Annotated in this window: 50 protein-coding genes and 1 tRNA gene (1 of these 51 cut by a window edge); 13 read left to right on the plus strand and 38 right to left on the minus strand. The window is 66.1% G+C overall.

Annotated elements, in window-relative coordinates; all coding sequences use genetic code 11:
* Window positions 1-284: 284 nt before the first annotated feature.
* The 4 genes from def to AC1AYN_RS04050 all read right to left on the minus strand — a co-directional run bounded on the left by def (window position 285) and on the right by AC1AYN_RS04050 (window position 4,764).
* Entirely contained in the window at window positions 285-770 is a 486-nt protein-coding gene (gene def, locus AC1AYN_RS04035) for a peptide deformylase (protein ID WP_034528113.1), read from the minus strand.
* A 2-nt stretch (window positions 771-772) separates the two neighbouring features.
* Window positions 773-2,869: an AMP-dependent synthetase/ligase gene (locus AC1AYN_RS04040; protein ID WP_476532234.1), complete on the minus strand. Its 2,097-nt coding sequence runs from the start codon at window positions 2,867-2,869 to the stop codon at window positions 773-775.
* Window positions 2,870-2,946: 77 nt separating this feature from the next.
* Entirely contained in the window at window positions 2,947-3,450 is a 504-nt protein-coding gene (locus tag AC1AYN_RS04045) for an Rv3235 family protein (RefSeq protein WP_476532236.1), read from the minus strand.
* 186 nt (window positions 3,451-3,636) lie between these two features.
* Window positions 3,637-4,764, minus strand: coding sequence for a GuaB3 family IMP dehydrogenase-related protein (locus AC1AYN_RS04050; protein ID WP_476501619.1), 1,128 nt, complete (start codon window positions 4,762-4,764; stop codon window positions 3,637-3,639).
* A 138-nt stretch (window positions 4,765-4,902) separates the two neighbouring features.
* On the opposite strand from AC1AYN_RS04050, the gene AC1AYN_RS04055 reads away from it, so the two are divergent.
* Entirely contained in the window at window positions 4,903-6,123 is a 1,221-nt protein-coding gene (locus AC1AYN_RS04055; protein ID WP_476532238.1) for an NADP-dependent isocitrate dehydrogenase, read from the plus strand.
* Between the two features lie 96 nt (window positions 6,124-6,219).
* A complete protein-coding gene (locus tag AC1AYN_RS04060) occupies window positions 6,220-7,878 on the plus strand; it encodes a substrate-binding domain-containing protein (protein ID WP_476532240.1) in 1,659 nt (552 codons plus the stop codon).
* Between the two features lie 90 nt (window positions 7,879-7,968).
* Here AC1AYN_RS04060 and era read toward each other — a convergent pair whose 3' ends face one another.
* The 6 genes from era to AC1AYN_RS04090 form a co-directional block, all read right to left on the minus strand.
* Complete coding sequence (era, locus tag AC1AYN_RS04065; RefSeq protein ID WP_476501616.1) at window positions 7,969-8,979, minus strand: GTPase Era; 1,011 nt, start codon at window positions 8,977-8,979, stop codon at window positions 7,969-7,971.
* Window position 8,980: 1 nt separating this feature from the next.
* On the minus strand, window positions 8,981-10,423 hold the full coding sequence (locus tag AC1AYN_RS04070) for a hemolysin family protein (RefSeq protein ID WP_476501615.1): 1,443 nt from the start codon (window positions 10,421-10,423) through the stop codon (window positions 8,981-8,983).
* A gap of 36 nt (window positions 10,424-10,459) precedes the next feature.
* Complete coding sequence (gene ybeY, locus AC1AYN_RS04075; protein WP_476501614.1) at window positions 10,460-11,005, minus strand: rRNA maturation RNase YbeY; 546 nt, start codon at window positions 11,003-11,005, stop codon at window positions 10,460-10,462.
* Complete coding sequence (locus tag AC1AYN_RS04080; protein ID WP_476532242.1) at window positions 10,995-12,167, minus strand: PhoH family protein; 1,173 nt, start codon at window positions 12,165-12,167, stop codon at window positions 10,995-10,997. The genes ybeY and AC1AYN_RS04080 overlap by 11 nt, the downstream gene beginning before the upstream one ends.
* Window positions 12,168-12,250: 83 nt before the next feature.
* Window positions 12,251-12,589, minus strand: coding sequence for a histidine triad nucleotide-binding protein (locus AC1AYN_RS04085; protein WP_034528096.1), 339 nt, complete (start codon window positions 12,587-12,589; stop codon window positions 12,251-12,253).
* A gap of 111 nt (window positions 12,590-12,700) precedes the next feature.
* On the minus strand, window positions 12,701-13,498 hold the full coding sequence (locus AC1AYN_RS04090) for a 16S rRNA (uracil(1498)-N(3))-methyltransferase (RefSeq protein ID WP_476502013.1): 798 nt from the start codon (window positions 13,496-13,498) through the stop codon (window positions 12,701-12,703).
* A 100-nt stretch (window positions 13,499-13,598) separates the two neighbouring features.
* On the opposite strand from AC1AYN_RS04090, the gene AC1AYN_RS04095 reads away from it, so the two are divergent.
* From AC1AYN_RS04095 to glgC, 3 genes are all read left to right on the plus strand, one after another.
* Window positions 13,599-13,690, plus strand: a tRNA-Leu gene (locus AC1AYN_RS04095).
* Window positions 13,691-13,792: 102 nt separating this feature from the next.
* On the plus strand, window positions 13,793-14,659 hold the full coding sequence (locus tag AC1AYN_RS04100; protein ID WP_476532244.1) for a TrmH family RNA methyltransferase: 867 nt from the start codon (window positions 13,793-13,795) through the stop codon (window positions 14,657-14,659).
* A gap of 141 nt (window positions 14,660-14,800) precedes the next feature.
* Entirely contained in the window at window positions 14,801-16,048 is a 1,248-nt protein-coding gene (gene glgC / locus AC1AYN_RS04105) for a glucose-1-phosphate adenylyltransferase (protein WP_476501610.1), read from the plus strand.
* 94 nt (window positions 16,049-16,142) lie between these two features.
* Here the strand turns inward: glgC and AC1AYN_RS04110 are convergent, their stop codons facing one another.
* The 6 genes from AC1AYN_RS04110 to sufB form a co-directional block, all read right to left on the minus strand.
* On the minus strand, window positions 16,143-16,730 hold the full coding sequence (locus AC1AYN_RS04110; RefSeq protein ID WP_476532246.1) for a metal-sulfur cluster assembly factor: 588 nt from the start codon (window positions 16,728-16,730) through the stop codon (window positions 16,143-16,145).
* Between the two features lie 93 nt (window positions 16,731-16,823).
* Window positions 16,824-17,381: a Fe-S cluster assembly sulfur transfer protein SufU gene (sufU, locus tag AC1AYN_RS04115; protein WP_476532248.1), complete on the minus strand. Its 558-nt coding sequence runs from the start codon at window positions 17,379-17,381 to the stop codon at window positions 16,824-16,826.
* An 82-nt stretch (window positions 17,382-17,463) separates the two neighbouring features.
* Window positions 17,464-18,735: a cysteine desulfurase gene (locus tag AC1AYN_RS04120; protein WP_476532250.1), complete on the minus strand. Its 1,272-nt coding sequence runs from the start codon at window positions 18,733-18,735 to the stop codon at window positions 17,464-17,466.
* A 177-nt stretch (window positions 18,736-18,912) separates the two neighbouring features.
* Complete coding sequence (gene sufC / locus AC1AYN_RS04125) at window positions 18,913-19,692, minus strand: Fe-S cluster assembly ATPase SufC (RefSeq protein WP_476501606.1); 780 nt, start codon at window positions 19,690-19,692, stop codon at window positions 18,913-18,915.
* Window positions 19,693-19,723: 31 nt separating this feature from the next.
* Window positions 19,724-20,959 (minus strand): Fe-S cluster assembly protein SufD, encoded by a 1,236-nt coding sequence (sufD, locus tag AC1AYN_RS04130; RefSeq protein WP_476501605.1) that lies wholly within the window; start codon window positions 20,957-20,959, stop codon window positions 19,724-19,726.
* A 4-nt stretch (window positions 20,960-20,963) separates the two neighbouring features.
* A complete protein-coding gene (sufB, locus tag AC1AYN_RS04135; protein ID WP_034528076.1) occupies window positions 20,964-22,463 on the minus strand; it encodes a Fe-S cluster assembly protein SufB in 1,500 nt (499 codons plus the stop codon).
* Window positions 22,464-22,622: 159 nt separating this feature from the next.
* Between sufB and AC1AYN_RS04140 the strand changes: the two genes are divergently transcribed.
* The 3 genes from AC1AYN_RS04140 (at window position 22,623) to AC1AYN_RS04150 (ending at window position 25,726) form a co-directional block, all read left to right on the plus strand.
* A complete protein-coding gene (locus AC1AYN_RS04140) occupies window positions 22,623-23,297 on the plus strand; it encodes a LuxR C-terminal-related transcriptional regulator (RefSeq protein ID WP_476532252.1) in 675 nt (224 codons plus the stop codon).
* Between the two features lie 77 nt (window positions 23,298-23,374).
* The gene (locus AC1AYN_RS04145; RefSeq protein ID WP_476532254.1) at window positions 23,375-24,526 is read left to right on the plus strand and encodes a hypothetical protein; all 1,152 of its coding nucleotides are present in this window, start codon (window positions 23,375-23,377) and stop codon (window positions 24,524-24,526) included.
* A 276-nt stretch (window positions 24,527-24,802) separates the two neighbouring features.
* Window positions 24,803-25,726, plus strand: coding sequence for a TraX family protein (locus AC1AYN_RS04150; protein ID WP_476532256.1), 924 nt, complete (start codon window positions 24,803-24,805; stop codon window positions 25,724-25,726).
* A 157-nt stretch (window positions 25,727-25,883) separates the two neighbouring features.
* Here the strand turns inward: AC1AYN_RS04150 and AC1AYN_RS04155 are convergent, their stop codons facing one another.
* Genes AC1AYN_RS04155 through aroC form a run of 5 tightly spaced genes read right to left on the minus strand, consistent with a single transcriptional unit; the run spans window position 25,884 to window position 32,324 of the window.
* Window positions 25,884-27,545 (minus strand): CTP synthase, encoded by a 1,662-nt coding sequence (locus tag AC1AYN_RS04155; protein ID WP_476532258.1) that lies wholly within the window; start codon window positions 27,543-27,545, stop codon window positions 25,884-25,886.
* 14 nt (window positions 27,546-27,559) lie between these two features.
* Window positions 27,560-28,993, minus strand: coding sequence for a DUF2142 domain-containing protein (locus tag AC1AYN_RS04160; protein ID WP_476532260.1), 1,434 nt, complete (start codon window positions 28,991-28,993; stop codon window positions 27,560-27,562).
* Window positions 28,994-29,024: 31 nt separating this feature from the next.
* The gene (aroQ, locus tag AC1AYN_RS04165) at window positions 29,025-29,474 is read right to left on the minus strand and encodes a type II 3-dehydroquinate dehydratase (RefSeq protein ID WP_034528071.1); all 450 of its coding nucleotides are present in this window, start codon (window positions 29,472-29,474) and stop codon (window positions 29,025-29,027) included.
* Between the two features lie 25 nt (window positions 29,475-29,499).
* Entirely contained in the window at window positions 29,500-31,122 is a 1,623-nt protein-coding gene (locus AC1AYN_RS04170) for a bifunctional shikimate kinase/3-dehydroquinate synthase (protein WP_476532326.1), read from the minus strand.
* Between the two features lie 8 nt (window positions 31,123-31,130).
* Complete coding sequence (gene aroC, locus AC1AYN_RS04175) at window positions 31,131-32,324, minus strand: chorismate synthase (protein WP_476532262.1); 1,194 nt, start codon at window positions 32,322-32,324, stop codon at window positions 31,131-31,133.
* Between the two features lie 111 nt (window positions 32,325-32,435).
* Between aroC and AC1AYN_RS04180 the strand changes: the two genes are divergently transcribed.
* Window positions 32,436-32,894, plus strand: a complete 459-nt coding sequence (locus AC1AYN_RS04180; protein WP_476532264.1) for a prepilin peptidase — start codon at window positions 32,436-32,438, stop codon at window positions 32,892-32,894.
* Between the two features lie 64 nt (window positions 32,895-32,958).
* Here the strand turns inward: AC1AYN_RS04180 and mltG are convergent, their stop codons facing one another.
* The 11 genes from mltG to AC1AYN_RS04235 all read right to left on the minus strand — a co-directional run bounded on the left by mltG (window position 32,959) and on the right by AC1AYN_RS04235 (window position 45,056).
* The gene (gene mltG, locus AC1AYN_RS04185; RefSeq protein ID WP_476532265.1) at window positions 32,959-34,137 is read right to left on the minus strand and encodes an endolytic transglycosylase MltG; all 1,179 of its coding nucleotides are present in this window, start codon (window positions 34,135-34,137) and stop codon (window positions 32,959-32,961) included.
* Window positions 34,138-34,146: 9 nt separating this feature from the next.
* Window positions 34,147-34,602 (minus strand): Holliday junction resolvase RuvX, encoded by a 456-nt coding sequence (gene ruvX, locus AC1AYN_RS04190; protein WP_476501595.1) that lies wholly within the window; start codon window positions 34,600-34,602, stop codon window positions 34,147-34,149.
* Window positions 34,603-34,607: 5 nt separating this feature from the next.
* A complete protein-coding gene (alaS, locus tag AC1AYN_RS04195) occupies window positions 34,608-37,301 on the minus strand; it encodes an alanine--tRNA ligase (RefSeq protein ID WP_476532267.1) in 2,694 nt (897 codons plus the stop codon).
* Between the two features lie 131 nt (window positions 37,302-37,432).
* The gene (locus AC1AYN_RS04200; RefSeq protein ID WP_476501593.1) at window positions 37,433-37,669 is read right to left on the minus strand and encodes a hypothetical protein; all 237 of its coding nucleotides are present in this window, start codon (window positions 37,667-37,669) and stop codon (window positions 37,433-37,435) included.
* Window positions 37,669-38,061, minus strand: coding sequence for a DUF948 domain-containing protein (locus AC1AYN_RS04205; protein WP_476501592.1), 393 nt, complete (start codon window positions 38,059-38,061; stop codon window positions 37,669-37,671). The genes AC1AYN_RS04200 and AC1AYN_RS04205 overlap by 1 nt, the downstream gene beginning before the upstream one ends.
* A 36-nt stretch (window positions 38,062-38,097) precedes the next feature.
* Window positions 38,098-38,772, minus strand: a complete 675-nt coding sequence (locus tag AC1AYN_RS04210) for a histidine phosphatase family protein (RefSeq protein WP_476501591.1) — start codon at window positions 38,770-38,772, stop codon at window positions 38,098-38,100.
* 169 nt (window positions 38,773-38,941) lie between these two features.
* A complete protein-coding gene (rpsD, locus tag AC1AYN_RS04215) occupies window positions 38,942-39,568 on the minus strand; it encodes a 30S ribosomal protein S4 (RefSeq protein ID WP_101623104.1) in 627 nt (208 codons plus the stop codon).
* Between the two features lie 213 nt (window positions 39,569-39,781).
* Entirely contained in the window at window positions 39,782-40,540 is a 759-nt protein-coding gene (locus tag AC1AYN_RS04220; protein ID WP_476532268.1) for an ABC transporter ATP-binding protein, read from the minus strand.
* Window position 40,541: 1 nt separating this feature from the next.
* Window positions 40,542-41,759: an ABC transporter permease gene (locus tag AC1AYN_RS04225; protein ID WP_476501589.1), complete on the minus strand. Its 1,218-nt coding sequence runs from the start codon at window positions 41,757-41,759 to the stop codon at window positions 40,542-40,544.
* A 20-nt stretch (window positions 41,760-41,779) separates the two neighbouring features.
* Entirely contained in the window at window positions 41,780-42,172 is a 393-nt protein-coding gene (locus tag AC1AYN_RS04230; protein WP_476532269.1) for a DUF4418 family protein, read from the minus strand.
* A 211-nt stretch (window positions 42,173-42,383) separates the two neighbouring features.
* Window positions 42,384-45,056 (minus strand): ATP-dependent helicase, encoded by a 2,673-nt coding sequence (locus AC1AYN_RS04235; protein ID WP_476532270.1) that lies wholly within the window; start codon window positions 45,054-45,056, stop codon window positions 42,384-42,386.
* A gap of 171 nt (window positions 45,057-45,227) precedes the next feature.
* Between AC1AYN_RS04235 and AC1AYN_RS04240 the strand changes: the two genes are divergently transcribed.
* The gene (locus AC1AYN_RS04240; protein WP_476501586.1) at window positions 45,228-45,809 is read left to right on the plus strand and encodes a xanthine phosphoribosyltransferase; all 582 of its coding nucleotides are present in this window, start codon (window positions 45,228-45,230) and stop codon (window positions 45,807-45,809) included.
* A gap of 86 nt (window positions 45,810-45,895) precedes the next feature.
* Window positions 45,896-47,260: a nucleobase:cation symporter-2 family protein gene (locus AC1AYN_RS04245; protein ID WP_101623109.1), complete on the plus strand. Its 1,365-nt coding sequence runs from the start codon at window positions 45,896-45,898 to the stop codon at window positions 47,258-47,260.
* Window positions 47,261-47,394: 134 nt separating this feature from the next.
* On the opposite strand, the gene nhaA is transcribed toward AC1AYN_RS04245, so the two are convergent.
* Entirely contained in the window at window positions 47,395-48,762 is a 1,368-nt protein-coding gene (gene nhaA, locus AC1AYN_RS04250) for a Na+/H+ antiporter NhaA (RefSeq protein ID WP_476532271.1), read from the minus strand.
* A gap of 234 nt (window positions 48,763-48,996) precedes the next feature.
* Here nhaA and AC1AYN_RS04255 point away from each other — a divergent pair, with 234 nt between their 5' ends.
* Window positions 48,997-49,248, plus strand: coding sequence for a helix-turn-helix transcriptional regulator (locus tag AC1AYN_RS04255; RefSeq protein ID WP_476501584.1), 252 nt, complete (start codon window positions 48,997-48,999; stop codon window positions 49,246-49,248).
* An 87-nt stretch (window positions 49,249-49,335) separates the two neighbouring features.
* Window positions 49,336-50,817 carry an ATP-binding protein gene (locus tag AC1AYN_RS04260; protein WP_476532272.1) on the plus strand — a complete coding sequence of 494 codons (1,482 nt, stop codon included), beginning with the start codon at window positions 49,336-49,338 and terminating at the stop codon, window positions 50,815-50,817.
* A gap of 52 nt (window positions 50,818-50,869) precedes the next feature.
* On the opposite strand, the gene AC1AYN_RS04265 is transcribed toward AC1AYN_RS04260, so the two are convergent.
* The 5 genes from AC1AYN_RS04265 to AC1AYN_RS04285 form a co-directional block, all read right to left on the minus strand.
* Window positions 50,870-52,987 (minus strand): hypothetical protein, encoded by a 2,118-nt coding sequence (locus AC1AYN_RS04265; protein WP_476532273.1) that lies wholly within the window; start codon window positions 52,985-52,987, stop codon window positions 50,870-50,872.
* A 5-nt stretch (window positions 52,988-52,992) separates the two neighbouring features.
* Window positions 52,993-54,045, minus strand: a complete 1,053-nt coding sequence (locus tag AC1AYN_RS04270) for a glycosyltransferase family 2 protein (protein ID WP_476532274.1) — start codon at window positions 54,043-54,045, stop codon at window positions 52,993-52,995.
* Window positions 54,045-55,559 carry a lipopolysaccharide biosynthesis protein gene (locus tag AC1AYN_RS04275; RefSeq protein ID WP_476532275.1) on the minus strand — a complete coding sequence of 505 codons (1,515 nt, stop codon included), beginning with the start codon at window positions 55,557-55,559 and terminating at the stop codon, window positions 54,045-54,047. Before AC1AYN_RS04275 ends, AC1AYN_RS04270 begins: the two co-directional genes overlap by 1 nt.
* On the minus strand, window positions 55,556-57,418 hold the full coding sequence (locus AC1AYN_RS04280; protein ID WP_476532276.1) for a DUF6020 family protein: 1,863 nt from the start codon (window positions 57,416-57,418) through the stop codon (window positions 55,556-55,558). Before AC1AYN_RS04280 ends, AC1AYN_RS04275 begins: the two co-directional genes overlap by 4 nt.
* Window positions 57,419-57,544: 126 nt before the next feature.
* Window positions 57,545-57,671, minus strand: the 3' portion of a protein-coding gene (locus AC1AYN_RS04285) for a DUF1846 domain-containing protein (RefSeq protein ID WP_476532277.1). Its footprint extends 1,355 nt past the window's final position; 127 of the gene's 1,482 nt are visible here — the last part of the coding sequence; the start codon falls outside the window, past its right edge; its stop codon occupies window positions 57,545-57,547.

Below are 57,671 nucleotides of genomic sequence, written 5' to 3' on the forward strand. Positions count from 1 at the left end.
TTCTTGTCGGTTATTGCCTGGTCATGCGCACCTGCGTGCAGCCCAGACCGTGTCTCCACGGGTTCGGGCCGACCGACACAGGCCGTCGCGGACATGACGCGAATTCGTCGCGCGCCGGTTGACGATATTGGGTGGTCCGGAACGGCTGCGACTCCGCTCCTCGCCGGTTGGCGCACGATGCACAAAGATAACACACCTCATGGAAAAGGCGGCCCGCCGACGCATCGTCGCCGGCGGGCCGCCTTTTCCATGTCCGTCCGTCCCGCGTTCCCGCGGGACACGGCTCACTTCTGGTGTTCGCGCATGTACTTCAGCGCCGCGCGACGCTCCTCCTTCTCCAGACGGTCGAGGTAGACGTGGCCGTCGAGGTGGTCGGTCTCGTGCTGGAGCATGCGTCCCATGAGCCCGGTCCCCTCCAGCACGATCTCCTTGCCGTCGAGGTCGATGCCGCGCACGCGGGCGTAGTCGGCGCGACGTGTCTTGTACCACAGTCCGGGCACGGACAGGCAGCCCTCGTCGCCGTACTGTTCGCCGCGCGTCTCCTCGAGCACCGGGTTGAGGATGTAGCCGATCTTGCCGTCGATGTTGTAGGAGAAGGCCCTGAGGCTCACACCGATCTGGTTGGCGGACAAGCCCGCGCGCCCCGGATCGTCGACGGTCTCGAGCAGATCGTCGACCAGTCGGCGCACGGCGGGCGTGATCTCGCGGATCTCGTCGCAGGGAGTGCGCAGCACGGGGTCGGGGACGATGCGGATCTCACGGATTGCCAAGGCTAGTTCTCCTCGTTGTCGGTGGTGTCGGTGGCGTTGCGGCCGTCGGCCTGGTCGGCGGGGGAAGCGGCGTCGTCGTTCCCGTCCGCGCCGTCAGGCTGGCGCTTGATCTTCTCGGACACGGTAGCAAGCGAATCAGACACGTTCTCCCTGGCCTGCTCGTAGGCGGAGCGCAGCGTCTTCGTGTTGACGGTCTCGGACGCCTGCTTGACGGTCTCCGCGGTGCGCTTGACCGATTCGGTGGTCTTGTCGAGGATGCGCACGGTGGCGGGCAGCGGCTTGCCGGGGTTGCGGGGCGTGTAGATCTCGTGCTCGATCACGTCCTCGTAGCGCTTGAGCACCTTCGGACGCACGACCTTCATGCTCGGCGTCAGCGTGCCCGCCTCCTGGCTGAACTCCTCGTCGAGGATGGCGAACTTGCGCACCGATTCGGCGCGCGAGACGTTCGCGTTGGCCTTGTCGACGTACTGCTGGACGAACGCGCGCACCGCATCGTTCGCCGCGATCTCGGCCATCGGCGCGTCCTGGTCGAGGCCCTGGGAGGCGAGCCAGGAGCGGGTCATCTCCGGGTCGAGCTCGATGAGCGCGGAGATGAACGGCTTGCCGTCGCCGACGACGACCGCATGGTCGACGATCGGACAGGTGGCGATGGTCTCCTCCATGGGCGCAGGGCTCACGTTCTTGCCGCCGGCGGTGATGATGATGTCCTTCTTGCGTCCCGTGATGTACACGAAGCCGTCGTCGTCGATCGTGCCGAGGTCGCCGGTGCGGATCCACCCGTCGGCGGTCTTCGTCTCGGCGGTGAGCTCGGGCTGCTTGTAGTAGCCGAGGAACACGTTCGGGCCGGTGAGCAGCAGCTCGTCGCCCTCGCCCTGCTTGACGCCCATGCCGGGGCCGGGCTTGCCGACGGAACCGACCTTGTTGGCATCCTGCCAGTTGACGAGCATCGGGGCCGCGGTCTCGGTCATGCCGTAGCCCTGGATGAACGTGATGCCATCCATGCCGTTGAAGAAGTGCGCGAGGTCCGGGTTGAGCGGGGCGCCGCCGCACGCCAGCCACGCGAGGTTGGGGCCGAGGGCGGAACGCACCGACTTGCCCACCGTGCCCATGTAGAACGAGTGCTGGATGCGGGCGATCGGCGAATGGGCCTTGCCCGCCTGCGTGTCCTTCGACCACTGGACGAAGTGTCGGTAGGCGGCGGCGAACACGCGTCCGGCGATGCCGTTGCCGGCCTTCTGCGAGGCGGCGTTGTACACCTTCTCGAACACTCGGGGCACGCCGAGCAGGTAGGTGGGCTTGAACGAGCGCAGGTCGGCGAGCAGGTGTTTGGCCCCGGGGATGTAGCCGACGACGCCGTGGCCGCCGATGGCCACGTACTGGATGTAGCGGGCGAAGCAGTGCGCCAGCGGAAGGAACAGCAGCAGGCGGTTCGGGTTGTAGAGCATGTCCTCGAGGATGATGTAGCCGTTCTTCACGATGTGCGTGAAGTTGCGGTTGGACAGCATCGCGCCCTTCGGCTTGCCGGTGGAGCCGGACGTGTAGACGATGGTCGTCATGTCGTCGGCCTTCACGCGTGCGATGGCCTCGTCGAGCTCCTCGTCGGGGACGTTCGCGCCGAAGTCGGCGACCGCGTCGAGTCCCTTCGCCTTGAAGTTGAACACGTATTCGAGGCTCTTGACCTCGTCGCGCACCTGTTCGAGGGTCTGTGCATGCGCCTGGTCGCCGGCGAAGGCGATCAGCGGCGCGGTGTCCTCGATGATCGAGGCGGCCTGGCGTTCCGAGTCGGTCTCGTAGATCGGCACGCTGACCGCGCCGATGGCCGCGCAGGCGAAGTCCGTCACGCCCCACTCGTAGCAGGTGGCCGAGTAGATGGCGACCATGGTGCCGGGACGCACGCCCAGCCCGAGCAGCCCCTTCGCCACGGCGCGCACGCGTTCCAGCATCTCGGAGGCCTTCACCGAATGCCAGCGCCGGTCGTCGTCCTGGTATTCGGCGATCTCGTCATCGGGAGCGCTCTCGGCGCGGGCGGCGAGCAGCGAGAAGATCGTGTCGCCGTCGTTGGTCACATACTCGGGGTCGGAAATATACTCACGCAACATGGACACCAGACTATACCCGGTCCGGTATCAGCCGTGCCGGCGCGGCCGCACGTCCGCGCGAGGATCCGGGACCGTCGCTATCCGATGTCGGCGACGGTGCACATCCACCGCGACCCGCGGACCTCGAATCTGAGGTTCGACCAGTAGGACTCCCCTCCGACGGACAGGTGCACGGCGAATTCGAGCGCGGTGGCGCTCACCAGCATGCCGCTGAGCGAGAGAGGCACCACCGGCAGGTAGCGCATGCGCGCCCGGTACGCGTCGTCGGCGCGCATCCTGCCGTCCATCATGTACGCCATCGTCTCCAGCTTGCCCACGCATGACGGTTCGACGGCGCGTCGCAGTATCGACGAGGACAGGCTGCCCCGCATCACGTCGGCCGCCAGGCATGCGACCCGGCAGCCGGACACGGCCATCGCGTGCATCTGCTCGTCGCTCATCGCGTCGTCGACGACCGCGACGACGCGGTACGGGACGGGTTCCGGCGACAGTTCGACGTGGACGACGCCCTCGTAGACGGGAGGCGTACGGCCATACGAGAATCCGGCTGACGGGAAGATGACGTACTGCTGCGGCTGCATGATGGGCTCCTTCGTCCGATGTCTCGCGTCCGGACCGGCGGCGGGCCGGACGTGGGGCCATCACATCATGCGAAAGGTCCCGCGTCAACAGGCGCGGGACCTTGGTGCATCACCGTGGACGACACGGTGGACAAGCGCGCACGGACGCGGCGGGGAGCTCCCTCGCCGCGCCCGTGCGCCGCCGTCTCAGCGGCGGCCGGCGTACGGCGTGACGACCACGCCGCAACGCTGGAAGTTCTTCACGTCCACGTATCCGGTGGACGCCATCGCGCGGCGCAGCGCGCCGACGAAGTTCGTGGTGCCGTCGGCCGTGTGGCTCGGCCCGAACAGAATCTGCTCGAGCGGCGCGACCGTGCCGACGTCGGTGCGGAAGCCGCGCGGCAGCGTCTGGTGGCGAGCCTCGGCGCCCCAGTGCTTGCCGCGGCCCGGCGCCTCGGTGGCGCGGGCGAGCGGCGCGCCGAGCATGACCGCGTCGGCGCCGAGGGCGAGCGCCTTGACGAAGCTGCCGGAGTCGCCCATGCCGCCGTCGGCGATGAGCTGCACGTAGCGGCCGCCCGACTCGTCCATGTAGTCGCGACGGGCCTCGGCCACGTCGGCGATGGCGGTCGCCATCGGCGCCTCGACGCCGATCGTCTGGCGCGTGGCGGACACGGCGCCGCCGCCGAAGCCGACGAGCACGCCGGCCGCGCCCGTGCGCATCAGGTGCAGGGCCGCCGTGTAGTTGGCGGCGCCGCCGACGATGACCGGGACGTCCAGATCGTAGATGAACTGCTTGAGGTTGAGCGGCTCGTGGTCCTGCGACACGTGCTCGGCGGACACGGCGGTGCCGCGGATCACGAACAGGTCGACGCCCGCCTCGACCACGGTCGAGTAGAACTGCTGGGTGCGCTGCGGGGAGAGCGCGCCGGCCACGGTGACGCCGGCGTCGCGGATCTCGTGCAGACGCTTCGTGATGAGCTCCGGCTTGATCGGCTCCGCGTAGATCTCCTGGATGCGGCGGGTCGCGCTCTCGGCCGGCAGGTCCGCGATCTCCTTCAGATACGGTTCCGGATCGTCGTAGCGGGTCCACAGACCCTCGAGGTCGAGCACGCCGAGCGCGCCGAGCTTGCCCATCGCGATCGCGGTGGCCGGGCTCGTCACCGAGTCCATCGGGGCGCCGATGACCGGCACGTCGAACTCGTAGGCGTCGACCTGCCAGGACGTGGAGACGTCCTGCGGGTCGCGCGTCCTGCGGGAGGGGACGATCGAGACGTCGTCCAGCGAATAGGCCATGCGGCCCTTCTTGCCCAAACCGATTTCAATTTCCTGAGACATGCCTCCGAGACTAATGCGCGCGCGGGACGGCGGCGCGCGGCATACCGCCCGCCATCTCACATAATCGAACGCCCGCATGCGGCGTTACATTCCTGCGCTAGGAATGGCAATGTCTCAACCGAACTGTCAGGAGGAAGCATGGCCAGAATCAAGGTCGAAGGCAAGGTCGTCGAGCTCGACGGCGACGAGATGACGCACGTCATCTGGAAGGACATCAAGAACCGTCTCATCCTGCCGTACCTCGACGTGGATCTCGACTACTACGATCTGGGCATCGAGAACCGCGACGCCACCGACGACCAGGTCACCATCGACGCGGCGCACGCCATCCAGCGCGAGCACGTGGGCGTCAAATGCGCGACGATCACCCCCGACGAGGCGCGCGTCAAGGAATTCGGCCTGAAGAAGATGTGGAAGTCCCCCAACGGCACGATCCGCAACATCCTCGGCGGCACCATCTTCCGCGAGCCGATCGTGATGAGCAACGTGCCGCGCCTCGTGCCCGGCTGGACCAAGCCGATCGTCGTCGCCCGCCACGCCTTCGGCGACCAGTACAAGGCCACCGACTTCAAGGTGCCGGGCGCCGGACGCCTCACCGTGACCTTCACGCCGGAGGACGGCTCCGAGCCGATCCAGCACGTGGTCTACGACTACGGCCCCGACGGCGGCGTCGCCCAGGTGCAGTACAACGTCAACGATTCGATCCGCGGCTTCGCGCGCGCCTGCTTCAACTACGGCCTCATGCGCCACTACCCCGTGTACCTGTCCACGAAGAACACGATCCTCAAGGCGTACGACGGCCAGTTCAAGGACATCTTCGCCGAGATCTACGAGACCGAATACAAGGAACGCTTCGAGGCGGAGGGCCTCACCTACGAGCACCGCCTCATCGACGACATGGTCGCCAGCTCCCTCAAGTGGCACGGCGGCTACATCTGGGCCTGCAAGAACTACGACGGCGACGTGCAGTCCGACTCCGTCGCCCAGGGCTTCGGCTCCCTCGGCCTCATGACCTCCGTGCTCATGACCCCCGACGGGCAGACCGTCGAGGCCGAGGCCGCCCACGGCACCGTCACCCGCCACTACCGCCGCTGGCTCAAGGGCGAGAAGACCTCCACGAACCCGATCGCCTCGATCTTCGCCTGGACCGGCGGCCTCAAGCACCGCGCCGACCTCGACGGCACCCCCGAGGTCCGCCACTTCGCCGAGACGCTCGAGAAGGTCATCGTCTCCACCGTCGAAGGCGGCCAGATGACCAAGGACCTCGCCATGCTCATCGGCCCCGACGAGCCGTGGCTCGACACCGAGGGCTTCATGGACGCGCTCGACGAGAACCTCGCCAGGGCGCTCGCCGACTGACGGCGGCACGCGCGGCTCCCCCAGCGGCGTATCCGCGGGGATGCTACTACAATCGACGGCAGTGCACAGCCCGCCGATCGAAAGGAATCCCGTCCCATGGCACTTCGCAGCAGCAATCCCGCGGCACGACTGATCGCCATGGCGGCGGGATTCGCCATGCTCGCGTCCTGCGCGGCGTGCGGCGCCGCGCAGGACGGTCCGACGAATGGCGCCACATCCTCCGGCGGCACCGCGACCACGTCGAAGACGTCCGCCGGCAGCGCCGTCATCTTCACGCCGTCGGACGGCATCACCATCTCCCAGCGCACGCCGCTCAACAAGTGGGCGAAGCTGACGCCCGAGATCACCGCCAAACTCGTCGACGCCGGCATGGCGAAGAAGTCGATCGAGACGAAGACCTCCTCCGACCTCGACACGCAGAGCCGTGACGTGCAGGATTGGGTCGTGGACCATATGACCGCCGCGGACGCGTCCAAGTCCGGCAAGGCGGAGGCGAAGCGCACGACGCTGATCGTCGCCCCCGCCGTCGACGTGGATTCCTCGACACGCCAATACGGCGACTACGTCACGCAGCCGCAGTCCGAGTCCTCCTCCGACGCGTCGCGGTCCGATTCGGCGGACACGGATACGACGGACAAGACGGATACCGCCACGGATACGTCCACGGACGACCAAACGCAGGACGACGCATACTCCCGTCTCGCCTCCGCGCTCCAACTCGCGCAGGATTCCGGCATGCACGTCGTGCTGCTCGCCAACGGGGTGGATGACATCACGCCGGACGCGTTCGTGCGGTTCTCCACGGCCGAGCAGATCGGCCGCATGCAGGCGCAGAAGCTCGTCACGAAGCTCGACCTGGCCAAGGCCAGCAAGGACAACCCGAAGGCCGTCGAGGTGTTCATCCCCTACTCCGCGAACGCGAAGGACGGCGACGAGGCGACCGACGCCGTCGATGACGACGCGTTCGCGCGCGAGGCGTTCGCCGGCATGTGGCAGGTGCTGCAACCGTATTTCACGCAGGGCAAGGCGTATTCGCCCTCCGGCCTGCTCACCAAGGACACATCGGATTCCGATTGGGACGACGTGACCGTCGACGCCACCGATGAGAAGCACATCACGGCGGAGGTCGACAAGCGTCTGCCGACGAAGAAGACCGCCGACGGCACCTCGTTCACGCGCATCGACGGCGTCATCGCGATGAACGACTACGTCGCCTCCGCGGTGACCGACGAACTCGACGCGCTCGGATACACCGGTTCGGCGGCGGACGTCAACCCGCAGATCACCATCTCAGGCATCGTCGGCAACATCGCCGGCCGCAAGGACCTGCAGCGCGGCGGCGTGCCCGATCCGGCGAAGGCCCCCGAAGACGATACGGACGGCGGCCAAGGCGACGAAGCGGACGGCTCCGACACTCCCGCGCAGGCCGGGACCAGCGAAGTGAACCGACACTGGCCGATCGTCACCGGCTTCGGCGGCTACGTGGACACCCTTCCCCAGGTGGTGAACGGCAAGCAGTGGATGACCGGATTGGAGAACCGCGTCGCCCTGGCGGCCGACACGGCCGAGGTCACGGTGAGGCTCAACCGGGGCGAATCGCTCGGCAAGCTCGCCTACGTGTCGAGGAAGAAGGTCCCCGGCGCGTTGAAGAAGACGAACGTCGTGGAGGAGGAGCCGCTGGCCGTCAGCGCCTCGAACCTCAAGGCCACGCTCATCGACCCCGGCTACATCACCATGGCCGACGCCGGCCTGTGACGTTCCCGACGTTCCCCGCACCAACATCCGGATACGATGAAGGCCCGCTCCCCCTGATGGGAAGCGGGCCTTCATCGCGCGATAGAACGGCTAGAAGCCGAGACGCTCCAATTGCTTGGGATCGGACTGCCAGCTCTTGGCGACCTTGACGTGCAGGTCGAGGCGCGCCTTCTGGCCGACGATGCGGTTGACGGGGGTGCGCAGCTTCTTCTTCACGGCGGTCAGGTTCCTCGCGCCCTTGCCGATGATGATCGGCTTCTGCGAGTCGCGCTCCACGTAGATGGACACACGCACGTCCGCCTTGCCGTCGTAGGCCTCGCCGGTCTCGTTGTCCTCCGGATAGTCGATGGAGTCGACGACGACCGCCAGCGAATGCGGCAGCTCATCGTCCAGCTGTTCGAGGAACGCGCCGCGGATGAGCTCGGCGATGGTGTCCTCGGGGCGTTCCTCGCTGATCTGCTCCTCCGGGTACATCTGCGGGCCTTCCGGCGTGTGCTCGATGAGCACCTTGCGCACCTCGTCGACGTTGTCGTGTCCGAGGGCGCTCACCGGCACGATGTCCGCGAAGTCGGCGAACCCGTCGATCTCGATGAGCTTGGCGACGAGCTGTTCGCGCGAGAGTTCGTCGATCTTGGTGACGACGGCGATCAGCGGCACCTTCCATGCGAACGTGCCGTCGTCGCGCTTCACGGCGAAGTCGGAACGCAGACGGGACAGGATGCGCTTGTCGCCGGGGCCGATCTCCTGGTCGGCGGGCAGCAGGAACGCCACCTCGTCCACGTCGGACAGGCTTTCGTCGACGATGTCGTTGAGCCGCTGGCCGAGCAGCGTGCGCGGACGGTGGATGCCGGGCGTGTCGACGAGCACGAGCTGCGCGTTCTCTGTGGTGAGAATGCCGCGGATCGCCTTGCGCGTGGTCTCCGGACGGGACGACGTGATGGCGATGCGCTTGCCGATGAGCGCGTTGATGAGCGTGGATTTGCCGACGTTCGGCCTGCCCACGACCGCCACGAATCCGGAACGGTACGGCTGCGCCTCGCGGCGGTCCGCGCCGTCGTCCGCGGTCGTGTTCTCGTTCGTCGATACGGCGGTTTCGGTCATGTCACTCCTTGGCTTGGGTCTTCGTGTCCGCGGCCCCGCCGTCGGCGTCGTCCTCGGACGCCCCGGCCTGCCGCTCGCCGTCTCCGGCGTTGCCATCTTCCTCGCGCCCCTCGACGTGGGCGGGCTCCACCACGATGGTGGACACCTTCTTGCGTCGGCCGGCGGAATCGACGGCGGTGAGCTTCAGGCCGCGGGTCACGGCGGAGGCGCCGACGATCGGCACGCGGCCGAGCAGTTTGGTGAGCAGTCCGTAGACGGTGTCGACGTCGTCCTCGTCGATGTCGATCTCGAAGATCTCCTCCAGATCGGCGATGGGCGTACGCGCCGGCATCCGCCATTTGCGGTCGCCGATCCGCTCCGGCTCCTCGCGCTGCGTGCGGTCGTGCTCGTCCTCGAGTTCGCCGACGATCTGCTCGATGGCGTCCTCGATGGTGACGAGTCCGGCGATGCCGCCGTATTCGTCGACGACGACGGCGACGTGCTGCCGGGAGCGCTGCATCTGGTGGAACAGGTCGTCGACCGGCTTGGATTCGGGCACGAGCATCGGGTCGCGCACGATGGATTCGACCGCACGGCCGAGCGCCGCCTGGTTGAACGCGGTGGCGCGCACGGCGTCCTTGAGGTAGGCGACGCCGATGAGGTCGTCCACGTCGTCGCCGATGACAGGCACGCGGGAGAAGCCGGAACGCGAACACAGCTTGAGCATCGCCTCGAGCGTCGCGTCCCTCTCGATGCAGATCATGTCGGTGCGCGGCACCATGATCTCACGGGTCAGCGTGTCGGACAGGGTGAGCACGTTGCGCAGCATCTCGGAGACCTCGGGGTCGAAGTCGTTCGATTCGACGAGACGGTCGATGGTGGCGCGCCCCTGCTCCTGCTGGATCTTCTCCAGTTCCTCGTCGTCGGACAGCTCCTGCGCGCGGCGACGCCCCTCGCGCGCCGCGCCGAGGCGCAGGAACGGCGTGAGGCGGACGGCCGCGGCGACGAGACGGGAGTGTTCGATCATGATGTCGGCTGGCTTGATCGCGCCGGTCTCGCGCGGACGGACGAACACGCTGACCACGGCGACGACGATGGCGACGACGGCCCCGATGACGAGCGCGAGCCACACGCGGGCGTCCCACAGCCCGGCGACGATGGCGACGAGCACGCCGACGAGCACGTTGCTGGCGATGCGGAAGAACGCGCACGCGCCGGCGGTCACGTACCGGTCGGCGATGAGCCGCTGCACGCGGTGGATGCGGTCGACGCGCTTCATGCGGCTGAACTGGGTGAGCTCGCCGTCGGTCTGCGCCTCCAGCACGAGGTTGTTGAGGCTGGCGCGCGTGACCCTGCCGACCGCGCCTTCGGCGGCGGCGAGGGACAGGGACAGCCACACCATCAGCGCGGCGACGATGACGAGCGCGGCGGTGACCGCGATCAGGGTCTGTTGGGAATACTCCATCGGTGTCGTGTTTCCTTTTGTGTCGGCGGTCGGCGGTCAGTGGGTGATCTGGCGGCCGGAACCGTGCTGCGCGTCGTAGGCGGCGAGCGCGTCCTCGCTGCCGGCGGGCAGCGCGACGGGAGCGCCGAGGTCGTGGCGCACGGCGATGAACGTGAGCAGCAGCTGGCGTTGCAGGCCGAACATCTGGCGTTCCTGCTGCGGGTTCACGTGGTCGTAGCCGAGCAGGTGGAGGATGCCGTGGATGGTCAGGAGCATCATCTCCTGGAGCACGCCGTGTCCGGCGGCGGCGGCCTGCTGGGCGGCGACCCATGGGCAAATGACGATGTCGCCGAGCACGCCTTCCATCACGGTCTTGCCGTCGCCGGGGCGCAGCTCGTCCATCGGGAAGCTCATCACGTCGGTGGGTCCTTCGAGGTTCATCCAGTGCTCGTGCATCTCGGCGATGGGTTCCGGGTCGACGAACAGGATCGTCAGGTCGGACTGGGTGCTCACGCGCATCTGGTCGAGGACCCATACGCCGAGGTCGGAGAAGAGTTTCGGGTCGATGGTCCATACGGTCTCGTTGGAGACGTCAACGCTCATCGGTGTCGGTGTCCTTTCGTTCGTCCGTCGCGCCGTCCGCGGCTTCGGCGGTCATGGCCTTCGTGTCTTTCGAGCCTTTCGCCCGCGAGATGCGCCGGTGGTCGCCGTCCAGTCCCTCGTGGCGGTTGTAGGCTTCGACGATCTGGCCGACGAGGCGGTGGCGTACCACGTCCTCGGCTTTCAGGTGCACGAACGCGATGTCCTTGATGCCGCCGAGGATGCGTTCGATGGTGGCGAGACCCGAACGCGGCACGGTGAGGTCGACCTGCGTGATGTCGCCGGTGATGACCATCTTCGTGTTGAAGCCGAGGCGGGTGAGGAACATCTTCATCTGCTGTTCGGTGGTGTTCTGCGCCTCGTCGAGGATGACGTAGGCGTCGTTGAGGGTGCGTCCGCGCATGTAGGCGAGCGGCGCCACCTCGATGGTGTTGTCGTCCATGAGCCGTCTGAGCTGGTCGGCGCCGAGCATGTCGCCGAGCGCGTCGTACAGGGGGCGCAGGTACGGGTCGACCTTGTCGTTGAGGGTGCCGGGCAGGAAGCCGAGGCTCTCCCCCGCCTCGACGGCCGGGCGCGTGAGGATGATGCGGCGCACCTGACGGTCCTGGAAGGCCCGCACCGCCTTGGCGACGGCGAGGTAGGTCTTGCCGGTGCCGGCCGGGCCGATGCCGAACGTGATGGTGTGCGATTCGATGGCGGCCACGTAGGCGGCCTGTCCGGGGGTCTTGGCGCGTACCGGGTTGCCGTTCGCGTAGGTGATGACGCCGGGCACCGCGGGCCTGCGCCGTCCGCCCCCGTCGCGGCGGTTCTTCGTCGACGCGGCTTCGACGCGCTGCAGCGTCTCGATCTCGCGGCCGTGGCCGGGGTGCGTGGCGCGCGTGCGGTTGTCGAGCACGTCCTGGTCGATCATGCGCCGCACGGTGTCGGCGTCCATGGGCGCCGTGTGGGCGGCTTCGATGATCGTGTTGATGAGTTCCTCGGCCTTCGACGCGTCGGTCTCGGTCTGCTTGGATCGCGAGACGATGGCCACGCGGTTGCCGCGCACGATGATCGTCAGATCGGGGAACGCCTTCTCTATCTCGCGGATCACCTCGTCCACGGGACCGAGCACGGCCACCGGGTCGAGCTGGGTGGGGATGGTGATGGTGCGTGTTGTGGTCGCCACGGATTCCTTTCCTGGAATATGGAGCGTTCGTTGGAAGGTGGGGGTTCCGCCCGTCCGGCCGCCGCCGGCGCGGGCCGGTTCCGCTACTCGTCGAGCTTCTCGCCCGTCATCACGTGCGCGTGCACGTGGAAGACGGTCTGGCCGGCGTCGAGCCCGGTGTTGAACACGAGGCGGAACGCGCCATGGAAGGCGTCGTCGGCGATGTGCTGGGCGACTTCGACGATGTGCGCGAGCTCGGCGGGGTCGGCGGCGGCGAGTTCGGCGACGTTCGCGTAATGCTTCTTCGGCACGACCAGCACGTGGACCTTGGCCTTGGGGTTGATGTCCTTGAAGGCGTATGTGGTGTCGTCCTCGTAGACCTTGGCGCTGGGGATGTCCCCGGCGATGATCTTGCAGAACAGGCAGTCGTCCGATGCGCTCATGGTTGCTCCTTCATGCGGGCCGCGCGGTGTCGGGACGCACGGCCATGGTTTCCGCACCCAGCTTAGCGCGTCCCGTCACCCGCCTTCCATACGCCCCGACGGACGCCCGCCCTACGCGAACCGTCCCAGGGCGCGGCTGAGCAGGGACAGCGCCACGGGGCCGGCGGCGGACGCCCTGAGGATGTTCGAGCCGAGCACGACGCTGTGCGCGCCGGCCTCGGTGAACGCGGCGACCTCATCCTCGCTGATGCCGCCTTCGGGGCCGACCACCACGTAGACGGTGCGGGCCTTGGCGTCCTTCAGGCAGCGGTCCATGAGTCCGGACACGAGCCCCTCCACCGACGCCCATGTGTCGGTGGCGTCCTGGTGGAGCACGATGACCAGGTCGCCGTGCACGTTGGCGCGCAGGCACATGGCGACGATCTGCTTCGAGGAGACGCATTCCCCCAATCCGGGCCGCCACGCGCGACGGGACTGCTCGGTGGCCGCGTCCAGCGTGGTCCTCCACTTGCGGTCGGTGCGGCCGGCCTTCCATTTGGCGATGGAACGGTCCGCCTGCCAGGGGATCACCTCGTCGACGCCGATCTGCGTGGCCATGTCGATGGCCTGCTCGTCATGCCCGTTCTTCGCGAGGGCCTGCACGAGCGCGAGGCGGGTCACGGGCGCGGGTTCGCGCACGAATTCGCGCACCTCGGCGACGCCGTCGTCCGGATCGTCGAGCACCGCGGTGACGCGCAGCCCCCGGCCGTCGGACAGCTGGAGCTCGTCGCCGGCCTTGAGGCGCATCGACTGCACCGCGTGCCGTCTGACCTGCGCGGGCAGCGTGAGCTTCCACCCGGCGTTGAGCTCGTCCGAGTTCACGGGGACGTCGTCATGGTCGGAATCCAAGAGGAACAGGGCTTTCGTCATGACCACAAGGCTATCAGCATCATTGCGACACGCCGACGATTGCACAAGCCCGGAAACCGTGTATTGTAATCACTCGTTGCTTCACAGCGACAACGCACCTGCCCGGGTGGCGGAATGGTAGACGCGCTAGCTTGAGGTGCTAGTGCCTATTTTTTAACGGGCGTACGGGTTCAAGTCCCGTCTCGGGCACCATCGAAAACCCCTTGGAAACAAGGGGTTTTCTCGTATCTGCATGTATATCAGCCCCGTGTCCCCGCGATACGGCCCATCACACTCACCACAGGAGGCACCGCCATGCGCTTCGTCCATCTGGAATCCATCGACGACGAACGTGTGTCCGCCTACGTCAACCTGACGGAGATCCAGCTGCGCAATCGTCTCGAGCCGGCCAAGGGCCTGTTCATCGCCGAATCCCCGAAGGTGATCGACCGGGCGCTGGCGGCGGGCCGTGAACCCATCTCCCTGCTCGTCGAGGAGCCGTGGATCGAGGGCATGGCCGCCACGTTCGACGCCATCGACGCGCGCTGGGGCGCGGACGTCCCCGTCTACGTCGCCTCCCCCGAACAGCTGCGGCGGCTCACCGGCTATCGCCTGCACCGGGGCGCGCTCGCGGCGATGCGCCGCTGGCCGCTGCCGTCCGTCGCCGATGTCTGCCGCGACGCACGCCGCGTGGCCGTGATGGAGAACATCGTCGACCATACGAACGTCGGCGCGCTGATGCGCTCCGCGGCAGCGCTCGACGTGGACGCCGTGCTCGTCACCCCCTCCTGCGGCGATCCCCTGTACCGTCGCGCGGCGCGCGTGTCGATGGGCACCGTCTTCCAGATCCCGTGGACGCGCATCGGAGGCGAGGACAAGCGCTACTGGCCGTTCCAGGGCATCGACGAGCTGAAGTCGCTCGGCTTCACCACCGTCGCGATGGCGCTGGAGGACGATTCGATCAGCCTGGACGAGCTCACGCGACGTCTCCACGCCGACGACGGCGACCCCGACCGCATCGACCGTCTCGCGCTCATCTTCGGCACCGAAGGCGACGGATTGTCGCGCCACACCATCGCCCGCGCCGACCTGACGGTGAAGATCCCGATGAGCCACGACGTCGACTCGCTCAACGTGGCCGCCTCCAGCGCGGTCGCCTTCTACGCCACGCGCATGCGCTGACGCGACGCGCTGGACACGATTCGGGCGTGTCGCGGTTTTTGTGCAATCATTGTCATTGTGAGTTCGGAGCGAGGAAGCCCGGACCAAACCCGAGCGCGGCGCCGAAAGGCGCTGTTGGTTGTTGAGAGGAGCAACACGACAATGGCCAAAAACAAGCAGAAGATTCTGTCGATAGTGTTGGCGGGCGGCGAGGGCACCCGACTGATGCCGTTGACTCGCGACCGCGCGAAGCCGGCCGTTCCGTTCGGCGGCGTGTTCCGCCTCATCGACTTCCCGCTGTCCAACCTGGTGAACTCCGACTACCGCCACATCGTCGTGCTCACCCAGTACAAGTCCCACTCCCTTGACCGTCACATCTCCCAGATGTGGCGCTTCTCCTCGCTGCTCGGCAACTACGTCTCCCCGGTCCCCGCGCAGCAGCGTCTCGGCAAGCACTGGTACCTCGGCTCCGCGGACGCCATCTACCAGACCATCAACATCATCGAGGACGTCCAGCCGGACATCGTCGTGATCGTCGGCGCCGACCACGTCTACCGCATGGACTTCGGCCAGATGGTCGAGCAGCACATCGAATCCGGCGCGGAGTTCACCGTGGCCGGCATCCGCCAGCCGATCGAGCAGTCCAACCAGTTCGGCGTGATCGACGTCGATCCGAACCACCCGAACCAGATCAAGAGCTTCCTGGAGAAGCCGGACACCTGCGCGGGCCTTCCGGACGACCCGAATTCGTTCCTCGCCTCCATGGGCAACTACGTGGCCAACACGGACGCCCTGTTCGACGCGCTCGCCAAGGACGAGAAGAACGAGAACACGAAGCATGACATGGGCGGCGACATCGCCCCGTACTTCGCATCCCGCGGCGAGGCCGGCGTGTACGACTTCAACTCGAACGAGATTCCGGGCTCGACGCCCACCGACCACGCCTACTGGCGCGACGTGGGTACGATCAAGCAGTTCTACGACGCGCACATGGACCTGATCGCCTACGTGCCCGAGTTCAACCTGTACAACCAGGCCTGGCCGATCTACACGAACTCCGGCACCCTGCCGCCGGCCAAGTTCGTGCACGCCGGCCGCGACCGCCTCGGCCACGCGACCGATTCGATCGTCTCCCCCGGCGTGATCGTCTCCGGCGGCGAGGTGCACCATTCCGTGCTGTCGCCGAACGTGCGCATCCACTCGTGGGCGCAGGTCGTGGACTCCGTGCTGTTCGACGGCGTCGTCGTGAACCGTCGCGCGCGCGTGTACAAGGCCATCCTCGACAAGAACGTCGTGCTCACCGAGAACTCGACGGTCGGCATCGACACCGAGCATGATCTCGCCCGTGGCTTCACCGTCACGCCCGAAGGCATCACCGTCGTGCCGAAGGGCACCGTCGTCGACGACTGACGGATTCCCGAGGACGCGAAAAAGGCCCCGAACCGTTCATCCGGTTCGGGGCCTTCTCGTATCCTCAGCCGTTTCCGATTGGATCGGCATCGGATCAGTACTTCGGCAGATTGTCGAAGTTGAAGCCGAGGGCGGCGAGCTGCTCGCGTCCCTCCGGCGTGATCTTGTCCATCGTCCAGCGCGGCTGCCTCGTCCAGTCGATGCGGAACTCCTCGACGAGGCCGGCGAGCGTGCTCGCGCATTCGTCCTCGATGAGGTCGGTCAGCGGGCAGGCGGGCGTGGTGAGCGTCATCGTGATGATCGCGCGGCCGAGATCGTCGATCTCGATACCGTAGACGAGTCCCAGGTCGATGACGTCGATGCCGAGCTCCGGGTCGATGACCTGGTGCAGCGCCTCGCGCACGTCCTCCGCGGTGGCGCGGCCGATGTCGTCGACGAACTTCAGCGGGATGTGGCTGTCATCCGATTCCGCATCGTCGCCGTGACCGCATTCGCTCTTCTTGTGGCGTCCGCATGCGCACATGTCGTCGTCGGAGGCCGGTTCGGCGGGACGGCCGTTCGGGAATCCCTTGGCGAGGGCCGGGTTGGCCATCACGCGACGGGACGCCTCCTCGTCCTGCAGCACGCCGTTCACCGCGTCGAACACGCTGGGCTGGGGTTCGGGCACGAGATTATCGCTCATAGTTCACTCCAAAATCGTCGGGTCGTATCCACTGTACGCGTCGCCCACGGCTTTTCGCCCTGGGCGACGCGCATACGGGAATCGGACGTCGGGTCACTGCTTGGCGGCCAGCGCCTTGGCGACGGAGTCCTTGAGACCCTCCCAGGCGAGGAGCGCGCATTTGATGCGCATCGGGTACTTGGACACGCCCTGGAAGACGATGCCGTCGCCGAGCGACTCCTCGAGCTCGTCGTCGCCGAGGCCCTTGCCGCGCGATTCCATGAGCTTGTGGAACGTGTGCTCGAGCTCCATGGCCTCGTCCACGGTCTTGCCGCCGACCAGATCGACCATGACGGACAGGCTGGCCTGGGAGATGGAGCAACCCTGGCCGTCCCACACGACGCGTTCGATGGTGTGCGGCTCCTTGTCGGAGACCTCCACGTGCACGGTCGCCTCGTCGCCGCAGGTCGGGTTGAACTGGTGGGATTCGCCGGGCGTGCAGTATTCGTGGCTGGCGCGCACCACCGTGTCGCCGGACGACTGGGCGCCGGTCCCCTCCTTGGTGAGGTCCGCCGCGAAATGCTCCTTGCCATGCGGGTTCTTCGCGGCCTCGAGGATGACCTCCTGGTACATCTGCTCGAGGTCGTCGCCGCTCATGCCGTAATCGTTCATAACTTCCTTATCGTATCGTCCCCTCGGACAGACGCGGACGGACGTGGACGGGGCCGGACGCCCGCGGCTCCGTCAGGTGCCGTCAGGCGCCGAAGAACTTCCTGATGCCCTTCGCGGCCTCGACGAGCGCCCGCGCGTCCTCGACGGTGTTGTACACGCCGGACGAGGCGCGGTTGGAGGCGTACAGGCCGAAGTGGCGGTGCACGGGCTGGGCGCAGTGGTGGCCGACGCGGATGGCGATGCCCTGCGCGTCGATGTACTGGCCGACGTCGTGCGGGTGCACGCCTTCGACGTCGAACGCGACGGTGCCGATGCGGTCCACGTTCTCGCGGGGGCCCAGGATGCGGATGCCGTCGATGTCGCCGAGCTTGAGCAGTTCGGCGGCGATCGTGCGCTCATGCGCCTCGATGTTCTCGAGTCCGACGTTCATCATCCATTCGGCTGCGACGCCGGCGGCCACGACCTGCGCGACCGGCTGCGTGCCGGCCTCGAAGCGGGCCGGCGGCTCCATGTACTGGGCCGGCTGGTCCATCCATGCGAGCTCGACCATCGATCCGCCGAAGTTGGCCGGCGGCAGCGCCTCGAGCAGCTCGCGCCTGCCGTACAGGAAGCCGACGCCGGTGGGCCCGTACATCTTGTGCGCGCTCCATGCGGCGAAGTCGACGTCCAGCGCGTGGAAATCGACCTTGAGATGCGGCACCGACTGGCAGGCGTCGAGGATGAACACGGCGCCCACGGCGTGCGCGCGGGCGACGATCGGGGCGATGTCGGTGATCGCGCCGGTCGTGTTGCCCACGTGCGTGACGGCCACGACCTTCGTGCGTTCGGTGATGACCTCGTCGAGATCGTCGGTGCGCACGCGGCCGTCCTCGGTCAGGTCGATCCACTTGAACGTGGCGCCGGTGCGGTAGGCGAGCTCCTGGAACGGCAGCAGCACCGAATGGTGCTCCGCCTTCGAGACGACGATCTCGTCGCCCGGCTTCAACGCGAAGCGCTTGGCAGCCGCTCCCCCACGGCCGAGCGACGCGTTGCCGAACGCGGTGGCCAGCAGGTTCAGTCCCGCCGTGGCACCGCCGGTGACGACGATCTCCTCGTTGCCCTCTTCGGCGTTCGCGCCGACGAGACGCGCGACCTTCGCGCGCGCCTCCTCGAACGCCACCGTGGATCGCGCCGCGAGCTCGTGGGCGCCGCGGTGCACGCCCGCGTTGATCGTGCGGTAGAAGTCGCTCTCCGCGTCGATCACGCATTGCGGCTTCTGCGAGGTGGCCGCCGAGTCGAGGTACACGAGCGGATGCCCGTGGATCTCCTGGTCCAGAATCGGGAACTCGTCCCTGATCGCTGTGAAATCAACCATTGTCATTTCCCCCATTTCGTGACATTCACATGCAAGTGAGTGGGAGTCGGCGGAACGCATGTCGAGACCGTAAAGACTCGGCCGGAGCGGCCCGGAGCGTGTCACGGTATGCGTTCCGCCGACTCCCACGGCTCCGCCGGAACCGTGAAGAAGCCGGATGGAACCGTCCGTCGGACGTCAGGCGAGTGCGGACTCGGAGTCCGCCCCTTCCGGCAGGTACGCGTCGTAGCCGTTCTCCTCAAGCTCGTCGGCCAGCTCCGGGCCGCCGGTCTTCACGAAGTGGCCGTCGGCGAACACGTGCACGATGTCCGGCTTGATGTACTTGAGGATGCGCGTGTAGTGCGTGACCATGAGAATGCCGAACTGGTTGGCCTCCTTGGCGCGGTTCACGCCCTCGGACACGATGCGCAGCGCGTCCACGTCGAGGCCGGAGTCGGTCTCGTCGAGGATGGCGAACTTCGGCTTGAGCAGTTCGAGCTGCAGCACCTCGGCACGCTTCTTCTCGCCGCCGGAGAAGCCCTCGTTGACGGAGCGCGTGGCAAACTTCGGATCCATCTTGAGGCGCTTCATCGCCTGGGACAGCTCCTTGGTCCACGTGCGGATGGACGGCGCCTCGCCGTCGACCTCGGTCTTCGCGGTCCTGAGGAAGTTGGTCATCGAGACGCCGGGCACCTCGACCGGGTATTGCATGGCGAGGAACAGGCCCGCCTTGGCGCGCTCGTCCGGGGTCATCTTGAGGATGTCCTGGCCGTCGAGCAGCGCCTCGCCGGAGTCGACCACGTACTTGGGGTGGCCGGCCAGCGTGTAGGCGAGCGTGGACTTGCCGGAGCCGTTGGGGCCCATGATGGCGTGGGTCTCGCCGGAGTTGACGGTCAGGGAGGCTCCCTTGAGGATCTGCTTGGTGCCTTCCTTGGTTTCGACGTGGACGTAGAGGTCCTTGATTTCGAGAGTGGACATTGGTTCTCCTAACAGTCCGAAAAGTCTTGGGTTACTTGTCTTCCAGCACCTGCGCCATGGCCGCGTCCTCGCCGCGCGCCAGGCGGCGGTCGATGACGTCCATGAGATGGTCGGAGACGGCGGGGATGCCGATCTCCTCGACGAGTTCGCCGAAGAAGCCGCGCACAACGAGCTTGCGCGCCTCGGCCTCCGGGATGCCGCGCGATTCGAGGTAGAACAGCTCCTCGTCGTCGAAGCGGCCCACCGAGGAGGCGTGGCCGGCGCCGATGATGTTGCCGTTCTCGATCTCGAGGTTCGGCTCGGAGTCGGCGATGGCGCCCGGCGTGAGCACGAGGTTGCGGTTGAGCTCGTAGGAGTCGGTGCCGGGGGCGGTCGGCTCGATCAGGGCGTTGCCCACCCACGTGGAGTGCGCGCCCTTGCCGTCGAGCGCGCCCTTGTAGACGACGCGGCTGCGGCAGTCGGGATGGTTGTGCACGACCATCGTGCGGTGTTCGATGTGCTCGCCCGGGTCGACGAAGTAGATGCCGAGCATGTTGAGCTCGCCCTGCTCGCCGCCGAAGTCCTGGTCCATGCGGATGCGCACCACGTCGCCGCCGAGCGTGACGACGGAGTGGCGCAGGGACGCGCCCTCGCCGACGTGGATGCGGTGGTTGCCGACGTGCTTGGCCGTGCGGTCCCACTCCTGGATGAACGTCGTGGAGACGTGCGAGTCCCTGCCGGTCGTGACCTCGACGCCCTCGGCGAGGCGGGCGTCGCCGTCGTGTTCGACGACCACGTCGGCGTGCGCGCGGTCCGCGGCGTCGATGACGAGGTGGAACGCGTCGAGGTCCTCGCCGGCGCCGTGCACCTTGACGAGCACCGGCTGGGCGATCTCGCCGTCGAGGCGCAGGATCGTCGCCGTGGAGCCGGAGTTCCATTCGACGGCGGACACGCGGTCGTTCGGCTTGGAGACGGTGCCGGACGCCCCCTCGCCGAGCCTGACCTGGCTGAGCGTGACGCCTTCGGCCAGCGGCGAGCCGTCGATCATCGACACTTCGATCTCGGTCTCGCCGGAAGGCTTGAACACGTCGAAGAACTCGCCGATGCGGTCGATCGGCGTGTATCGCCAGTCCTCCTGGTCGCGCGCGGGCACCGGGAACGCGGACACCTCGAAGGAGCGGGGCGCGCGGTCGGCGCTCGACGGCATGGCCGCCGGAATCTTGTACGGGTCGTTCGGGTCGGCGACCGGGATGTTCAGTTCCGCCGCCTTGTTTTCGGTTTCGGCCATGGGATCAGCCCACCGATCCTTCCATCTGCAGTTCGACGAGTCTGTTGAGTTCGAGCGCGTATTCCATCGGCAGCTCACGGCTGATCGGCTCGACGAAGCCGCGCACGATCATGCCTTGCGCCTCCTCCTCGGACAGGCCGCGGCTCATCAGGTAGAACAGCTGGTCCTCGGAGATCTTGGAGACGGTGGCCTCGTGGGCCATGGAGACGTCGTCCTCGCGCACGTCCACATGCGGGTACGTGTCGGAGCGGCTGAAATCGTCGACGAGCAGCGCGTCGCACACGGTCGAGTTGGAGGAGCCCTCCGCGCCCTTGACGATCTTGACCAGGCCGCGATAGGCGGAACGGCCGCCGCCGCGCGAGATGGACTTGGCGACGATCGTGGAGCTGGTGTGCGGGGCGAGGTGGATCATCTTCGCGCCCGTGTCCTGGTACTGGCCCTTGCCGGCGAAGCCGAGCGACATGGTGCTGGCCTTCGCGTACGGCTCGGCGAGGATGCAGGCGGGGTACTTCATCGTGGCCTTGGAGCCGATGTTGCCGTCCACCCATTCCATCGTGCCGCCCTCGCGCACGTAGGCGCGCTGGGTGACGAGGTTGTAGACGTTGTTCGACCAGTTCTGCACGGTGGTGTAGCGCACGCGCGCGTGCTTCTCGACGATGATCTCGACGATGGCGGCGTGCAGCGAGTCCTCGGACCAGATCGGGGCGGTGCAGCCCTCCACGTAATGCACGTAGGAGCCTTCGTCCGCGATGATGAGCGTGCGCTCGAACTGGCCCATGGCGGGCGTGTTGATGCGGAAGTACGCCTGCAGCGGGATGTCCACGTGCACGCCCTTCGGCACGTATACGAACGAGCCGCCGGACCATGCGGCGGTGTTGAGCGCGCCGAACTTGTTGTCCTCCGGCGGCACGACGGTGCCGAAGTACTTCCTGACGAGATCGGGGTATTCGCGCACGGCGGTGTCCGTGTCGACGAAGATGACGCCCTGCTTCTTCAGGTCCTCCTGGATGGAGTTGTAGATGACCTCGGACTCGTACTGGGCGGCCACGCCGGAGACGAGGCGGTTCTTCTCCGCCTCCGGGATGCCGAGGCGGTCGTAGGTGTTGCGGATGTCGTCCGGCAGCTCCTCCCACGACTTCGCCTGCTTCTCGATCGGCTTGACGTAGTACTTGAAATCGTCCGCGTTGAAGCCCGACAGGTCGACGCCCCACTTGGGCATCGGCTTGTCGAGGAACGCCTTGAAGCCGCGCAGACGCATGTCGAGCATCCACTCGGGTTCGCCCTTGTCGGCGCTGATGTCGCGCACGACCTGTTCGTCGATGCCTCGCTTGGCGGCCTCGCCGGCCGCGTCGGAATCATGCCAGCCGTAGCTGTAGTCGCCGAACTGCTGGATGATCTCGTCATCCTGTCTGATCTTCTCCTCGTTGACGCGGGAGCGATCGGCCACGTACTGGCTCATCTCCACGTCAGCGGCGGCGTTTGGCGCTTGTGTTTCGCTCACCATCCTGCCTTCCGTTGGTCACAACATTCCTACGTCAACGTAGCAGAACCCATGCGCGAACTCCACGACCGACACCGCATGTCGGCTATGGATGAACGTGAGCTTGGTTACGGGCGATTGTTCCCCGGCACAAGGCCATAATGAGATGGAGGGGAGGTAACGATGCCGGGTGCACAAAAAGGAACAGGCTACCGCATAGGGCTCGTCGACGACGACGCATTGACCCTTGCGGCGTTGCATGCGCTCATCACGCAGCGTCTCGCAGGTGAGGGCGTGTCCGTGGCGTGGACGACGAGATCCGGCGAAACGGCCATCGATCTGTGTGTGGATGAACGGAGCAGACCGGATGCGGTACTGGTCGACATGGGTATGGATGATGTGGACGGGGCGTCGGTGTTGGAGAGGATCCGGCGTTTCTCATCACGGATCATGTTGTTGGCGATGACCTCGCATTCCCTGAACCGTTACAGGGCTTCCGCCCAAAGGGCGGGAGCCGGGATTCTGTTGGACAAGTCCGATATCGCCGGACTGCTCTGCTGCCTACGCGATTGCGTATCCGGAGACCTCAGCCCGGCCCCCGATCGGATGTCGCCACCGGCAGCCGCGGTCGTCGAATACCCCGACGGCGAATCGTCTGTTCCACAATCGTTGTCCTCCAGGGAGGCCGAAGCCATGGATTGGACCATCGAGGGATTGACGGCCAAGGAGGTGTCCCTGAAGATGTCGGTTTCCGAATCAACGGTGAAAACCCATATCCGCCACGCCATCGAAAAGCTACAGGTACGCAACAAGCTGCAGGCCGTCAGGGTATGGTCCGAAATCAGAAGAGGGCGATGATGCGCGTTCCATCCTTATCTTCCGCCGGAATAGGGCATGAACCCACAAAGCTAATCAGGCGTCCCCGTACGGCGGCGATGATAGCCATCGCCGTATGCTGCACCTGCATCCAGGGAATGGCCGATGGGGATGGCGGGCTCATGCCGCTGACCATCTTCGCCGTCTATATCGGTCTGCTGATCGGAATGTACTGGAATCCATTCCTCTGTGGAACGACGATTTTATCGCTGTCCATCGTTCTCGGCTGCGTTCCGGATGCCGATTTCCCCATGCAGTTCTGGAATGTCTGGCTGGCCTTCGGCTTGCTCGGATATGGTCGTCATCTCCTGGCGGCGGCCATGACGATTCTCGTCCAGGCCGCAGCTATGACGGGTATGTGGCATCTTCATGGCACCAGCGGTTGGAGTCTTTCCGGGATAGGAACCTTCAATGCAAGCTGCATCATCATGATCGTCGTCGGATACGCCATAGCGGAGCATCGATCGGCCGACATCCTGCGGCAGAAGGCCCTTGAGACGGCGAATGCGAAACGTGAACGCGATCTGCTGCGACGGGATATCGAGTTGGCGAGCCGCATCCATGACTCCACGACGCGTGGGCTCGCGCTCATTACGATTCTGGCGAATCAGTGCATGGATTGCCCTCCGGATGAGAGGCAGGCCAATCTGGCACTCATCCAATCCACCGCGCAATCCACGTTGGCCGACGTGCGCAAGGTGATAGACGCCCTTGAAACCGACCGAAATGCGAAGTCCGCACACGACGATGCAACGCTCACCATTGCGGATATGGTGCACGGCATCATGGAGAGCAATGATGCGGAACTGCGCAGCATCGGCATATACGGGCACAGCGCGATGCAGGGTGAAAGTGAAACGGCATCAGATATGCGTACCGTTCCGTCCGATATCATTCAGGAAATCTCGGACTTCCTGAATCAACTATATTCGAACATTGCCGTATACGGCGCCCGGGGCGATGACGCCTACTACATGCACGTGGAGATCGAGAACTCGGTGCTGTGTGTGGAGCAGTTCAATATCATCAGGAATGAATCGCGGATGTGGCCGCACCGCGGCAGAGGTCTGTCCCTCCACGCAAAACGCATCCATGCGTTCGGAGGTTCTCTTGAGACGCGCAAAGAGGAAGAGAATTGGATTGTGCGTGCGCGTATCCCTCTTTCTCATACTACCAATTGCAGAACCATGCGAACCATGGCGGACAACTGAATCCCACCACCGTCTGCATGGATATCGACGTATTCACCGTTTCCATCCGTTGATGCGAAGGGGCGTGCTGACCGACCATAAGGACCACAGCAATCATGATGCCTGATATCAATCGCATGACAACCCCTTTCCTCGTACCAACTTTATAGGCTGATGGCCCTATCGTCTTTTAGACGATGCCACCAAATATTGATCTAATATTGAAATTAAGCGGATTGCACCGGCCCACGGTTTCATCGACGAAATCGATAAACCCATATGCGAACGGGATGAACCATGACGAGCTTCCAACTCAAGATTCTGGCATGCGTGTTCATGCTCATCGACCATGTCGCACTGTATCTTCCGGGAATGCCGGTGTGGATGCATTGGATCGGCCGTCTCGCCTTTCCAATCTTTCTTTTCCTCATCGGGTGGAGCTGCATGTATACCAGCAACAGACGCCGGTTCCTCATGCGTCTGTACATCGCGAGCGTCATCATGTCCATCATCCAGTTCCTGTCATATGCCTTGCTGGATGTGCTTCCTTATACGTTTGGGGCCATTCCCATCGACGCCAACATCTTCCGTACATTGTTCCACACATGTCTCATCATCTGTCTCCTGTCGGCATCCGACGCGCGAAAAAGACTGGGCCATATGGCGTTATATGTACTGATACAGGTGATTCTCGCCGCGGCTTTGCCATTCGTCGGCCGCATGCTCGAGTCTTTGGACGAACCATTAGGGCGATACGGGATACCGTACATGATCCAGGCGGTCAGCGGCACGATCATCGGAATGGATGGAGGATTGTACTTCATCATCGTCGGCGTGTCCCTCTGGGCGGTTCGGAACAATAGAGTCCGTCTGTCGCTGGTCTTCGGGAGCTTGGTTCTCATCTATATCGTGTTGATGGCGACGCCTATACTGTCCATACTGATGGCGAAGATTACCCTTGCCTTCCCGGACGACGATGGAACGGTATTCATGACCACCAATTTCGTTATGAATACGCTTGGTTTCAACCCCGTCATACTGGGACGTTCGGCAATCACCGTCAACTACCAGTGGATGATGATTTTTTCCCTGCCGTTCATGCTGCTGTACAATCATCGACGCGGTCCGAACGTCAAATGGTTTTTCTATATTTTTTACCCTGCACACATCATCGTGCTGTTCCTTACCGGCATAGCGTTAAACAACTATATGCTGTTCTGATACACACCGAATAATCATCTCCCTCACCTCCATGTCGCCGTCAGAAAGACGACCTTCATAAAGACGATGACCGGTGTGGGTGGCCATCCCTATAGGAGATGGCCACCCACACCGGTCATCGCATCAATCGCTCAGACGAGCGCCGAAAACAGACCGTTCAGCGTTCGCGCTGGTGGTCGAGCGCGGCCTTGACGAGGCCGGCGAACAGCGGGTGCGGCTTGGTCGGGCGGCTCTTGAACTCCGGGTGCGCCTGGGTGGCCACGTAGAACGGGTGAACCTCCTGCGGCAGCTCGACGAATTCGGTGAGCTCGCCGTCCGGGCTCTGGCCGGAGATCCGCAGGCCGCCTTCGCGCAGACGATCCTTGTAGGCCACGTTCACCTCGTAGCGGTGGCGGTGGCGTTCGGTGACGTGCGTGGAGCCGTACAGCTCGGCGACCAGCGAACCCTCCTCGAGGTCGGCCGGGTAGGAGCCGAGACGCATGGTGTGGCCCATGTCGCCCTTGCCGGCGACGATGTCCTTCTGCTCCTCCATCGTGGCGATGACCGGGTTGACGCAGTCCGGCTCGAACTCGGTGGAGTTCGCGTCTTCGATGCCGAGCATGTGGCGGGCGTATTCGATGACCATGGACTGCAGGCCCAGGCACAGGCCGAGCGCAGGCAGCTTGTGCTCGCGGGCGAACTTGAGGGCGCCGATCTTGCCGTCGATGCCGCGGATGCCGAAGCCGCCGGGCACGACGATGCCGTCGACCTGGTCGAGCGCGGCGGCCGCGCCCTCCTCGGTCTCGCAGCGGTCGGCCGCCACCCACTTGACGTTCACCTTCGCCCAGTTGGCGAAGCCGCCAGCCTTGATGGCCTCGGTGACGGACAGGTAGGCGTCCGGCAGGTCGATGTACTTGCCGACGATCGCGATGTTGACCTCGTGCTTCGGGTGGTGGACGCGCTCGAGCAGGTCCGCCCACTCGTCCCAGTCGACGTCGTGGAACGGCAGTCCGAGCTCGCGCACCACGTAGGCGTCGAGACCCTCGTTGAACAGGATCTTCGGCACGTCGTAGATGCTGGGCGCGTCCACGCAGTTGACCACGCCCTCCGCGTCCACGTCGCACATGAGGGAGATCTTGTCCTTGATGGACTGGTTGAGCGGACGGTCGGAGCGCAGCACGAGCGCGTCCGGCGTGATGCCCAGCTGGCGCAGCATCATCACGGAATGCTGGGTCGGCTTGGTCTTGAGCTCGTGGGCGGCGGAGATGTACGGCACGAGGGAGACGTGCACGAACATGCAGTTCTCCTGGCCAAGCTCGCGGCGCACCTCGCGGGCCGCCTCGAGGAACGGCTGGGATTCGATGTCGCCGACGGTGCCGCCGATCTCGGTGATGATCACGTCCACGTCGTCCGCCGCCTGGGCGCGCATGCGGGACTTGATCTCGTTGGTGATGTGCGGGATGACCTGCACGCACTGGCCAAGGTACTCGCCGGCGCGCTCCTTGCGCAGCACCTCCTGGTAGATCTGGCCGGTGGTGACGTTCGCCTTCTGCGAAAGGAACACATCGAGGAAGCGCTCGTAGTGGCCGATGTCGAGATCCGTCTCGGCGCCGTCCTCGGTCACGTACACCTCGCCGTGCTGGAACGGGTTCATCGTGCCCGGATCCACGTTGATGTACGGGTCGAGCTTCTGCTGCAGCACATGCAGACCGCGGGAACGCAGCAGACGGCCGAGCGAGGACGCCGTCAGGCCTTTGCCGAGGGAGGAGACCACGCCGCCGGTGACGAAGATGTGCTTGGTGACGTGCTCTTGCGAATTGCCATGTGTTCTTCTAACCATGGAATTTCACTCTATCACGCGCATGTGACCCGGCGTGTTCGCTCCGGAGGCATCGCCGTACGCCGCTTCAGGTGCGACGCGCTTTCGGCGACGCACAGCACGCCGAGAACCGTCAACGGCAGGAAGTACCGGTGCTGCATGCCCTCGACCATGACGGAGCCTGCCGGCGTGTACTGGAGCCACAACGCCAGATAGGTGAGCAGCGCGATGCCGACCATCACGGCCGACGTGCACCACCAGAACACCGTCTCCCGCGCGTCCATGGCCCGGCGCGCGGTAGCTATGGCGAGCACGACCACCATGGCCAGCATCGCCGCCCAGCAACAGCGGATGAGCCACGTGTCCACGGGCCTCTCGAGGTTCGCCCGCCCGGTGACGACGGACAGTCCGATCGCCTTGAGCGTCGCCAGCAGCGCCTGTGGGTCGGTGAGCATCGCATGCTTGCGTTGCTCCATCTCGGCGTAGGGGACCATCATCGGCGTCGTGACGAACCATCCGGTGAGCCTCATCCACACGGCGAGCCATGCCATCGAGACGACGACGCCGGCCGCCGCGATGGGAAGACCGGAGCGGGACGTCGATTGCGACGGGACCGACGACGCGGCCTCGTCGCAATCGGCGTCACGTGGGGCGGACCCGATGCCGTGCGATGCCGCCCACGCGGCCGGCAATGCGAGCAGCACGAGCGGCGCGTAGATGAACTTGCACATCGCGAGCAGCACGCACACGACGGCCGTCGCGGCATGACCCGCGACGGCCGCGCGCCGGTGCAGCATGCGCAGCAGCATGCAGGAGAGCAGGAACGTCAACGCCTGGGTCAGCGAGTCGGCGGATATGGCGAACGAGTAGCGGTAGAGCAGCACCGGGCACAGCATGACCAGTCCGACGAGAATCCTCCACTTGGGCAGCAGGGCGACGGCCGCCGCGGCGCAACCGGCGTACACGACGAGCATGATCGTCTCGGCGAGCAGGTAGGTCGCGCCAGCGGTGAGCCCCAGCGCCCTTCCCAACGCGAATCCGGCGAGCTGCGGCAGATAGGCCGCCGGCGAGTTCGTGGCCGTGTTGTTGTACGGCACGTCGGCACCGGAGGCGTCCGAGACGGTGATCGTGTCGGGGAGGATGATCGTGGGATCGTGCCCTTCGTCGCGTTCCAGCGAAAACTCGATCCACTCCCAGTCGACGTGTCCGCCCACGTTGCCGTCGCGGTGGTGCAGGTAGCTCATCGATTCGACCGGCCGGGCGAGCACGTCGCCGTTGAGGATGCCGTCCACCCGGTAGACGTGAGACCAGATGTCGGGAATGCGCCATGGCGGCATGTGCGTCATGAACAGTCCGCCGATGAGCAGGGTGCCTATGGCGACGACGACGGGCATGACGGCACGCAGCGTCGTGAACCATGCCCTGCCGTTCCCGCCGCCGGTATGTTTCGATTCGTCGGTACGACTCATATACGGAAAGGTTCCTGGGACGATCCGGAAATCAGCCGTTGACGATGTGGGCGACGGCGTCGAGCGCCAGCTTGTAGCCGTAGAAGCCCATGCCGGTGATGGTGCCGGTGGCGACCGGGGAGATCACGGAGCGCTTGCGGAACTCGTCGCGCGCGGACGGGTTGGAGATGTGCACCTCCATGAGCGGCAGGCCAGCGTCGCCGACCATGTGCGCGGCGTCGGCCAGCGCGTACGAGTAGTGCGTGAACGCGGCCGGGTTCATGACGACCGGCGTCTTCTCGTCGGCGGCCTGGTGCATCCAATGCACCATCTCGGATTCGTCGTCGGTCTGGCGCACCTCGACCTCGAGGCCGAGTTCGGCGCCCCATGCGGTGCACAGGCGACGCAGCTCGGCGAGGTCCTGACGGCCGTACACGTCGGGCTGGCGCACGCCGAGGCGACCGAGGTTCGGTCCGTTGACGACGATGACTTTGGTGGACATGGTTCTCTCTCCTCCTTCGGACGGTTCAGTGCTGGATGCGGCGGAACGCCTCGCGCACGGCGTCGGCCGGCGGATCCTCGAGGTGGATCATATGGCCGGGCGTGCCGTCGAGGACGACGAAGCGCAGCTTGTTGCCGCGGGCCTTCTTGTCCTTGTGCATGAGCGCGAGCACGTCGTCGAACGAGCCGCCGTTCCACGAGATCGGCAGTCCGAGCGAGCTGAGCAGCGCGCGATGGTAGTCGACGAGCTCCTGGTCGATATAGCCGAGCTGGTGGGCGAGTTCGGCCGCGTACACGCAGCCCACGGCGACGGCGTTGCCATGCCTCCAGCGGAAGTGCTCGAGCTTCTCGATGGCGTGGCCGAGCGTATGCCCGTAGTTGAGGAACTCGCGCTTGCCCTTCTCCTTGAGGTCGGCGGACACGTGGTGCACCTTCACGGTGACGGTGCGTTCGATGAGCTCGCCGACCACGTCCTCCAGCCCGGAGCCGAGGAACGTCGCGCCGTCGAACGCGCGCAGCTCGTCGGCGTGCTCTTCGAGGATGCGCAGGATCTCCGTGTCCTCGATGAAACCGGATTTCGCGACTTCGCCGAGACCTTCGATGAAGATGTCGTTCGGCAGCGAGGCGAGCGTCTTCGTGTCGGCGAGCACACCGGCCGGCGTGTAGAACGAGCCGACGAGGTTCTTGCCGGCCTCGGTGTTGATGCCGGTCTTGCCGCCGGTGGAGGCATCGACCATGGCGAGCAGCGAGGTCGGGCAGTTCACGTAGCGGATGCCGCGCATCCACGTGGCGGCGATGAAACCGGCCAGGTCGGTGGCCGCTCCCCCGCCCACGCCGACGATCGCGTCGGAGCGGGTGAAGCCTTCGTCGCCGAGGCGCGTCCACACGCCGTTCGCCACGTCGACGGTCTTGCCGGCCTCGGCGTCGGGCACGACGATGTCGACGACGTCGTAGCCGCCCTGGCGCAGCAGGGTGCGTGCACGGTCGGAGTGGCGCTGCACGGGCTGCGTGTGGATGAGCGCGACCTTGGCGACCTTGTCCCCCAGCACGTCGGCGAGATGGTTCATCGCCCCTTCGCCGATCACCACATCGTATGGTTCGATGCCGCTGCCGGTCACGTGGACCGTGCGTTCGCCGATCATGTCCATCACCTTCCTCGCCGCCATCTGCGGCGTCTGTCTGCGCGTGCGTACATGCACGTTCGCGACCTCGCGGAACACGGGGTCGCGCTGTTTGTACAGTTTCCTCCAGCGCGCGTTCGCGTCGCCGTTGAGCATGGGGCGGCCACCACCGCGGTTGGCGCGTTCCATCGCCTCGTGCGGATCGGCGTCAAGGTAGACGACGCGGCCTCCGTCGGCGATGTAGTCGGCCAACGCGTCCTGCGTGGACGGGGTCATCGGCGCTCCCCCGCCGAGGGAGAAGATGCCGTCGAAGTCCTCCAGATAGTCGGCGATGAGGTCGGCCTCCACCTCGCGGAACGCGGGTTCGCCGTACCGTTCGAAGTAGGCGGGGATCTTCATCCCGACCTCGCGTTCGATCTCGATGTCGGCGTCGGCGAACGACAGGTGCATGAGGTGCGCCACCTCCTTGCCGACGCGGGTCTTGCCGGCGCCCATCATGCCGATGATGACGGCTTTCGGGCGGATGATGCCGCGCCTCACCTCATGTGCTCCGGCCAGGAGGCGAGGTAGTTCTCGCAGTTGCGGCGCGTTTCGGCGACGCTGTCGCCGCCGAACTTCTCCAGCGCGTACTTGGCGAGCGTGAGACGCACCATGGCCTCGGCGACGACCGATGCGGCGGGCACGGCGGTCGAGTCGGAACGCTGGTTGATGGCCTGCGCCGCCTCGCCGTTGGCGACGTCCACGGTGCGCAGGGCGCGCGGGATGGACGGAATCGGCTTCATGGCAGCGCGAACGCGGATCGGCTGTCCGTTGGACATGCCGCCTTCGATGCCGCCGGCGCGGTTGGTGAGGCGGGTGATGCGGCCGTCCTCGCCGGGCACCATCTCGTCGTGCGCGGCGGAGCCGGGGCGCACGGCCTCGAGGAAGCCGTCGCCGATCTCGACGCCCTTGATGGCCTGGATGCCCATGACGGCGGAGGCGAGGGCGGCGTCGAGACGACGGTCGGATTCCACGTAGGTGCCGATGCCCGCGGGCACGCCGTAGGCGATGACCTCGATGACGCCGCCGACCGTGTCGGCGTTCGCCTTGATCTCGTCGATGCGTTCGATCATGCGCTGCTCCGCGGCCTTGTCGAGCGTGCGCACCGGGGAGGCGTCGAGCGCGGCGACGTCGTCCGGGGTGGGCAGCGCGGCGTCGTCGGCGTCCTCGATGCCGGCCCCGCCGATGGAGATCACGTGGGCGACGGTGCGGATGCCGAACGCCTGCTCCAGGAACTTCGCCGCGATCGAGCCGAGCGCGACGCGCGAGGCGGTCTCGCGCGCGCTGGAGCGTTCAAGCACCGGACGGGCGTCGTCGAAGCCGTACTTGCGCATGCCGGTCAGATCGGCATGGCCGGGGCGCGGACGGCTCAGCGGCGCGTTGCGGCCCTCGCGCGGAATCTCATGGTCGAGCGGGTCGGCGCTCATCACCTCGGTCCACTTCGGCCATTCGGTGTTGGCGATCTCGACGGCGATCGGGCCGCCGAGCGTGGAGCCGTGACGCACTCCGGTCAGCAGCCTCACCTTGTCCTGCTCGAACTTCATGCGCGCGCCGCGGCCATAGCCGAGTCGGCGGCGCGCCAGCGCGTCCACCACGTCCTGGCTGGTGACGGACACCCCCGCGGGCAGCCCCTCGATCATCGCGACCAACGCCTCGCCATGCGACTCCCCCGCCGTCTGCCAACGCAACATACTCTCTCGCTCCTCCATGGTCGTACGCCGCCTCGCCGCCAGTCGGGACATGGCCCGTGGCCGCGGCGTGGGCGGCTCTCGCGTTTTGCAACTAGGGGTTAATGTTAAGGCATGCCATACCTGTATTGTCTGCCCGGTCTCATTTGCGGCATCGCCCTCGCCGTCGAGGACGTGCGCCGGCGGCGCGTGCCGCGCACGTGGGTGGCTGCCGGATGCGGGTTGCAGCTCGCCGCGGATCTCGTGTGGGCGGCGATGGCCAATGATTTCTTCACCGTGCTGCAGGCGCTGCTGTTCACGGCCCTGTGCGCGGGCGTCCAGCTGCTGCTCGCCCTGGCGAAACCGGGGGCGCTGGGGCTCGGCGACGTGACGGCGATGCTGCCGTCGGGGCTCGCCGTCGGCGCATACGGACTGGTCCATGTGGCCGTCTGGTGGCTCGCGATGGGTGTGCTGGGTCTGGTGTTCGTCGCCGCGTGGACGCGTCTCGACCCCCAGCGCGGGACCCCCTATGCGGGCAAGGCCCCGTTCGTCCCGGTGATTGTGATGGCCGCCGTCGTCGCCGTGCTGGCCTGATACGGATGTGGGCTCCTCCCCGTTTCCCGGGAAGGAGCCCACATGGTTCCAATCGCGTTGCGTATCAGTTCGCGTCGGCGTTGTTGCTCTTGTACTCCTGCACGAACTTGTCGAATTCGTCCTCGTTGTCGGTGAACTTGGTCTCGCCGCTCTGGAGGTCCACGGTCACGAAGTACAGCCAGTCGCCGTTCTCCGGGTGGAGCGCAGCGTCGATCGCGTCGTCGCCCGGATTGGAGATCGGCGTGGGCGGCAGCCCCTTCCTGATGCGCGTGTTGTACGCGTTCGAGGAGTCGTCGAGCATGGCCTGCGTGATGTCGGCGGACTTCACGTTGTTGCCGTAGGCGACGGTCGAATCCATGCCGAGGGTCATGTTCTTGTCCAGACGGTTGAGAATGACGCGCGTCACCTTGCCGTAGTACTCCTTCGAGTTCACCTCGGCCTCGGCGATGGAGGCGATGTTGAGGATGCGCTCACGCTCGTCGCCGGTCGGCACGCCGAGATCGTCGAGCTTGGCGATGCGCCTGTCGACCATCATCTTGAGGATGTCGGAGGCGGACTTCTTCGACTTCACGTCGTACTGGCCGGGCTCGAACCAACCTTCGAACTTGCCCTTCGCCTCGGCGGGCAGGATGCCGCTGCCACCGCCGTCGACGACGGACTTGAATTCGGACTCGTCGATGCCGCTCAGCTGGGCGGCGTTCGCGATCACGTCGGACACGCGTTCGCCGGACTTCACGTCGAGGAAGCCGGTGGCCTTCGTCTGGTCGGAGAGGATCTCGACCGCGTCGGCCGACTGCATGTGGTACTGCATCTCGTACGTGCCCGGGTAGAGCGTCGCCGAATTGGCGGACACCGTGGCCGCGAACGTCTCGGCGGATTTGACGATCTTCGCCTTGACGAGGTTCTTGCCGACGGTCAGCGAATCCTGCCCTTGTTCGATGGTGAAGTAGACGGTGCCGTACGCCTTGCCTTTGAACTCCTGGGAGATGCTCTCGTTGTACGCGTTGACCGCGCGGATCGCGGCGATGCGCCGGTAGCCGAAGAAGCAGCCGACGCCGATGAGCGCGAGCACGACGAGGACGGCGACGAGGACGATCACCTTCTTCTGCCGTCCCTTGCGACGATGCCTGCGCATCTCCTTGCGGGATTTCGGAGGCCTGGGCGGTTCGGCCGCCGGCGCGGCGGAATTGCCTGAGACCTTCTGCGCGTTCTCCTCGAAGAAATCGTTGAAGCTTTCGGACATCACTTCTCCCTATCGCTCTTTGCGATCCAACGCGGATTGCAGGATCACGACGGCGGATTGTTGGTCCACCACCGGGCGGTGCCTCCGACCGGCGATGTTCGCCTCATGCAGCTGACGATGCGCGCTCACCGTGGTCAGACGCTCGTCCAGCAATTCTACGTCAGGTGTCGCATCGAGGTGTATGTCGCCGTCGGCAATCATACGCTCGATGCGTTTGACGAGATTGGCGGCCCAACGACGCGCCTTTTTGGCGCTTTTTCCTTCATCGCCGTTGAGCAGCAGGGGCAACCCGACGACGACGTGGTCGACCTGTTCGTCCTCGATGACGTAGATCACATCGTCGAGCGCACGGAATGAATCACCGTACGCCTGGATGTTGCCGATGGGGTGTGCGAGGGTGAGCTCCGGGTCGGACAACGCGAGTCCGACCCGGGCGTCACCCAGATCGATACCAAGCCAGGTCAAACGGCTCAGCCCTTCAGCGCCTCGTGTTCGAGAGCGGAGATCGCGTCGTCGATCTTCGACGCGTCGGCACCGCCGCCCTGGGCGAAGTCCGGCTTGCCGCCGCCACCGCCGCCGAGGACCTTGGAGGCGCCGCGCACGAGATCGCCCGCCTTGATGCCGAGCTTGCGCGCCGCCTCGTTCGTGGCGACGGCGACCATCGGCTTGTCGTCGGCGCTCACGCCGGCGAGGGCCACGACGACCGGCGACTCCTCGCCGAGGCGGGAACGCACGTCGAGCACGGTCTTGCGCAGCGCGTCGAACGAGCCGAAGTGGCCGACGTTCTTCGCGGCGACCTTGACGGGGGCCTGGGAGGCCTGCGCGTTCTTCACGAGCTCCGGGACGGCCGCGGCGAGCTGGCTCTCGTACATGGAGGCCAGACGGCGGTCGGATTCCTTGAGCTTGGCGAGCAGCGCGTTGACGCGCTCGGCGAGCTCGTCCGGACGGGCGTTGAGCTTGTCGCTCAGCTGGGAGACGAGCGCGTGCTCGCGGGCGTTGAACTCGTAGGCACCGGCGCCCACCACGGCGTCGACGCGACGCACGCCGGAACCGATGGAGGATTCGGACATGATGTTGATGGCGCCGATCTTGCCGACGTGGTCGACGTGGGTGCCGCCGCACAGTTCGCGGCTCCAGCCGTCCTCGCCGATGGACACGACGCGCACGATGTCGCCGTACTTCTCGCCGAACAGGTGCATCGCGCCGAGCGCGATGGCGTCGTCGAACTTCATCTCCTTGGTGGTGACGACGAGGTTGTCGCGCAGACGGTCGTTGACGCGCTCCTCGACGGCGCTCATCACCTGCTTGGTCGGAGCCTTGGACCACTGGAAGTCGAAGCGCAGACGGTTCGGGGCATCCTCGGAGCCGCGCTGGGTGGCCTGCGGGCCGAGCTCCTCGCGCAGCGCCTTGTGCACCATGTGCGTGGCGGTGTGCGAACGGGCGATGGCGCCGCGGCGGGCCAGGTCGATGCTGGCGTTCACCTGAGTGCCGACGACCAGCGTGCCCTCGGTCAGGCGGCACTGGTGGACGATGAGGTCCTTGATCGGCTTCTGCACGTCATCGACCTCGAGCACGGCGCCGTCGTCGGACAGGATCTCGCCCTGGTCGGCGAGCTGGCCGCCGGCCTCCGCGTAGAACGGGGTGCGGTCGAGCACGACCTCGATGTTGGCCGGTCCGGTGACAGCGGGCACGGAGCCCTTGCCCTCCTGCATGATGCCGAGCACGGTGGCGCGGGCGGACATGTCGGTGTAGCCGAGGAAGTCGATCGGCTTGACGAGCGTCTTCTTGAAGTCGTCGTAGACGGACAGGTCCACGTTGTGGCGCTTCTTCAACGCGTCGGCGCGGGCGCGGCCCTTCTGCTCCGCCATGAGCTCGCGGAACTTGGCCTCGTCGACCTTCACGCCCTGGTCGGCGGCCATCTCGAGCGTGAGCTCGATCGGGAAGCCGTAGGTGTCGTGCAGCTTGAACGCGTCGTCGCCGGAGACGACGGCCTCGGACCTGCCGTCGGCGGAGTCCTTCTTCGCCTTCTTCACGGCGACGTCGAGGATCTCGATGCCGGAGGTGAGGGTGCGGCGGAAGGCGTCCTCCTCGCCGTACGCGGATTCGCTCACCTCGTGGAAGGTCTTGTCGAGCTCCGGGTAGCTGGGCTCCATGGCGGCCTTGGAGGTCGGGAACAGGGTGGGCAGCACCTCGTTCTCGACGCCGAGCACACGCATGGCCTCGATGGTGCGGCGCAGCAGGCGGCGCAGCACGTAGCCGCGGCCGTTGTTGGACGGGCGCACGCCGTCGGACATGATCATGAGCGCGGAGCGCACGTGGTCGGCCACGACGCGGAACTTGACGTCCATCGCCTCGTCCTCGCCGTACTTGCGGCCGGAGAGGCGCTCGGCGGCCTCGATGACGGGGAAGACCTCGTCGGTCTCGTAGATGTTGTTCTTGCCCTGCAGCAGGTAGGCGAGGCGCTCAAGACCAGCACCGGTGTCGATGTTCTTGTTCTCGAGCTCGCCGACGATGTGCAGGTCGGTCTTGGACTTGACGTTGTCGACCTCGTAGTTCTCGAACACGAGGTCCCAGATCTCGATGTAGCGGTTCTCGTCGGCGATCGGGCCGCCCTCCTTGCCGAAGGCGGGGCCGCGGTCCACGTAGATCTCGGAGCAGGGGCCGCCGGGGCCGGGGCCGCCGGTGGTCCAGAAGTTGTCCTCCATGCCCATCTTCTGGATGTGCTCGGGGTCGACGCCCTCGTTGACCCACATGGAGCGGGCCTCCTCGTCGTCGGTGAACGTGGTCATCCACAGCTTCTCCGGGTCGAAGCCGTAGCCGCCCTTGTCCTGCGGGGAGGTGAGCAGCTCCCACGCGTAGTGGATGGCCTCCTCCTTGAAGTAGTCGCCGAAGGAGAAGTTGCCGATCATCTGGAAGAACGTGCCGTGGCGCGTGGTCTTGCCGACCTCGTCGATGTCGAGGGTGCGCACGCACTTCTGGTTGGAGGCCATGCGCTTGTGGGGCGGGGTCTGCTCGCCCATGAGGTACGGGATGAACGGGACCATGCCGGCGATGGTGAACAGCGTGGTCGGGTTCGGTGAGATCAGCGACGCGGAGGGGACGACCATGTGGTCGTGCGCCGCGAAATAGTCGAGGTAGCGCTTCGCGATTTCTGAGGTGCGCATAAGCGGATGGAACTCCTTGTTGTGTGTTTGTGCGGGCATGGGGCCCTATGGGAACGTATCGTCGCCGTAACCGTCCTACATCATGCGTGTGCCGCCCGTACGGCGCGGGCGGCACACGACGCGGGACCGTCTCAGCGGTCTTCGCCGATGTACTGCTTGTTGAGTTCAGCCTCGCGGGCTCGGCGCGTGGCGTTGAACTCGTTGACGAGCCCTTCGAGCGTCTTCATCCCGACATGATCCTGATCGGGGCCGAGCAGGAACTGCCGCGCCGTGTCCGGGGTATTGGCCTTGACGTAGGCCTGGGCCTTGGTGACGGCGATGACTCCGAGCGAGAAGCCGAGGCCGACCCAGAAGATGCGTTTGAACATCACTCCCCCTTGGCCTGGTCGTCGGGGCGCCCGGCGGACTGGCGGACGAGGAAGGACTGCGCGGTGGACTTGAGGGCGTACGCCGCGGAGGCGACCTTGATGACCGGCTTGCCGAGGAACGAGCCGTACAAGTCGGTGAGCGCGCCCACGTTGTTCGCGGTCGTCGAGGCGGCGGCGGAGATCTTGTTGACGTCCTCCAGCGACTTGTTGACCTGCTTGACGGTGGTGACGCCCTCGTCGAGCGCCGGGATGGCGTGCTCGCCCGATTCGCGCACGGTGTCGGCGATCTGGTCGAACAGCTTGCCCAGACGGATCAGCGGATAGATCATGAACCCGGCGAGCACGGCGAACGCTATCGCGGCGACGAGACCGGCGATCTCTCCAACTCCCATATTGCCTCCTAGTACACAGTTACCCGCACAAGACTATCACTTGCCATACGACACGATGGCGATCGCCTCGGCGAACGGCTTGTCCGTATCGAAGTCGACGAGCGTGACGGACCCGTTCGCGGGACGCTCGCTCAGGTCGAGATCGGGGCCGCCGAAGCGGTGCCCGAGGCTCAGCAGCGTGTTGCCGTGCGAGATCTGGAGCACGTGGTCACCGTCCTTGAGATCGGGGTTCGAGGCGATGAGCGCGAACGCCCCTTCGACGCGCTTCCAGTATTCCTCGTCGGATTCCGCATCGTGAAACGGATCGGCCTCCTTGAGGAAATCGCGGGTGGCGGCGAGCCCGAACCTCGCGACGATGTCGTTGTAGTTCTTCGCGCCGTGGGGGCCGCCGGCAGCGGTCCATGCGAGCGACATGTCCTGTCCTTCGAAGTAGCCGTAGCATTGCTCGCGGAAGTGCATGTCGGCGACGAGCTCGGGGCGGCGGTGCCCGGCGGCCTCGTTGATGTCGAGGATTCGTTTCGCGGTGATCTCGGCGCGGGAGGTGTCCGAACAGTAGGCGGCGGCGAAGTCGAGGTCTTCGAGCTTGTGTCCGGCCTTGTCGGCGTCGGCGAGTCCGGATTCGGTCAGGGGGGCGTTGCACCAGCCCTGGAGGCGGTTGTACTTGTTGAACGTGGTCTGTCCGTGGCGGACGAGATGCAGGTGGAGAATCATGGCACCACTCTACAACGGGAAGCGGCGCGAAGGCTCCGGCCGGGGCCGGCGGACGCCACGGCCGCCACGCCGGGGTCCCGGGAACGCGGAAACCCCGCGTCCCTTCCGGGAGGCGCGGGGTTTCGGCGGTATGTCCTTGACTGTATGTGGATACAGAAGTGGGCCCGGATCAGCGGGCGTAGAATTCGACCACGTACTGGATGTTGACCTGCACCGGCACCTCTTCGGCCTCCGGCTTGCGGGTCAGGGTGGCCTTGAGGGAGGCCAGGTTCACATCGAGGTAGCCCGGGACCGCGGGCAGGACGTCGCGGTGGACGCCTTCGGCGGCGATCTGGAACGGGACCATCGTCTGGCTCTTGGCCTTGACCTGGATGGTCTGGCCCGGCTTGACGCGGTAGGACGGGCGGTTCACGATGTTGCCGTCCACGAGGATGTGGCGGTGGGTCACGAACTGGCGGGCCTGGGCGGTGGTGCGGGCGAAGCCGGCACGCAGGACCAGGTTGTCGAGGCGGACCTCGAGATCGGCCAGCATGGCGTTGCCGGTCTGGCCGGCGGTGCGGGTGGCCTTCTCGTAGGAGGCGCGCAGCTGCTTCTCGGACACGCCGTACTGGGCGCGCAGACGCTGCTTCTCGCGCAGACGCACCGCGTAATCGGACTCGGTGCGGCGGCGGGTGCGGCCGTGCTCACCCGGAGCGTACGGGCGCTTCTCGAAGATGCGCTGGGCCTTCGGGGTCAGGGCGATGCCGAGGGCGCGGGACAGGCGCACCTGACGGCGGGAACGCTGAACGTTCGTCATTTTGGTTTGTTCTCTTTCTGTCGTTATCTGAACGGAACGCGATGCGCCTGTGCGGCGCCCCGCGCTGAGTCGGGCCTCTCCAACGCTTCATCGTGATTGCTCACGAGCGGCCGTATCATTCGGATTCTGACGATTCCGGCTGCCGACCCGTTGACGGGCTAAGACTCCAGATGACGTCCGCCTTGCGGCAGACACCAATCGACTAATCTACACCTATGCCCGGGACAACGTTCCGGCGTCCATCCGGTACACCGTGTCGGCGTAGCCAATCGCGTCCGCGTCATGCGTGACCATGAGCACTCCGACGCCGGAATCCGCGCGCTCGCGCAGCAGACGCATGACCGTCGTGGTGCTGTCCGCATCGAGGTCGCCGGTCGGCTCGTCGGCGATGATGAGCTTCGGATCGTTGATGAGGGCGCGGGCGATCGACACGCGGCGCATCTCGCCGCCGGACAGTTCGCGCGGCAGGCATCCCGCGAGATCGTCGACGCCGAGCCGTTCCAGCAGCCGCATCGCGCGGTCGACGAGTGGATCGCGGCCCTCCCCTTCCCCGTCGCCTCGTTCCCCGGACGGCTCCGACCCGGCTTTCCCGTCCGGGAAGAAGGTGGCGGGCAGGATCACGTTATCGAGCACGGGCAGGTTGCCGAGCAGCGTCTGCTCCTGCGTGACGAATCCGATGGTCCGGTTGCGCAGGAGCGACAGCCCGCGGTCGTCGAGGTCGGCGACGCGCGCGCCGTCCACCTCGACGGATCCGCCGGTGGGCCGCACGAGTCCGGCGACCATGTTGATGAGCGTGCTCTTGCCGTTGCCGGAACGCCCGACAATGGCGACGAATCTGCCCGCGTCCAGGTCGAGACTCACATGGCTCACTGCGTCGAACGGCTTGCCACGGCGCGTGAAGGTCCGGGTCAGGTCGTCGATGCGCAGCAGCGGGGTCGCGCCCGGGTCTCGCTTCTCCGTTTCGGCCGTCATGTCAGCGTCCCTCCTTGAGGATGATGTCGGCGTCGCCGCGGGAGATCCTGCCCATGACGGCGAACGACGAGACGACGCCCACCGCCGTGGAGCAGGCGACGGCGAGCAGGGCGAGGCCGATGACCGTCCAGGGCCCGGCCTGCAGGTACGGCAGTTGGAGTCTGCTGCCGATGAGCGCGCTGAACGGCAGGATGCCCAGAGCCCCCAAGGCGACGCCGATCACGCCGCCGGCCGCTCCGATGACGGCGGCCTCCTTCGCGATGACGCCGTTGACCATGCCGCGTGTGGCGCCCATGATGCGCAGCGACGCGAATTCGCGTTTGCGCTCATTGGCGCTGGCCGCGAACACGGCGAGCAGGACGATGACGCCCATCGCCCACAACGCGGCGACGAACGCCGCCATATAGCCGGTCAGCGCGTCCAGCGCGGTCTTCGTCGTCGCGGTCACGCCTCCCGGATACACGTAGCCGAGATCGGCGAACCGCGTGTCGAGCCGTTTGATGTTCGCGGCGACGGTCTGCGGATCGTAGCCGTCCTTCACCTTGATCATCACGGTGGAGACGGCCTTGCCCGCGTATTCCTCGGGCATGACGCGCTTGGAGACCGCGGCGGACGCCTCGACCATGTCGGGCACGGTGCGCTGGTTGATGAACACGGAGTTGTCGAGTCCGGTGCCGGTGTTCGCGAGTTGGGCGACGACCGGCCAGCTGCGTCCGTAGAGTTCGATGGTGCCGTCCGTGGAGACGTTGACGTTCGCCCCGGCGACCATCTGCCCGTCCTCCAACTCGCCTTGGAATTGGGAGGCCACCCATGGCGCGATGACGAAGTCGGTGGCGGGATCGTAGCCGATGATCTGGAGCTTCTCCTCGCAGCATGCGGCGGCGAGCGACGAGATGTAGGTCTGTTCGGTGGCCTGTGCGATGCCGTCGGCGCGTTCGACCTTGCGCGCGATGTCGCGGGTGAAGTAGAACGTGCTGGAGTTCGATCCGATGAGCAGCGCCTCGGCCTGGTTCGCGCTGTTCTGCGGCACGACCATGAGGTCGGCGCCGAGCCGGCGTTCCATGCTGCGCATGCCGTTGCCGAGGTTCATGCCGAGCATGGTTCCGCCGAACAGGGCGACGGCGAGTACGGTGACGACGGCGAGCAGCGCCGTCGTGCGCAGGGGTTTGCGTGCGAGGTTCGCGAGGGGAAGGTCGCGGAGCGTGACGTGCGTGTCCATGGCGTCGCCGTGTCGCGTCGTCACGCGCGGGTGCGGGAGTCGAGCCATGCGCCGGCCGCCGCGAAGGCGATGCCGAGCACGCCGAGCACGATGAGTGTCGGCAGCATGACCATGCGGCAGTGCATCATCGCGCCCGGGCAGACGCCGATGAGGATCGTGGGCACGGCGAGCAGCAGCAGACAGTCGGCGATGACGGCGATGTTGAGGCCCATGCGGGTCTTCGGTCCGGAGAACAAGGCGATGACGCCGAGAACGAGGATCACGACGCCGATGCCGGTGGCGGCCTGCTGCGACCAGTGGCAGGCGCCGAACGCGCCGTGACCCGTGCAGGCGTGGGCGAAGGTTTGCGGCGCGATGGCGGTCAAGGCGCCGATGACGATGGACGGGACGGATGCGATGAGCTTGTTCTTCATGGTTCTCTCTTCCTATGCTGCTGTCCCGTTTGCCGGAACGTCTGGCATTATGCGCAGATGATCCCATGGAACACAAGTCTTGACTGTCGCCCGCCCGTCTGCTACGGAATCAGAGCTTTTCCATGGCCGGGCCGTCGAACGGACTGCCCGGTGGGACGTCCGTAGGCGAGGTGAGCGGCGGCGGCCGCGAAGGGCGCCTATCGGGAAGCCGTCAGAGCTTCTCGATAGGCGCCACGCGCAGCATGAGGCGTTTGACGCCGTCGGTGCCGAAGTCGACGGTGATGACCGAGTTGCGTCCCTTGTCCTGCACGTCGACGACCTTGCCCATGCCGTAGCGGTCGTGGGTGATGCGGTCCCCGATCGCGAAGTCCTTGACGTCGAGGCCGTTGTCCTTCGTCAGCGAGGACGCCGGCACGCCGTGACCCGACGATGCGGCCTTCGGCGTGACACGTCGCGTCGTGACCTTGCCGGAACGCGAGCCGGAACCCGAACCATATGAGCCCGAGCCGTACCGTGAGCCGGAGGAGCCGCCGTACGTGGACGAGCCGTAGGCCGATCCACGCCGCGACGAACCGGACGAGCCGCGCGAGCCGGAACCGTACGAGGAGCCGTACGAGCGCGAGCGCGAGCCCGATCCGTACGACGAACCACCGCCGTACGAACGTGAACCGGAACCGTAGGACGACGAGCCGTAGGAGCCGCCGAACGTCGGTCCGGACGAGGGCATGCCGTCATCCCATCCGCCGAACTCGTCGTCGTCCCAGCTGGAGCGCATGCGTTCGACGCCGGCCTCGCGGCGCTTCCAGTCGATGAGGTTCTCGGGGATCTCGTCGAGGAACTGGCTGGGCATCATGTCCGCCGCCTGGCCCCACTGGGCGCGCACGGCGGCGCGCGTCACGTACAGGCGGCGCTTGGCGCGCGTGATGCCCACGTAGGCGAGACGGCGCTCCTCCTGCAGTTCGCTCGTGTCCTCCATGGAACGCGAATGCGGGAACGTGCCCTGCTCCATGCCCGTCAGGAACACGACCGGGTATTCGAGTCCCTTCGCGGTGTGGAGGGTCATCAGCGTGACCTTGCCGGAATCCTCGTTCTCGCCGGGCAACTGGTCGGAGTCGGCGACGAGCGCCGTGGTCTCGAGGAACCCGGCGAGCGTGGCGTCCGGCGTCTTCTGCTCGAATTCGGCGGCGGTGGACTGCAGCTGGGAGAGGTTCTCGACGCGTGACTCGTCCTGCGGATCGGTGGATTTGCGCAGCTCCTCGAGCAGGCCGGACTTCTCGAGCACTTCGGCGACGATCTCGCTCGGCTTGGTCTCGTTGGCGCGCGCGAACGCGGACAGTCCGCCCATGAGGTCGCGGAACGCGTGCAGCTGCTTGAGCGTGCGGGTGGGGATGCCCTCGATCTCGTCCATGTGCATGAGGCCGGCGAAGAAGCTCGCCCCGTGCGCCCGCGCGTAGTCGAGGATGATGCCTTCGGCGCGCGCGCCGAGACCGCGCTTGGGCACGTTGAGGATGCGCCTGAGGTTCACATCGTCGTCCGGGTTGACGATGGCCTGCAGGTAGGCCATCGCGTCCTTGACCTCGCGGCGCTCGTAGAACTTGGTGCCGCCGACCAGCTGGTAGGGCAGCCCCGCGTTGATGAGCGCCTCCTCGAGGGAGCGGGACTGCGCGTTGGCGCGGTACATGACGGCCATGTCCGAGTACGCGATGGCCTCCTCGGCGTGGAGACGGGCGATCTCGCCGGCGACCCACTGCGCCTCCTGCTGCGCGTTGTCGGCCGCATAGCCGACGATCGGCTCGCCCTTGCCGAGCGCCGTCCACAGCTTCTTCGGCTTGCGCCCCTCGTTGTTGGAGATGACGGCGTTCGCCGCGTCGAGGATGGTCTGCGTGGAACGGTAGTTCTGTTCGAGCATGATGGTCTTCGCGTCGGGGAAGTCCTGCTCGAAGTCCTGGATGTTGCGGATGTCGGCGCCGCGGAACGCGTAGATGGACTGGTCGGAGTCGCCCACCACGGTGATCCACGCCGGCCCCTGGCGGCCGGCGGTCGCCTCATGCGACGGGACGGAAGGCGCGACGGCCTTCCCCTCCCCCGCGTCGACGCCGGCGAGTTCGCGCACGAGCATGTACTGCGCGTGGTTGGTGTCCTGGTACTCGTCGACGAGGATGTAGCGGAAGCGGTGGTGGTAGTACTCGGCGACGTCCGGATGGTCGCGCAGCAGCTCGACGGTGCGCACGATGAGGTCGTCGAAGTCGACGGCGTTGGCGAGCGCGAGCCGGTGCTGGTATTCGGCGTAGACGACCGCGTACAGCGCTTCGATGTCGCCGACGGTGCCGATCTTGTAGCCGCGCTGGCCGGGTTTGAAGTCGGGCGCGTACTGGGCGAGCTGCGTCTGGACGCCGATGAGCTGGTTCTTGTAGTCGGAGATGCGTCCGAGGATGGATCGCGGCGTGTAGCGTTTGACGTCGATGTTGAATTCGGTGGCGATGATCTTGACGAGGCGTTCGGAGTCGGCGGAGTCGTAGATGGAGAATCCGCTGTTGAGCCCGATGGCCTTGCCGTCGCGGCGCAGGATGCGCACGCAGGCGGAGTGGAAGGTGGACACCCACATGCGCTGGGCGACGGGCCCGATGAGCGTTTCGAGGCGTTCGCGCATCTCGGCGGCGGCCTTGTTGGTGAAGGTGATGGCGAGGACCTGGCTGGGCCATGCGCCGAACCGGCTCAGGATCCATGCGATGCGTCGGGTGAGCACGCGGGTCTTGCCCGATCCGGCGCCGGCGCCGATGAGCAGCGCGGGACCGCGGTACTGCACGGCCTGCGATTGCTGCGGATTGAGGTCTCCGACGAGTTCGTCGGCGCTTCTTGCGATGACGTCCGGATCCTGCTGCACGTTGCTCCCTTGTGTCGTCTGATGGGTTCTTCCGGGGGACGCGCTCCCCCTGTTTTCGGCCATCCATGTCTACCACATGCCGTCGTCGTGCGGACGGGGCGTGGAGGTCATGCGCGCGGCGTAGACTGTCGGTTCAATCATCCGTTACCCGTTATTCATCAAAGGGGTTGTATGAAGGAACTCGAGGAGCGCATCCGCAGGGAAGGCACGGTCAAGCCGGGCGACGTGCTGAAGGTGGACGCCTTTCTGAACCACCAGTGCGACGTGACCCTGTTCGACCACATGGGCGCCGCGTGGGCCGAGCATTTCGCGGGAAAGACCATCACGAAGATCCTCACGATCGAGGCGTCGGGCATCGGCATCGCCTGCGTCGCCGCCCGTCATTTCGATGGCGTGCCGGTCGTGTTCGCGAAGAAGGCGCAGTCCATCAACCTTGATGGGGACCAGTACACGACCACCGTCTACTCCTTCACGAAGCAGAAGGAGTTCCCGGTGATCGTCGCGAAGAAGTACCTCAACGCGGGCGACCACGTGCTGCTCATCGACGACTTCCTGGCGAACGGCAAGGCGCTGCGCGGCCTGATCGACCTGTGCGAGTCGGCCGGCGCGGTGGTCGAGGGCATCGGCATCGCGGTGGAGAAGGGCTTCCAAGGCGGCGGCGACAGGCTGCGCGAGGAGGGCTACGACGTGGATTCCCTCGCAATCGTCGAGAGCATGGACGCCGAGACCGGCGACATCGAGTTCCGCCGCTGACCGTACGATGACGATGTGACCACGCCCTCCCCTTGGCCATCCTCGGGGAGGGCCGTTCATGTCGCAAGGAATCAAGAGAGGACATCATGGAAGAGAAGAAGAACGTCGGGAAGGCGGGCATCTCGATGGAGGCGCTGACCTCCCTCGACGCGCCGGTCTCCTTCTGGAAGGGCATTCCGTTCGGCCTGCAGCATGTGATGGCGATGTTCGTCGCGAACCTCGCCCCGATCTTCATCGTCGCCTCGGCGGCGAAGATGAGCGCCGCCCAGTCGGCCGCCGTCATCCAGGCCGGCCTGCTGGTGGCGGGCCTCGGCACCTGCCTGCAGCTGTACGGCGCGTGGCGCATCGGCTCGCGCCTGCCGATGGTGACGGGCATCTCGTTCACGTACGTGGCGGCCGCGGTCGCGATCTGCGCGGACAAGGGCTACGGCGCGGTCGTCGGTGCCGTCATGGTCGGCGGTCTGCTGGAACTGGTGCTCGGCCTGACCGCGAAGTACTGGCGTCGGTTCGTGCCGCCGATTGTCTCGGCGATCGTCGTCACGTCGATCGGTTTCTCGCTGCTCAACGTGGGCGCGACGAGCTTCGGCGGCGGCAGCGGTGCGAAGGACTTCGGCTCGTGGCAGAACCTCACGCTGGGTCTGATCTCGCTGGTCGCCTGCCTCGCGTTCCAGCTGCTGATGAAGGGCACTGCGAAGCAGCTGTCCGTGCTGTTCGGCCTGGTCGTCGGCTATGTGGCGGCCATCTGCATGGGCAAGGTCGATTTCTCCGGCTTCCAGCATCTCGCCATCGTCTCCGTGCCGCAGTTCATGCCGTTCAAGCCGGTGTTCGACTGGGGCGCGATCATCTCCCTCGGCCTGCTGTACGTGGTCTCCTCGGTCGAGGTGCTGGGCGACACGGCCGCCCTCACCAAGGTCGGTCTGAACAGGCTCCCCACGGAGAAGGAGACGGCGGGCGCGATCGCCGGCGACGGTCTCATCTCCTCCGTGTCCGGCCTGTTCGGATGCCTGCCGCTCACCTCGTTCGCGCAGAACATCGGCCTGGTCGCGATGACGAAGGTCGTCAACCGCAAGGTGATTCTCTCCGGCGGCCTGATTCTCGTGGTGGCGAGCTTCGTGCCGGCCATCGCCGAGGTGTTCAACTCGCTGCCGCAGGCGGTGCTCGGCGGCTGCACGATCATGATGTTCGGCAACATCATCCTCTCCGGCTTCCAGATGATCGCGGAGGCGGGCTTCACGCAGCGCAACATCACGATCGCCGCGCTGAGCCTGACGATCGGCATCGGCTTCACGCAGGTGAGCGACATCTTCGACCAGTTCCCGGCGCTGTTCCAGCAGATCTTCGCCTCGAACTGCATCGCGGTCGCATTCGTCGTCGCCGTGATCCTCAACGCCGTGCTGCCGAGCGAGGAGCACTTCCTCTCCGCTCCGAAGGAGCAGGCGGACGCCGAGTGACGACGTTCCGGCCGGTTCCTGAAACGGGACCGGCCGCATGACGAAAGGGCGGGGCCCGAACCGATATGGTTCGGGCCCCGCCCTTTCGCGTACCTGTTGCTTATCCGGGACTCCTCCGGCATGGGTCCGGAGGCCTATGCCTCCTCCGTGTCCGCCACCTGCCGGCGCAGGACGAGGAAGCCGATCGCTCCGGCGAGGATCGACGCGGCGAGGATCGCGGTCTTCGCGACCGCCGCGGTCTGCATGTCGGCGAATGACAGGTTCGTCACGAAGATCGCCATCGTGAAGCCGACGCCGCCGAGGATGGACACGCCGGCGATATGCCCCCACCTGACGCCGTCCGGCAGACCGGACACGCCGAGACGCACGGTCGCCCACGTGGCAAGAAAGATGCCGAGCGGCTTGCCGACGAACAGGCCGAGGAACACGCCGATCGCGACCGGGCTCGTCACGATCTCGCCCACGGACATGCCGTGCAGCACGACGCCCGCGTTCGAGAACGCGAACAGCGGCAGCACGAAGAAGTAGACGAACGTGTGCAGACCGTTCTCCAGACGGATCGTCGGCGGGATGGTGGCGCTGGAGACGCGGCGAATGGACTCCACCTCGCGCAGATACTCCTTCTGCGCGATGTCCGGCTCGCCCGGATCGTAACGGTCCTCGGCGGAACGCACGCGCTTCGCGAACCACGCGCCCACCCGGTCGAGTTTGATCTCGGAGCGCGCCGGGATGGCGAGCGCAAGCATCACGCCGGCTAGCGTGGCGTGCACGCCGGAGAACAGCACGCACACCCACATGACGAATCCGACCGCGAGATAGGGCGGCAGATCGTGGATGTGGAGACGGTTGAACGCGAACAGCACGGCGAGCATGACGAGCGCGGCGATCAGCCACGGCAGATCCAGATCGGACGTGTAGAACAGGGCGATCACGCCGATGGCGATCATGTCGTCGGCGATGGTGAGCGTGGACAGGTAGGCGCGCAGTCCCGCGGGCACGCGGCTGCCGAGCAGGGCGAGCAGACCGAGGCAGAAGGCGATGTCGTTGGCCATGGGCACGCCCCAGCCTCCCGCATGCTCGCCGCCCATGTTGACCGCGAGGTAGACGAGGGCGGGCAGGACGGCGCCGCCGGCCGCGGCGACGATCGGCAGGACGGCCTTGCGCGGTTCGGTGAGCTCGCCGGCGCGCATCTCGTGTTTGATCTCCAGTCCGACCATGAGGAAGAACAGGGCCATGAGGAAATCATTGATGAAGTGTTCGAGGCTGATGTCCGCATGGAGCGGGCCGATGGAGAACGCGAGATGCACGGACTGCCAGAACTCGTTGAAGTACGGCAATGCGGGCGTGTTCTCGATGAGGAACGCGGCGAGCGCGGCGCCGACCATGAGCATGGTGGCTCGCGTCGACGAGTGGGTGAACCGGATGAGGCGGCGTTTGCCCTTGTGTATCCTGACGGCGCCCAGTTCGAGGATACCCTCGTGAATCGGAGGGTGTGAGGTCATGTGAGGCTCCTGACTGCTTGGGGTGAATGGAGTCGGCCGCCCGGCATGACTTGCCATGCCCGTCATGCGCGGCCGCGAGGATTCAACCCATCCACTCTACCGGACTCCCCCAAACATCCCTCAGCCGCCCGCGAAACCGTCCGGTCGCGGACGGACGGGGGAACGTGTCCGATCGCACCGTGGCATGCGGTATGTTGGATGGGCAGGGACACCGTGAGAAAGGCTGTGACGACTATGACCGAGACAACAATCGACGGCGACGCATCCGCATCCGACAAGCCGCGCGTCTACCCGGAGGTGGGCGCGGCGCTGCTCAAGGCGCGCAAGGAGTCGGGGATGACCCAGCAGCAGCTGGCCGACGCGACCGGCGTCTCGCGCATCACCATCCAACGCATCGAACAGGCGCACATCAACCCGTCGTTCAAGACGTTGGAGGCGCTCGCGCACGGCATGGGCCGCACGCTCACCATCAGCTTCGACGCGTGAATTCCGGGTGAACGGCCGACGGCGAACCGACGCACGTGCACCGGACGCCGCCTCGCATACGGCACAATGGTGGCAAGGAGGCCCGCCATGGTCGATGACTACACCGCGAAGATGACCGAACTGATCGGTCTGATGCGTCTGATCGGCAACGACACGCAGCAGTGCGAGGTCAAGGAGTGCGCGCGGCGCATCTCGTCCACGATCACGGACACGCTGTCCGCGTTCTCGAACGGCTCGGGCGGTTGGATCATCCTCGGATTGAGCGAACGCAACGGGTTCACGCCGGTCGAAGGGTTCAACGCGCGCGCCATGCAGGAGGCGCTGAGCCAGGCGTGCGAGAAGATGACGCCGGTCGTGCGCCCGGTGATTGTCACCTGCCCGTTCGAAGGCGCGAACCTCGTGTTCGCCCGCATCGACGAGATGATCCCCCGCGACAAGCCCTGCTTCATCACCGAACGAGGGCCGTACGGCGGCTCCTATATCCGCACCGGCGACGGCGACCGGCATATGACCTCCTACGAGGTGGACCGGCTCATCGAAGAGCACCTGCAACCCACCTACGATCTGGACGTCGTGCCGCGCGCCACGCCCGATGACCTCGACCCCGGTCTCGTCGCGGGGCTGCTGGAGCGGGTCAGACGGCAGCATCCCCACGTGTTCGCCGGTCGCGGCGACACCGACATGCTGCTCGATCTGGAGGTGCTGCGCCATGACGATTCCGATGTCAGGGCGGTGGGCGGCGTGCTGCGACCCACGCTCGCCGGTCTCCTCGCGCTCGGCCGCTACCCGCAGAAATACTATCCGCGTCTGAGCGTCTCCATCGCAGTGTTCCCGGGCACGAGCCGTGACGACGTGTTCCGCGGCGACGAACGACTCGTCGCCTCGCAGACCATCGTCGGGCCGATTCCGGTGATGATCGACGACGCGGTCGACGCGCTCATGCACTGGATCGGCGCGAAGAAGCCCGACTATCCGCCCGTGGCGCTGCGGGAGGCGATCGCGAACGCGCTCACCCACCGCGACTACTCCCCCGACGCCCGCGGCACGCAGGTCAACATCAACGTGTTCACCGACCGCATCGAGATCACGAATCCGGGCGGTCTCTACGGCACGGTGACGCATGACGTGCTCGCCAACCCGCATCCGGTCACGGGCGTGCCGTTCGTCTCCACCCGCAACCAGTTCCTGTTCACCCTGCTTGAATCCACCCCCTATCCGGGCGGCGGCTATGTGAACCCGGAGGGCGGCGACGGATACCAGCGCATCGCCGCCACGTTGCGCGAGGCGGGCATCGAACCGGCGACGACGCGCAATACGATCAACACGTTCACGATGACGATCACCCGGCATCGGACCGCCGTGGCCGGAACGCCCAGCGACATCGCCAAGGCGATCACGGCCGTGCTGGAACGTCATTCGGCGATGAGCATCCGGGAGATCCTGCACGAGCTGCAGCTGACGCCGCTGGCGGTGACCACCGGCATGCGCGAACTGATACGCGAAGGGCGGGTCACCAAGGTGCGTTTCCGCGACGACCCGACCCAACGCTACCGGCTGGCGGGCGCCTGACCCGGCAGGCGTATACGCCGCGTATCATACGGCGCGTGAATCGTACGTCGCGTCACATGAACACGAACCAGGAGGCCGTGTCCCACCAGATGGCGGCCGGCATGTTCATGCCCGAGGCGAACTGCTTGAAGAACAGGAACAGGAAGGCGGCCGCGATTCCGGTGGTGAACCATCCGAAGGTGAGGCGCCGCGTCACGTCCCGCCACGGACCATACCCCGCCCGGTTCGCCGCGCCGTCGACCGCGTAGAGCAGGACGAGCACGGCGGTCATGATCATGAAGCCGAAGTCGATCTCGTAGCGGAAGTCGACGCCGGGGACGCGCGCGTCGATGAGGAACGTCAGCGCGGATGCGGCGAGCGCGCCGACGATGAGACGTGTGGCGGCGACGCGGCGCAGCGCGAACCGCCACACGAGCATCGTGAACAGCAGGAGCGCGAACGGCGCGGCGGTGAACAGCCACCCGCCGAACATGGGGTGTTCGCTCCGCCACGTGGTCAACGGCACGCTCTGCAATTGGACGAACGGGAAATGCGCGGTGAGGTTCGGCGGCTGGAACAGGTATTGGAATACGAACGACAGGTATTGGGTCAACGGCGGATGCGTGTTCGTCATGTCGTATCCGGTGAGGTTGTATTTCGCGCCGAAGTCGGTGAACCTGCCGAACCGCGCCTGGTTGTAGGCGAATTGTGGCAGAAAGACGACCAGGTACGGGACGGCGGCACACGCCCACACGCGGGTCTCATGCGTCAGCGCCCGCGCGTCGTGCAGCCCGCGTGACCAGAGGTCGCGGATCTCGTCGGCGAACAAGGGGATGGCGATGAACGTGGCGAGGATGACCTGCGGCCGGCAGGCGATGGTCAGCGCCATGCACGCCGATCCGGCGGCGAGCAGCGGCAGGTGGTTCTCCAGGCCGCGCAGCTTCGCCTCGATCCACAGCGCGAGGCCGAGCGAGGCGAACGCCACGGCCATCTCCTGCGGGATCTGGTAGAACAGGCCGAGCTGGACGAGCATGGCGATGCCGTTGCCGAACATCATGGCGGTCACGCCGAGCATGGCCGCGCCGAGCGAGACGGAGCGGTGCCGTGCGAGCAGGCGCGCCAGCTGGATGGCGAACAGGGTGGTCGCCGCGGATGCGAGGGCGACGGCGATCGCCACTCCCGCGTTCGTGGGCAGGCGCATGCCGGTGACCGCTTTGAACGGGGCGAACAGGAGCAGCGCGGGGAGCGCGCCGAAATACGAGTAGTACCGGCCATTGTGGAAGGCCACGTCGAAGTAGACGGGCGTGTCCGGACTGTCGAGAGCCGTCATCGTGCGCGCGCGGGTGTCGTACGGGTTGCCCATGGCGGCGAGCGCGTCGTTGACCGGATAGTCGAGCCACGTCCTGCCGTGGAGGATCGCGTCGGCGAGCCGCTGGTACTGGTCGGTCGCCTGATAGGAGGCGAAGAAATCCCAGTACACGGGTTCGGGGCTTTCCTGCGGCGCGGCCATGGCGAACAGGGCGAGCGGCAGGATGCATGAGACCGCGGCGCATACGGCGAGCGGCACGATCGTAGATCGGCGGCGCAAGGCGAGCCGCATGCGGTAGAAGGGCGATGCGGGCCGGAAGGCGATGATGATGAGCGCCATGAGGATCTCGACGACGAGGCGGATGGGGTCGAACCGCATCGGCACGTGCGGGTTGACGGTGATCGTGTTGATCGGGATGACCGCGCCCTTGTCCGTCTGGTAGCGCAGGCGCACGTGCGTGGAGCCGTCGCCGATGCGCTGGTATCGGGAGTGTTCGGCGGACGGCGAATAGCCGACGTCGGCGTTGGCGTCGTACCAGCCGGAGTCGGTCGGCTTCATCGTGGACACCTGCCAGCGCACCGCGTCGTTCTGCCCGGGGCGTTCGGATGCGGCGTGGCCGATGTACAGGTAGTCGATCGGCTCGTCGGAGGAGATGTCGCGCCACGCGTGGTCCGGGTCGGTGACGACGGCGGTGCCGCCGGTTTCGACGACGAGGCCGTTGCCGAAACCCTCGTCGTGCGCCGTCCGCGGCGTCGAGCCGAGCGTCTGCCAGAACGGCAGGTTGAACACGAACAGTTCGAGCGCGACGATCACGGCGAGCGCGACCACGCAGGGTCTCGTCCACGGCGAGAGCCGGGATGCGAAACGTCGGAGATCCGGCATCGGGTTCACCGCGTTCCTCCCTTCGATCCGGAATCGTCCGCCACCGCGCCGGGGACCAGGCTGTCGTCATCGCCGTCCACGGCATCGCCGTCGGCGTCCGTCCACAGGCGGCGGGAGGCCGGCGCGTACGCGATCTCCTTGACGCGTTCCAGCTCGTCCTCCTCGAGCTTGCGCTGGGTGCGCAGCACTTCGGAGACGATGAGCAGCAGCAGGGAGACGACCATCCAGATGAAGAACATGACGCCGAGCAGCAGCGACTGCATGTGGCCGCGTCCCTGTCCGGCGAAGAAGAACGTGAGATAGCGTACGAAGACGACGAGGGCGGCGATGCCGGGCAGGATCGCGGACCACGTGAACACCGAGTGGGCCCGGAACATGAGGAAGCTGCGCACGATCGCGCCGGCGGATTTGCCCATGTGTTCGAAGATGTTGTGGAACAGGCGCGATCTGCGCGTCTTCGGATTGGTGACGATCGGCACGGAGGTGATGGCGATGCGCTTGTATCCGGCCTGGATGATCGTCTCCATGCAGTAGCTGAATTCGGTGACGATGTTGAGTTGGAGAAGCGAACGTTTCGAATAGGCGCGGAAGCCGCTCGCCGCGTCGGGGATGTCCGTTCCGGCGGCACGGTTGACGACCCATGAGCCGAACCGTTGCATGAGCCGTTTGAACGGGCTGAACTCCTTAATTGTGGCGGTCTGCCGGTCTCCGACGACGATGTCGGCCCGGCCTTCGATGATCGGGCGGACGAGGTCGCCGATGCGTTCGGACGGGTACTGGTTGTCGCCGTCCGTGTTGACGACGATGTCGGCGCCGTGCTTCAACGCGTAGTCGACGCCGTCGCGGAACGCCCGCGCCAACCCCATCGTGCCGTTGTGGCGCACGATGTGGCGGATGCCGAGACTCCGCGCGACGGCGACCGTGTCGTCGGTGCATCCGTCGTCGATGATCATCACGTCGAGCCGGTCGACACCGGGGATGCGCCTCGGCATGCGGGCCATGACGAGCGGAAGCGTCTTGGCCTCATTGAGGCAGGGTATCTGGACGAACACATGCATCAGTCGCCATCCTTTCCCTTGGCTAGGGTGTTCCTTGTCGCAATCGCGCGGGTCACGGATCCGTCGGCGTCCTCCGTCCGTTTCGCGAACATCATCGCGATCCCGCGCACGTCGAGGACACCGATCCGCACGAGCACGGCGGCGAACGCGACGTAGACGACCGCGTACACCGCCATGAGCGCGACGAAGTCCGTCACGTGGGCCGTCCGCGAGACCACGGCCATGACGATCCACAACACAGCGTCGCAGCCGATCGCCGCCCACGCGCGACGGCTCATCACGTCGCCGAACCGGCGGCGGACCTCGACGTACGAGACGGCCATGGCCGCGGACGTCGCGACCATGCTGGAAGCGGCGAGCGCCGTGATGCCGCCGTAGCGGGCCGATGCGACGAACAGCGGCACGACCACGGCGAGGGAGACGAGCGACAGCAGGTCGGAGAAGCGCGTATCCCGCTCGGCGTTGAGCGTCATGTTGAGGATCACGGTGACGCCCATGAAGAAGCTCGAGAACGCGAGACACGACAGGGCGGGCGCGGCGGTGGCGTAGGCGGACGAGTAGAACGCGGCGAGCAGGTCGGGGGCGGTGGCGGAGATCGTCGCGGCGATCGGCGCGACGAGCGCGAACACGAGCAGGAACAGGCCGCGGGCCTTGGCGAGCGCCTCGTCGCGCGCGTCCTCGGCGATCAGACGGGAGACGACCGGCAGGATGATCACGGAGAACGCCTGCAGCAGGTAGTACGTGGTCTTGCCGAAGTTCATGGCGCCCGTATAGTATCCGGCCATCCGGTCGGGCAGTTCGGCCTTGACGACGAGCGTGTCGACGCTCAGGACCAGCGACGCCATGATGAAGAACAGGGAGAACGAGAGCGTGCCGTGCGTGGCGTCGCGCCACGGGAACGGCGTGCCGTCGCCGTCGGGCAGCAGGTTCCATGCGGGCAGGAGCATGATGAGGCCGATGATGATGGTCAGGATCATGGCGGTGCAGTAGCCGGCTTCGACGCCGATGACCGGCTCGTGCGGGAACACGAGGATGATGAGCGGGATCGTGCCCAATTTGACGATCGGGTAGAACGTGGAGAGGAACGCGCTGCGGCCGAACCGTTGGAGCCCGTCGTTGATGCCGAGCATGACGACGTACAGTCCGTTGGCCGGCACGAGGAACGCGGCGTAGCGGAAATAGCGGTCCAGCGTTCCGTCGCCGAGCATGAGGCCGAACAGCGGGGCCCCCGCGAAGTCGATGAGGAAGAACACGGCGACGATGGACGCCTGCACGGCGAGCGTGCGCACAATCACCTGACGGCCGTCATGACGGTGGGAGGCGATGTTGCGTGACAGGGATTGCCGGGCTCCGTTGCTGACGAACAGGTATTCGAAGTCGAGCACGGTGATGACCGTGCCGACCACGCCGTAGTCGGCGGGCGAGGCGAATCCGCCGAGGAACCAGTGGATCGCGTATCCGGCGACGAAGAACGCGATGTTGCTGATCAGGTTGAGGACGAGGCCGCGTCTCATGCGTCGGCCCTCCTGACGCTCCGTTCCGTGCCGCGCCTGTCGTTCCACAGCCGTTCCGGCGCAACCATGTCGGCGCGGAGCAGCGCCAGCATCAGCATGACCGTGACGGGCACCCACATCATGTAGCGTGTGGCCGTCGGCTTCAACGGAATCGAGATCGCGTTCGGCAGCAACGAGAGCAGCGACCAGAACAGCGGAATCGCGAACGGCCACCATGCGCGGCGCGGCGACGACTGAGGGAGGGCCGAGGCCCGCTCCCGCAGTCGTCCGGCGCGGCCGATGAGGCGGAAGGCGAGGAACAACGGCAGGATGAACGTCCACATCGCGGTGAACGTGGGAAGGTTCAGGATCGGCGTCGTACGCCATGCGTCCCAGAGCCGGTAGACGGCGGGACGGTCGACGGTGAAGCGGGGCGAGCGTTTCGCCAGAAGGCGGAACGACGGGCTGATTGCGTCGTTGATCTGGAACCACATGGTGTTGCCGATCGCCTCGTCCGCGTGCCGGGACAACCGGTCCAGGGAGATGCCCCGGTTCGTGGTGTTGAGTGGCGTGCGGCGCAGCGAGAACCACCCGGATTCCAAGGCGGCGAACGCGGCGGCGTACGAGTCCGGGTGCCGTGATCCCATGGCGGCCCAGACGCGCAGGTATTCGGGCACGGCCGCGGGGTCGCGCAGCGAATACTGGATGACGGGGTCGGCGAGATACGGGTTGTAGCGTGACGCCATCCGCTCATACGGCACGCGGTTGACCCGGTCGATGATCCGACGTTCCCGGTCGGTCACGTCATGGGGATGGTCGAGCGCGTAGCGTGCGGTCATCTGCATGGGGACGACGAGCAGCTGGTTCGCATCCTCCCCGCGCACGTGAAGCGGGCCGCGCACCATCGCCGGGAACGCCACGACGGAGACGAACGCCACGACGAGCATGCAGGCGAACGCCGCGATCCGCCGGCTGCGACGCGCGCGCAGCAACGGCAGACAGGCCAGGGTAAGGACGACGATAACCAGACCGGTCATCGTGGTGAGCGCGCACAGCGTCGAAACGACGATGAAGCCGATGAGGAAACGCCGCGAATCGAATGCGGCGAGACGCGTGCGCGTCGACTCAGCGACCATGACGAGCCACGGGATGAGCGCCATCATGTGCAACGTGTCCTTCACGATCGACATCGTGAAGATCGGAAACGCGGGGAATACGGCGAAGAACAGCAGCATGCACGTCGAGGCGGCGCGACCGCACCCGATACGGCGCGCGTACAGGCACATGCCGGCCAACTCCATGCCGGTGACGATCACCTGGACGGCGAGATAGCAGGCGAGGCCGGCGCCGTAGCCGCCGAACAGGCTCTCCCCCATCCATGCGGCCGTTCCGAAGACGATGGTGTCCAGCAGAGGATGATGGGCGGACACCGCGCCCGTGGTCCCGTCCGGCGAGACGACGGCGAGGAACTGGACGATCTGATCGCCCGTGTCGTACCATATCGTGCCCGGAGCCATCATCACGATGACCGGCAGCCAGCATACGAGGATAACCGTCGCGCAGACCGCCAGTCTCACAGGTGCGCGGAGCGTGTCGAACCGGTCGAATCCCCCGCGCGCACGGGCGACGAACCGTCTCGCGGGCTCGGGGAGACCGTCGGGCATTCCGACACGCAGTCGGACGGACAACAGCCATTCGCCCGCGGTGAACGCCACGTACAGGACTCCGGCGACCGCGCACATCTCCAGCCAGAAGCCGCCGTCGAGCGGACCGGCCACGGCGCGCACGGCCATACGGTCGGCGAGGGAGATCACCAGACCGCCGGCGGCGCACGACGCGAGCCGCGCCACGGCCGACGGTCCGATACTCCCCAACAACATGGTTACGACGATAGGCGCGCCGGCATGCCGCTACGTTCCATTTGGCCTAAAGTTCATCCAATGCTGGCGCACCGGTAACATCCACCGCGTCGGAACCGGTGTATGCACCGGTGCGTATGCAGCGGTCTACTTGTGGTAGAGGCTCAGACACTCGTACTTCGGTTCGCAGCACACGTTGATGCCGAGCTTGCGGTAGAGCGCCTCGTCGGCGGCGGAGATGATGACCGAGAAGAACGCGTCGCAGCCACGCAAT

Source organism: Bifidobacterium sp. LH_413 (genome assembly GCF_056357015.1).

Coding starts and splice junctions, on each gene's coding strand:
- AC1AYN_RS04040 (WP_476532234.1), bottom strand. CDS start 2,869: ATGTTGCGTGAGTATATTTCCGACCCCGAGTATGTGACCAACGACGGC.
- AC1AYN_RS04045 (WP_476532236.1), bottom strand. CDS start 3,450: ATGCAGCCGCAGCAGTACGTCATCTTCCCGTCAGCCGGATTCTCGTAT.
- AC1AYN_RS04050 (WP_476501619.1), bottom strand. CDS start 4,764: ATGTCTCAGGAAATTGAAATCGGTTTGGGCAAGAAGGGCCGCATGGCC.
- AC1AYN_RS04055 (WP_476532238.1), top strand. CDS start 4,903: ATGGCCAGAATCAAGGTCGAAGGCAAGGTCGTCGAGCTCGACGGCGAC.
- AC1AYN_RS04060 (WP_476532240.1), top strand. CDS start 6,220: ATGGCACTTCGCAGCAGCAATCCCGCGGCACGACTGATCGCCATGGCG.
- era (WP_476501616.1), bottom strand. CDS start 8,979: ATGACCGAAACCGCCGTATCGACGAACGAGAACACGACCGCGGACGAC.
- AC1AYN_RS04070 (WP_476501615.1), bottom strand. CDS start 10,423: ATGGAGTATTCCCAACAGACCCTGATCGCGGTCACCGCCGCGCTCGTC.
- ybeY (WP_476501614.1), bottom strand. CDS start 11,005: ATGAGCGTTGACGTCTCCAACGAGACCGTATGGACCATCGACCCGAAA.
- AC1AYN_RS04085 (WP_034528096.1), bottom strand. CDS start 12,589: ATGAGCGCATCGGACGACTGCCTGTTCTGCAAGATCATCGCCGGGGAC.
- AC1AYN_RS04090 (WP_476502013.1), bottom strand. CDS start 13,498: ATGACGAAAGCCCTGTTCCTCTTGGATTCCGACCATGACGACGTCCCC.
- AC1AYN_RS04100 (WP_476532244.1), top strand. CDS start 13,793: ATGCGCTTCGTCCATCTGGAATCCATCGACGACGAACGTGTGTCCGCC.
- glgC (WP_476501610.1), top strand. CDS start 14,801: ATGGCCAAAAACAAGCAGAAGATTCTGTCGATAGTGTTGGCGGGCGGC.
- AC1AYN_RS04110 (WP_476532246.1), bottom strand. CDS start 16,730: ATGAGCGATAATCTCGTGCCCGAACCCCAGCCCAGCGTGTTCGACGCG.
- sufU (WP_476532248.1), bottom strand. CDS start 17,381: ATGAACGATTACGGCATGAGCGGCGACGACCTCGAGCAGATGTACCAG.
- AC1AYN_RS04120 (WP_476532250.1), bottom strand. CDS start 18,735: ATGGTTGATTTCACAGCGATCAGGGACGAGTTCCCGATTCTGGACCAG.
- sufC (WP_476501606.1), bottom strand. CDS start 19,692: ATGTCCACTCTCGAAATCAAGGACCTCTACGTCCACGTCGAAACCAAG.
- sufD (WP_476501605.1), bottom strand. CDS start 20,959: ATGGCCGAAACCGAAAACAAGGCGGCGGAACTGAACATCCCGGTCGCC.
- sufB (WP_034528076.1), bottom strand. CDS start 22,463: ATGGTGAGCGAAACACAAGCGCCAAACGCCGCCGCTGACGTGGAGATG.
- AC1AYN_RS04140 (WP_476532252.1), top strand. CDS start 22,623: ATGCCGGGTGCACAAAAAGGAACAGGCTACCGCATAGGGCTCGTCGAC.
- AC1AYN_RS04145 (WP_476532254.1), top strand. CDS start 23,375: ATGATAGCCATCGCCGTATGCTGCACCTGCATCCAGGGAATGGCCGAT.
- AC1AYN_RS04150 (WP_476532256.1), top strand. CDS start 24,803: ATGACGAGCTTCCAACTCAAGATTCTGGCATGCGTGTTCATGCTCATC.
- AC1AYN_RS04155 (WP_476532258.1), bottom strand. CDS start 27,545: ATGGTTAGAAGAACACATGGCAATTCGCAAGAGCACGTCACCAAGCAC.
- AC1AYN_RS04160 (WP_476532260.1), bottom strand. CDS start 28,993: ATGAGTCGTACCGACGAATCGAAACATACCGGCGGCGGGAACGGCAGG.
- aroQ (WP_034528071.1), bottom strand. CDS start 29,474: ATGTCCACCAAAGTCATCGTCGTCAACGGACCGAACCTCGGTCGCCTC.
- aroC (WP_476532262.1), bottom strand. CDS start 32,324: ATGTTGCGTTGGCAGACGGCGGGGGAGTCGCATGGCGAGGCGTTGGTC.
- AC1AYN_RS04180 (WP_476532264.1), top strand. CDS start 32,436: ATGCCATACCTGTATTGTCTGCCCGGTCTCATTTGCGGCATCGCCCTC.
- mltG (WP_476532265.1), bottom strand. CDS start 34,137: ATGTCCGAAAGCTTCAACGATTTCTTCGAGGAGAACGCGCAGAAGGTC.
- alaS (WP_476532267.1), bottom strand. CDS start 37,301: ATGCGCACCTCAGAAATCGCGAAGCGCTACCTCGACTATTTCGCGGCG.
- AC1AYN_RS04200 (WP_476501593.1), bottom strand. CDS start 37,669: ATGTTCAAACGCATCTTCTGGGTCGGCCTCGGCTTCTCGCTCGGAGTC.
- AC1AYN_RS04205 (WP_476501592.1), bottom strand. CDS start 38,061: ATGGGAGTTGGAGAGATCGCCGGTCTCGTCGCCGCGATAGCGTTCGCC.
- AC1AYN_RS04210 (WP_476501591.1), bottom strand. CDS start 38,772: ATGATTCTCCACCTGCATCTCGTCCGCCACGGACAGACCACGTTCAAC.
- rpsD (WP_101623104.1), bottom strand. CDS start 39,568: ATGACGAACGTTCAGCGTTCCCGCCGTCAGGTGCGCCTGTCCCGCGCC.
- AC1AYN_RS04220 (WP_476532268.1), bottom strand. CDS start 40,540: ATGACGGCCGAAACGGAGAAGCGAGACCCGGGCGCGACCCCGCTGCTG.
- AC1AYN_RS04225 (WP_476501589.1), bottom strand. CDS start 41,759: ATGGACACGCACGTCACGCTCCGCGACCTTCCCCTCGCGAACCTCGCA.
- AC1AYN_RS04230 (WP_476532269.1), bottom strand. CDS start 42,172: ATGAAGAACAAGCTCATCGCATCCGTCCCGTCCATCGTCATCGGCGCC.
- AC1AYN_RS04240 (WP_476501586.1), top strand. CDS start 45,228: ATGAAGGAACTCGAGGAGCGCATCCGCAGGGAAGGCACGGTCAAGCCG.
- AC1AYN_RS04245 (WP_101623109.1), top strand. CDS start 45,896: ATGGAAGAGAAGAAGAACGTCGGGAAGGCGGGCATCTCGATGGAGGCG.
- nhaA (WP_476532271.1), bottom strand. CDS start 48,762: ATGACCTCACACCCTCCGATTCACGAGGGTATCCTCGAACTGGGCGCC.
- AC1AYN_RS04255 (WP_476501584.1), top strand. CDS start 48,997: ATGACCGAGACAACAATCGACGGCGACGCATCCGCATCCGACAAGCCG.
- AC1AYN_RS04260 (WP_476532272.1), top strand. CDS start 49,336: ATGGTCGATGACTACACCGCGAAGATGACCGAACTGATCGGTCTGATG.
- AC1AYN_RS04265 (WP_476532273.1), bottom strand. CDS start 52,987: ATGCCGGATCTCCGACGTTTCGCATCCCGGCTCTCGCCGTGGACGAGA.
- AC1AYN_RS04270 (WP_476532274.1), bottom strand. CDS start 54,045: ATGCATGTGTTCGTCCAGATACCCTGCCTCAATGAGGCCAAGACGCTT.
- AC1AYN_RS04275 (WP_476532275.1), bottom strand. CDS start 55,559: ATGAGACGCGGCCTCGTCCTCAACCTGATCAGCAACATCGCGTTCTTC.
- AC1AYN_RS04280 (WP_476532276.1), bottom strand. CDS start 57,418: ATGTTGTTGGGGAGTATCGGACCGTCGGCCGTGGCGCGGCTCGCGTCG.